Annotated in this window: 45 protein-coding genes and 1 pseudogene (1 of these 46 running past the window's edge); 26 read left to right on the forward strand and 20 right to left on the reverse strand. The window is 59.7% G+C overall.

Annotated features, from left to right (window positions below):
* Nucleotides 1-22 precede the first annotated feature (22 nt).
* On the forward strand, nt 23-1,252 hold the full coding sequence (locus ACWR1S_RS10020) for an acyl-CoA dehydrogenase (protein ID WP_454563371.1): 1,230 nt from the start codon (nt 23-25) through the stop codon (nt 1,250-1,252).
* A 120-nt stretch (nt 1,253-1,372) separates the two neighbouring features.
* Here ACWR1S_RS10020 and ACWR1S_RS10025 read toward each other — a convergent pair whose 3' ends face one another.
* On the reverse strand, nt 1,373-2,707 hold the full coding sequence (locus tag ACWR1S_RS10025; RefSeq protein ID WP_454563372.1) for a substrate-binding domain-containing protein: 1,335 nt from the start codon (nt 2,705-2,707) through the stop codon (nt 1,373-1,375).
* A gap of 187 nt (nt 2,708-2,894) precedes the next feature.
* Entirely contained in the window at nt 2,895-3,707 is an 813-nt protein-coding gene (gene xthA / locus ACWR1S_RS10030) for an exodeoxyribonuclease III (protein WP_141129140.1), read from the reverse strand.
* A gap of 296 nt (nt 3,708-4,003) precedes the next feature.
* Here xthA and ACWR1S_RS10035 point away from each other — a divergent pair, with 296 nt between their 5' ends.
* The 8 genes from ACWR1S_RS10035 (at nt 4,004) to ACWR1S_RS10070 (ending at nt 16,642) form a co-directional block, all read left to right on the forward strand.
* Entirely contained in the window at nt 4,004-4,654 is a 651-nt protein-coding gene (locus ACWR1S_RS10035) for a GNAT family N-acetyltransferase (RefSeq protein ID WP_454563373.1), read from the forward strand.
* 66 nt (nt 4,655-4,720) lie between these two features.
* A complete protein-coding gene (locus ACWR1S_RS10040) occupies nt 4,721-6,448 on the forward strand; it encodes an autotransporter assembly complex protein TamA (RefSeq protein ID WP_454563374.1) in 1,728 nt (575 codons plus the stop codon).
* Nucleotides 6,445-10,119: a translocation/assembly module TamB domain-containing protein gene (locus tag ACWR1S_RS10045; protein WP_454563375.1), complete on the forward strand. Its 3,675-nt coding sequence runs from the start codon at nt 6,445-6,447 to the stop codon at nt 10,117-10,119. The genes ACWR1S_RS10040 and ACWR1S_RS10045 overlap by 4 nt, the downstream gene beginning before the upstream one ends.
* A 118-nt stretch (nt 10,120-10,237) precedes the next feature.
* Nucleotides 10,238-11,557, forward strand: a complete 1,320-nt coding sequence (locus tag ACWR1S_RS10050; protein WP_454563376.1) for a hypothetical protein — start codon at nt 10,238-10,240, stop codon at nt 11,555-11,557.
* Between the two features lie 229 nt (nt 11,558-11,786).
* The gene (locus ACWR1S_RS10055; RefSeq protein ID WP_034154732.1) at nt 11,787-12,269 is read left to right on the forward strand and encodes a MarR family winged helix-turn-helix transcriptional regulator; all 483 of its coding nucleotides are present in this window, start codon (nt 11,787-11,789) and stop codon (nt 12,267-12,269) included.
* Nucleotides 12,259-13,728 carry an efflux transporter outer membrane subunit gene (locus ACWR1S_RS10060; protein ID WP_454563377.1) on the forward strand — a complete coding sequence of 490 codons (1,470 nt, stop codon included), beginning with the start codon at nt 12,259-12,261 and terminating at the stop codon, nt 13,726-13,728. Before ACWR1S_RS10055 ends, ACWR1S_RS10060 begins: the two co-directional genes overlap by 11 nt.
* A 15-nt stretch (nt 13,729-13,743) precedes the next feature.
* Nucleotides 13,744-14,946, forward strand: a complete 1,203-nt coding sequence (locus ACWR1S_RS10065; RefSeq protein ID WP_008082123.1) for an HlyD family secretion protein — start codon at nt 13,744-13,746, stop codon at nt 14,944-14,946.
* A 166-nt stretch (nt 14,947-15,112) separates the two neighbouring features.
* Nucleotides 15,113-16,642, forward strand: a complete 1,530-nt coding sequence (locus ACWR1S_RS10070) for a DHA2 family efflux MFS transporter permease subunit (protein WP_016986555.1) — start codon at nt 15,113-15,115, stop codon at nt 16,640-16,642.
* Between the two features lie 117 nt (nt 16,643-16,759).
* Here the strand turns inward: ACWR1S_RS10070 and lpxH are convergent, their stop codons facing one another.
* Together lpxH and ACWR1S_RS10080 are read right to left on the reverse strand one after the other, a co-directional pair.
* On the reverse strand, nt 16,760-17,512 hold the full coding sequence (gene lpxH / locus ACWR1S_RS10075) for a UDP-2,3-diacylglucosamine diphosphatase (RefSeq protein WP_454563378.1): 753 nt from the start codon (nt 17,510-17,512) through the stop codon (nt 16,760-16,762).
* Nucleotides 17,509-18,015: a peptidylprolyl isomerase gene (locus ACWR1S_RS10080; RefSeq protein WP_242207611.1), complete on the reverse strand. Its 507-nt coding sequence runs from the start codon at nt 18,013-18,015 to the stop codon at nt 17,509-17,511. The genes lpxH and ACWR1S_RS10080 overlap by 4 nt, the downstream gene beginning before the upstream one ends.
* A gap of 251 nt (nt 18,016-18,266) precedes the next feature.
* Between ACWR1S_RS10080 and ACWR1S_RS10085 the strand changes: the two genes are divergently transcribed.
* The 3 genes from ACWR1S_RS10085 to ACWR1S_RS10095 all read left to right on the forward strand — a co-directional run bounded on the left by ACWR1S_RS10085 (nt 18,267) and on the right by ACWR1S_RS10095 (nt 22,965).
* Nucleotides 18,267-19,964, forward strand: coding sequence for a glutamine--tRNA ligase/YqeY domain fusion protein (locus tag ACWR1S_RS10085; RefSeq protein WP_077573640.1), 1,698 nt, complete (start codon nt 18,267-18,269; stop codon nt 19,962-19,964).
* 22 nt (nt 19,965-19,986) lie between these two features.
* Nucleotides 19,987-21,369, forward strand: coding sequence for a cysteine--tRNA ligase (cysS, locus tag ACWR1S_RS10090; protein WP_016986558.1), 1,383 nt, complete (start codon nt 19,987-19,989; stop codon nt 21,367-21,369).
* A gap of 378 nt (nt 21,370-21,747) precedes the next feature.
* Nucleotides 21,748-22,965 (forward strand): MFS transporter, encoded by a 1,218-nt coding sequence (locus ACWR1S_RS10095; protein WP_454563379.1) that lies wholly within the window; start codon nt 21,748-21,750, stop codon nt 22,963-22,965.
* 190 nt (nt 22,966-23,155) lie between these two features.
* Here ACWR1S_RS10095 and ACWR1S_RS10100 read toward each other — a convergent pair whose 3' ends face one another.
* Nucleotides 23,156-24,994 carry a sigma-54-dependent Fis family transcriptional regulator gene (locus tag ACWR1S_RS10100; protein ID WP_454563380.1) on the reverse strand — a complete coding sequence of 613 codons (1,839 nt, stop codon included), beginning with the start codon at nt 24,992-24,994 and terminating at the stop codon, nt 23,156-23,158.
* Nucleotides 24,995-25,366: 372 nt separating this feature from the next.
* Between ACWR1S_RS10100 and ACWR1S_RS10105 the strand changes: the two genes are divergently transcribed.
* The 6 genes from ACWR1S_RS10105 to ACWR1S_RS10130 are packed head-to-tail and all read left to right on the forward strand — an operon-like array spanning nt 25,367 to nt 31,331.
* Nucleotides 25,367-26,461, forward strand: coding sequence for an ABC transporter ATP-binding protein (locus ACWR1S_RS10105; RefSeq protein WP_007912480.1), 1,095 nt, complete (start codon nt 25,367-25,369; stop codon nt 26,459-26,461).
* On the forward strand, nt 26,461-27,570 hold the full coding sequence (locus ACWR1S_RS10110; RefSeq protein WP_064389296.1) for an ABC transporter ATP-binding protein: 1,110 nt from the start codon (nt 26,461-26,463) through the stop codon (nt 27,568-27,570). The genes ACWR1S_RS10105 and ACWR1S_RS10110 overlap by 1 nt, the downstream gene beginning before the upstream one ends.
* Nucleotides 27,567-28,433: a carbohydrate ABC transporter permease gene (locus ACWR1S_RS10115; protein WP_007961995.1), complete on the forward strand. Its 867-nt coding sequence runs from the start codon at nt 27,567-27,569 to the stop codon at nt 28,431-28,433. The genes ACWR1S_RS10110 and ACWR1S_RS10115 overlap by 4 nt, the downstream gene beginning before the upstream one ends.
* Before the next feature lie 30 nt (nt 28,434-28,463).
* Complete coding sequence (locus ACWR1S_RS10120; protein WP_454563381.1) at nt 28,464-29,258, forward strand: carbohydrate ABC transporter permease; 795 nt, start codon at nt 28,464-28,466, stop codon at nt 29,256-29,258.
* 10 nt (nt 29,259-29,268) lie between these two features.
* On the forward strand, nt 29,269-29,541 hold the full coding sequence (locus ACWR1S_RS10125; protein WP_007912485.1) for a DUF2160 domain-containing protein: 273 nt from the start codon (nt 29,269-29,271) through the stop codon (nt 29,539-29,541).
* A gap of 47 nt (nt 29,542-29,588) precedes the next feature.
* Nucleotides 29,589-31,331 (forward strand): ABC transporter substrate-binding protein, encoded by a 1,743-nt coding sequence (locus tag ACWR1S_RS10130; protein WP_454563382.1) that lies wholly within the window; start codon nt 29,589-29,591, stop codon nt 31,329-31,331.
* Nucleotides 31,332-31,725: 394 nt separating this feature from the next.
* Here the strand turns inward: ACWR1S_RS10130 and ACWR1S_RS10135 are convergent, their stop codons facing one another.
* The gene (locus tag ACWR1S_RS10135; protein WP_454563383.1) at nt 31,726-33,159 is read right to left on the reverse strand and encodes a heavy metal sensor histidine kinase; all 1,434 of its coding nucleotides are present in this window, start codon (nt 33,157-33,159) and stop codon (nt 31,726-31,728) included.
* Nucleotides 33,156-33,830, reverse strand: coding sequence for a heavy metal response regulator transcription factor (locus ACWR1S_RS10140; protein WP_007920164.1), 675 nt, complete (start codon nt 33,828-33,830; stop codon nt 33,156-33,158). Before ACWR1S_RS10140 ends, ACWR1S_RS10135 begins: the two co-directional genes overlap by 4 nt.
* Nucleotides 33,831-34,424: 594 nt before the next feature.
* Here ACWR1S_RS10140 and ACWR1S_RS10145 point away from each other — a divergent pair.
* The 8 genes from ACWR1S_RS10145 to ACWR1S_RS10180 all read left to right on the forward strand — a co-directional run bounded on the left by ACWR1S_RS10145 (nt 34,425) and on the right by ACWR1S_RS10180 (nt 42,832).
* A complete protein-coding gene (locus ACWR1S_RS10145) occupies nt 34,425-35,672 on the forward strand; it encodes a TolC family protein (protein WP_454563384.1) in 1,248 nt (415 codons plus the stop codon).
* Nucleotides 35,673-35,721: 49 nt separating this feature from the next.
* On the forward strand, nt 35,722-36,909 hold the full coding sequence (locus ACWR1S_RS10150; RefSeq protein WP_454563385.1) for an efflux RND transporter periplasmic adaptor subunit: 1,188 nt from the start codon (nt 35,722-35,724) through the stop codon (nt 36,907-36,909).
* 15 nt (nt 36,910-36,924) lie between these two features.
* Nucleotides 36,925-40,077, forward strand: a complete 3,153-nt coding sequence (locus ACWR1S_RS10155) for a CusA/CzcA family heavy metal efflux RND transporter (protein ID WP_454563386.1) — start codon at nt 36,925-36,927, stop codon at nt 40,075-40,077.
* Between the two features lie 223 nt (nt 40,078-40,300).
* On the forward strand, nt 40,301-40,504 hold the full coding sequence (locus ACWR1S_RS10160; protein ID WP_454563387.1) for a co-regulatory protein PtrA N-terminal domain-containing protein: 204 nt from the start codon (nt 40,301-40,303) through the stop codon (nt 40,502-40,504).
* An 80-nt stretch (nt 40,505-40,584) separates the two neighbouring features.
* Complete coding sequence (locus ACWR1S_RS10165; protein WP_454563388.1) at nt 40,585-40,917, forward strand: DUF2790 domain-containing protein; 333 nt, start codon at nt 40,585-40,587, stop codon at nt 40,915-40,917.
* Between the two features lie 475 nt (nt 40,918-41,392).
* Nucleotides 41,393-41,773 carry a DUF6124 family protein gene (locus ACWR1S_RS10170; protein WP_454563389.1) on the forward strand — a complete coding sequence of 127 codons (381 nt, stop codon included), beginning with the start codon at nt 41,393-41,395 and terminating at the stop codon, nt 41,771-41,773.
* A 289-nt stretch (nt 41,774-42,062) separates the two neighbouring features.
* Complete coding sequence (locus ACWR1S_RS10175; protein ID WP_041073246.1) at nt 42,063-42,353, forward strand: type II toxin-antitoxin system TacA family antitoxin; 291 nt, start codon at nt 42,063-42,065, stop codon at nt 42,351-42,353.
* Nucleotides 42,311-42,832 (forward strand): hypothetical protein, encoded by a 522-nt coding sequence (locus ACWR1S_RS10180; RefSeq protein WP_160058629.1) that lies wholly within the window; start codon nt 42,311-42,313, stop codon nt 42,830-42,832. The genes ACWR1S_RS10175 and ACWR1S_RS10180 overlap by 43 nt, the downstream gene beginning before the upstream one ends.
* 155 nt (nt 42,833-42,987) lie before the next feature.
* Here ACWR1S_RS10180 and ACWR1S_RS10185 read toward each other — a convergent pair whose 3' ends face one another.
* The 13 genes and pseudogenes from ACWR1S_RS10185 to nuoC all read right to left on the reverse strand — a co-directional run.
* The gene (locus ACWR1S_RS10185) at nt 42,988-44,313 is read right to left on the reverse strand and encodes an OprD family porin (protein ID WP_454563390.1); all 1,326 of its coding nucleotides are present in this window, start codon (nt 44,311-44,313) and stop codon (nt 42,988-42,990) included.
* Nucleotides 44,314-44,890: 577 nt separating this feature from the next.
* Nucleotides 44,891-44,983: pseudogene (locus ACWR1S_RS10190) on the reverse strand (transcriptional regulator); the annotation flags it as partial.
* A gap of 620 nt (nt 44,984-45,603) precedes the next feature.
* Entirely contained in the window at nt 45,604-47,067 is a 1,464-nt protein-coding gene (gene nuoN, locus ACWR1S_RS10195; RefSeq protein WP_007920173.1) for an NADH-quinone oxidoreductase subunit NuoN, read from the reverse strand.
* Nucleotides 47,068-47,074: 7 nt separating this feature from the next.
* Nucleotides 47,075-48,607 (reverse strand): NADH-quinone oxidoreductase subunit M, encoded by a 1,533-nt coding sequence (gene nuoM / locus ACWR1S_RS10200; RefSeq protein WP_186622542.1) that lies wholly within the window; start codon nt 48,605-48,607, stop codon nt 47,075-47,077.
* A 39-nt stretch (nt 48,608-48,646) separates the two neighbouring features.
* Nucleotides 48,647-50,500 carry an NADH-quinone oxidoreductase subunit L gene (nuoL, locus tag ACWR1S_RS10205; RefSeq protein WP_034155128.1) on the reverse strand — a complete coding sequence of 618 codons (1,854 nt, stop codon included), beginning with the start codon at nt 50,498-50,500 and terminating at the stop codon, nt 48,647-48,649.
* The gene (gene nuoK, locus ACWR1S_RS10210; RefSeq protein WP_003223790.1) at nt 50,497-50,805 is read right to left on the reverse strand and encodes an NADH-quinone oxidoreductase subunit NuoK; all 309 of its coding nucleotides are present in this window, start codon (nt 50,803-50,805) and stop codon (nt 50,497-50,499) included. Before nuoK ends, nuoL begins: the two co-directional genes overlap by 4 nt.
* A 3-nt stretch (nt 50,806-50,808) precedes the next feature.
* On the reverse strand, nt 50,809-51,309 hold the full coding sequence (gene nuoJ, locus ACWR1S_RS10215; protein WP_007920176.1) for an NADH-quinone oxidoreductase subunit J: 501 nt from the start codon (nt 51,307-51,309) through the stop codon (nt 50,809-50,811).
* A gap of 9 nt (nt 51,310-51,318) precedes the next feature.
* Nucleotides 51,319-51,867: an NADH-quinone oxidoreductase subunit NuoI gene (nuoI, locus tag ACWR1S_RS10220; RefSeq protein ID WP_007920177.1), complete on the reverse strand. Its 549-nt coding sequence runs from the start codon at nt 51,865-51,867 to the stop codon at nt 51,319-51,321.
* A gap of 11 nt (nt 51,868-51,878) precedes the next feature.
* Nucleotides 51,879-52,886 (reverse strand): NADH-quinone oxidoreductase subunit NuoH, encoded by a 1,008-nt coding sequence (nuoH, locus tag ACWR1S_RS10225; RefSeq protein WP_007920179.1) that lies wholly within the window; start codon nt 52,884-52,886, stop codon nt 51,879-51,881.
* Nucleotides 52,883-55,597 carry an NADH-quinone oxidoreductase subunit NuoG gene (gene nuoG / locus ACWR1S_RS10230; RefSeq protein WP_273915780.1) on the reverse strand — a complete coding sequence of 905 codons (2,715 nt, stop codon included), beginning with the start codon at nt 55,595-55,597 and terminating at the stop codon, nt 52,883-52,885. Before nuoG ends, nuoH begins: the two co-directional genes overlap by 4 nt.
* 133 nt (nt 55,598-55,730) lie before the next feature.
* Entirely contained in the window at nt 55,731-57,086 is a 1,356-nt protein-coding gene (gene nuoF, locus ACWR1S_RS10235) for an NADH-quinone oxidoreductase subunit NuoF (protein WP_007920184.1), read from the reverse strand.
* Nucleotides 57,083-57,580, reverse strand: coding sequence for an NADH-quinone oxidoreductase subunit NuoE (nuoE, locus tag ACWR1S_RS10240; RefSeq protein WP_007920186.1), 498 nt, complete (start codon nt 57,578-57,580; stop codon nt 57,083-57,085). The genes nuoF and nuoE overlap by 4 nt, the downstream gene beginning before the upstream one ends.
* A gap of 2 nt (nt 57,581-57,582) precedes the next feature.
* A protein-coding gene (nuoC, locus tag ACWR1S_RS10245) for an NADH-quinone oxidoreductase subunit C/D (protein WP_093434270.1) crosses the window boundary here: on the reverse strand, nt 57,583-57,671 show its 3' end. 1,696 nt of this gene lie beyond the right edge of the window; the window shows 89 of its 1,785 coding nt (coding positions 1,697-1,785); its start codon lies off the right edge, out of view — the gene reads right to left on this strand; the stop codon is at nt 57,583-57,585.

A 57,671-nucleotide genomic window follows, 5' to 3' on the forward strand; every position in this document is an offset into this window, starting at 1 on the left:
CCTTAACCATCGGGAGCTGCTCATGGATTTCGCTTATTCGCCCAAGGTGCAAGAACTGCGTGAGCGCGTGACCGCGTTCATGGACGCTTACGTTTACCCGGCCGAAGCCGTGTTCGAACGCCAGGTCGCCGAAGGTGATCGCTGGCAGCCGACGGCGATCATGGAGGAGCTCAAAGCCCGTGCCAAAGCTGAAGGCTTGTGGAATCTGTTCTTGCCTGAATCGGAACTCGGCGCCGGCCTGAGCAACCTCGAATACGCGCCATTGGCGGAAATCATGGGTCGCTCGCTGCTCGGCCCCGAGCCGTTCAACTGCTCGGCGCCGGACACCGGCAACATGGAAGTGCTGGTGCGCTACGCCAACGAAGAACAGAAACAGCGCTGGCTCGAACCACTGCTGCGCGGCGAGATCCGCTCGGCGTTCGCCATGACCGAACCGGACGTAGCCTCGTCCGACGCCACCAACATGGCCGCCCGTGCCGTGCGTGATGGCGATGAATGGGTGATCAACGGTAAAAAATGGTGGACGTCCGGCGCCTGTGATCCGCGCTGCAAAATCCTTATTTTCATGGGCCTGAGCAACCCCGATGCGCCGCGCCACGCCCAGCACTCGATGATCCTTGTGCCGGTCGACACCCCCGGGGTGAAAATCGTTCGTCCGCTGCCGGTGTTCGGCTACGACGACGCGCCACACGGCCACGCCGAAGTGCTGTTCGACAACGTGCGCGTGCCGTACGAAAACGTCCTGTTGGGTGAAGGACGCGGCTTTGAAATTGCCCAGGGCCGTCTTGGCCCAGGCCGGATTCACCACTGCATGCGCTCGATAGGTATGGCTGAGCGTGCATTGGAATTGATGTGCAAGCGCGCGGTAAGTCGCACCGCGTTCGGTAAACCGCTGGCGCGTCTGGGCGGTAACGTCGACAAGATCGCCGACTCGCGGATGGAAATCGACATGGCACGCCTGTTGACGCTGAAAGCGGCGTACATGATGGACACCGTCGGTAACAAAGTGGCGAAGAGCGAGATCGCGCAAATCAAAGTCGTCGCGCCGAACGTCGCACTGCGGGTGATCGACCGGGCGATCCAGATGCATGGCGGGGCAGGGGTGTCGAACGATTTCCCGCTGGCCTACATGTACGCCATGCAACGCACCCTGCGCCTGGCCGACGGCCCGGACGAAGTGCACCGCGCGGCGATCGGCAAGTTCGAGATCGGCAAGTATGTGCCGAAGGAAATGTTGCGCAGCGAGCGCTGATCCACCTGATCGTTCCCACGCTCTGCGTGGGAATGCATCCCGTGACGCTCCGCGTCACAGTGGACGCAGAGCGTCCATGGCGGCGTTACCACGCGGAGCGTGGGAACGATCTGGCGGATATCAGTAAACCCAAACCTCAACACGCCGATTCTTGATCCGCCCCTCATCGACATTGTTCGCCGCCACCGGCATCAACGCGCCAAACCCGCGCACCTCGCGCAGCACCACGCCGTTCTTCACCAGTTCCCGGCGCACCGCCATCGCCCGCAGCTTCGACAGCAGGTCCGCACGTGCCGGGTCATCCTTGGCATCCCCAAACCCGACCAATGTCACTGCGCGCTCGGTCTTGTCGTGGCGCTTTATATAGTCGAACACCCGCGCCAGATCCTGACGCGCCTTGTTATCGAGATTCGCGCTGCCTTCCTCGAAACGGAAGTTCACCGTCAGACGCTGGGCGTGACGGCTGAGGGATTGATAACCCTCGGGCATCAGCGCGTTCGGCGCGACGCTCATGGCGTGCACGGTCTGGCTGATAAAACCGTTGGCTGCCACAATCGCCTGGCCTTGACGACTTTGCGCAAACGTCACCAAGGCTTTTGCCCACGGATTGTTGCTGTCGGGTGGCAGATAGAAGAACAAGCGCCGCGACAGTGGATAGTCTTCGGTGGCGATCAAGCTATTCAGCGGCAACATCGATTGCGACGCACCATCGGCTATCGCCACGGCTTTGGCCTGGCGCACGTAGGGCAAACCGATGAAGCCGATGCCCTGCGGATCCGCGCTGACGGCGTCGGACAATTGCTCGCTGGATTCAAACCTTTTCGCCGCGTTGCTCAGACTTTTCCCACGACGACTGAGGACCAACTCCTTAAACGTGTCATAGGTGCCGGACTGATCATCGCGCGCATATAAATGAATCGCACCGCCACGCCCGCCCAGGTCTTCCCAGCTTTTTACCTCACCACTGAAGATCCGTGCCAATTGCTCGATGTCCAGTTGCTGCAGCGGATTGTCAGGATGAAGGATGATCGCCAGACCATCGATGGCAATGACCTGCTCGGCGGCGGGGCTTTTCAGATCGCCCAGTGATTGCAGGGCCTGCAATTCGCCGTCCTTGATCTCGCGGGAGGACGCGGCCAGGTCGGCGCTGGCGCTTTTCAACGCGGTGAAACCGGTGCTGGAACCGTGGGCCGCGACTTCGACGACCACGCGTTTGCCTTCTTGGGTCTGGCCGACAATGCGCAGTTCGTTGGCGGTGTCCGGGGTTTCGCGATGGATTTTCTGCAGGCCCTGTTCTTGCAACAGGCCTTCGACCAGTGCCGGGCCGAGTTCGGCGCCGATGGTGTTGGAGCCTTGAATGCGCAGCACGGGGCCGTTTTCAGGAAGGGGCAGGGCGGCGGCAGAGACCGTCAGCCAAGCACTCAAGAGAAACACGCACAGAACACGCAGGGTCATGCCGGCACCGAATCAGGCCAAGGGGATTGCCGGGGAGATTAAGTCAGGCGCATGACCAAAAGATGACAACTAACCAATGTAGGAGTGAGCCTGCTCGCGATAGCAGTGTACCGGTCAAATTTACGTTGACTGATTCACCGCTATCGCGAGCAGGCTCACTCCTACAGGTATTGCGTAAGACTGGGGATCAGCTTAGTTCAAGCCAGATAGGCGCGTGATCGGACGGTTTTTCCATCCCGCGCAATTCATAGTCGACACCCGCTGCCTTCACCCGCGGCAACAAACCATGCGAGGCCAGAATCACATCGATGCGCAGCCCGCGCTTCGGTTCATCCTCGAAACCACGGCTGCGGTAATCGAACCAGCTGAACATGTCCGTCACGTCCGGGTTCAAGTGACGATAGCTGTCGGTCAAACCCCAGTTCTTCAGACGTGCCATCCACTCGCGCTCTTCCGGCAGGAAGCTGCATTTACCGGTTTTCAGCCAGCGCTTCATGTTGTCCGGGCCGATGCCGATGTCGCAGTCTTCCGGGGAAATGTTCACGTCGCCCATCACTACCACGGGCTGTTCGTTGTGGAACTGGCTTTCCAGCAGTGCTTGCAGATCGCTGTAGAAACGCTGCTTGGCGGGGAATTTGGTCGGATGGTCGCGGCTTTCGCCCTGTGGGAAATAGCCGTTCATGATCGTCACCGGCACGCCATTGGCGTCGGCGAAGGTGCCCCAGATAAAGCGGCGCTGAGCGTCTTCTTCGTCAGTGGCGAAACCTTTGTGGATCGCAATCGGTTCCTGACGCGAGAGCATCGCCACGCCGTAATGGCCTTTCTGGCCGTGGAAATACACGTGGTAGCCGAGGGCGCGGACTTCTTCCAGCGGGAACTGGTCGTCGTGGACTTTGGTTTCCTGCAGGCCGATGACGTCCGGCTGGTGTTTTTCGATCAGCGCTGCCAGCTGATGCGGACGGGCGCGCAGTCCGTTGATGTTGAAGGAAACGATCTTCATGGTCGGCAGTCCTGGCAAAAGGGCGATGCTAGCTGACATGGGGGAGATGGGCCAGTGTGGGAGAAATCATTTTGGTCTGTGGGATTTGTGTTGCGGGTAAGTGCCTCTTCGCGAGCAAGCTCGCTCCCACAGGGGAACGCGATCGAAATGTGGGAGCGAGCTTGCTCGCGAAGAGGCCAGCAAAATCGATGAAGATCCCGAGTTGGGCTATACCTGTGGGGAACCACGCCACCCGCAAAAGGTTCGTACCAACAAGAGCGTCGCCATTTGCACGCGCCCCGGGGAGAATCACCGTCATGCCTGAAACCCAGACCGCCATCGCCGACATTCATATGCTCGACCGCGGTTATTCCCGCGAAGCCCGATCGCTGCTCTATCAGGCCTATCGCCACGAGCCGACCTTCGGCTACCTGTTTGAAGCCGAGCGCCCCGGCTACGAGCAACGGGTACGGGCGACGGTGCGGGAGCTGGTCAAACAACACTTTCTGCAGGAACTGCCGGCCATCGGCCTGCTGGTCAACGACCGTCTGATCGGCATCGCCCTGATCGCGCCGCCACAACGCCGTCTGGGTATCACCGAAAGCTGGGCGTGGCGCCTGCGCATGGTGCTCAGCACCGGCTTCCGCTGCACACGCCGTTATCTGGAATACCACGATGCCGTTGCTGCCTGCGTACCCAGCGATTCGGTGCACATGCTGCCGCTGCTGGGCATTCACCCACAATTTCAGGGCAAGCACTTTGGCGAGCAACTGCTGACCGCCGTGCACAACTGGTGCGCGGTGGATGAAACCTCGCAGGGCGTGGTGCTCGACACCGGCAACCCGCGTTACCTGGAATTCTATAAAAGACAGGGTTACGAGGAGATCGGCGAGGTTGCCGTCGGGCCGGTGCGCGAACACGTATTTTTCCACGCCAATCCGCAGGTGTTACAAACTGCAACAGCATGACAATCGAACTTCTTGGGAAATTTCCTGTTCTATCACGCTCCCAAGCCCGTGATAGCATCCGCGCCTATGAAGTTTCCAGGAAGATTTACCAGTGGCGTGCTCGTGCTGTTAACCAGCTGCGCGGCGCTGGCGCAAAGTGAATTGGATGTGCGGATCAAACCGTCCAACGATGAACTCAAGGCCAATATAGAAGGCTATATCGGCAGCCTCGGCGATCGTGACGAAGAAGCCCTGCAGCGCTTCAGTCGCGGTGCCGAAGAGCAGGCGCGCAAAGCGGCCCAGGCGTTGGGCTACTACCAGCCGCAGATTGAAAGTGACGTCAAGGGCGGCGACAAACCGCGCCTGGTGCTGAACATCGATCCCGGCGAGCCGATTCGCCTGCGCAACGTCACCATTCGTGTCGACGGCCCGGCGGCCTCCCTCAAATCCTTTCGTGTACCGAAAAGCGACGTGCTCAAGTCCGGCGCGGTGCTCAACCATGGGCGTTACGAAGACGCCAAAAGACTTATTCAGAATCAGGCCTCGCGCTTCGGTTTCTTCAGTGGCCATTTCACCAGCCAGAAACTTCTGGTCGACCCGCGCGCCGGTGTCGCCGATGTCGAACTGATCTACGAAAGCGGCCCGCGTTATGCGCTGGGCAAAGTCAAATTTGAAGGCGACACGCCGTTCGACGAAGACCTGCTGCAACGCATGGTGCCGTTCAAAGAGGGCGAGCCGTACGACTCCGAGCTGATCGCCGAACTCAATCGCGACCTGCAATCGAGCGGCTATTTTGAAGGCATACGCGTCGATGCCGCACCAACCGCAGCGAAGAACGACGTGATCCCGGTCGACGTCAAACTCGACACGCGCAAGCCACGCACCATGGGTCTGGGCCTCGGTTATTCGACTGACGTCGGCCCGCGCATCAAAGCCAACTGGACACGCCACTGGGTCAACCCGCAGGGCGACAGCTATGGCTGGGAAGCCGAACTCTCGGCGCCGCGGCAAAACGTCGGGCTGTTCTACGATATTCCGCTCGACCCGCCACTGACCGACAAACTGCGTTGGGCCGGCGGCTATCAATTCGAAGACATCGACGGCTCCGACACCTTGAGCAAACTGCTGACCTTCGGCCCGGAATGGCACAGCAAATTGCCGAGCGGCTGGCAGCGGGTGATCTCGCTGAAATGGCAGCGCGAAGAATATGAACTCGGCGATGACTCCGGCCTGAGTACCTTGCTGATGCCCGGCATCAGTTACTCGTACCTGAAAAGCGACAACCGCATCGACCCGCACAACGGCTATCGCCTGAGTTTTGAAAGCAAAGTGGCCAAGGAAGGACTGGGTTCCGACAACAACCTTTTATATGGCACCGCACTGGTCAAAGGCCTGACCACCGTGTTCGACAAACACCGCTTCCTCGGTCGCGTACAGGTCGGCGGCAGCGCCACCAACGGCTACAACTCGGTGCCGCCGTCGCTGCGCTTCTTTGCCGGTGGCGATCAGAGCGTGCGCGGTTACGATTACCAGAGCCTGTCGCCGGAAAACTCCAAGGGTGATCGCATCGGTGGCCGCTACATGGTCGCCGGCAGCGTCGAGTATCAATACTCAATCGCCGAAAAATGGCGCGTCGCGACCTTCGTCGACCAAGGCAACTCCTTCAATAAACTCGAACTGCCGAACCTCAAGACCGGGGTCGGTATTGGTGTGCGCTGGGTCTCTCCGGTCGGGCCGATCCGCCTCGACCTGGCCCACGCACTCGACGACGACGGCGGCATCCGGCTGCACTTTTCCATGGGGCCTGAGCTGTGAAGCGTGGTTTGAAAATGACGGCGCTGGCGGTGTTGGCGCTGCTGTTGTTGATGGTATTGAGTGTCACCGCGGTACTCGGCACGGCGGCCGGCAGCCGCTGGGTGCTGGGCCTCGTACCGGGCTTGAGCGTGGAAAATTTCCAGGGCCGCCTCGGCGGGCAGTGGAGCGCCGATCATCTGCTGTGGCAGCAGGACAGCAGCCGCGTCGAGCTGAACCAGGCGATCTTCGCCTGGTCGCCGCTGTGCCTGACGCGCATGACCCTGTGCATCGAACAGCTCAAGGCTGATCAGGTCATCCTGCAATTCCCTCCGAGCGAAGAAACCACCGAGAGCGGCCCGATCAAACTGCCGGATCTGCAATTGCCGGTGGCCATCGAACTGGGCGACGTACAGGTCGGCAGCCTGTTGTTCAACGGCAGCGAACAGCTCAAGGGCTTGCAACTGGCGGCGCACTGGACCGCTCAGGGCATGCAGATCGACAGCGTGAAATTGCAGCGCGACGACCTCAGCCTGAACCTGTCCGGCACACTCGCGCCGACCGGCAACTGGCCGCTGAACATCGCCGGTGACCTCACGTTGCCGTCACCGGGCACGGGGCCGTGGACACTGGCGTTGAAGATTGATGGCGACCTGTTGAAAACCCTCAACCTGCACGCGGACAGCCGTGGTTACCTCGACGGCCAGTTGAGTGGTGAATTGCAACCGCTGGCGGAAAACCTCCCGGCCAAGGTGCGCATCACTAGCGACGCGTTCAAGCCAAGCGCCGATCTGCCGGACACCCTGCAACTCAATCAACTGATGTTGACCGGCGAAGGCGACCTGAAAAACGGTTACCAGCTCAATGGCAACGCGACGCTGCCCGCCGACAAAGGCCCGGTGGCGCTGCTGCTCAAAGGCAGAGTCGACGCCAGCGGCGCGCAAATTGCCGGTCTCGACCTGACGGCCAACGATAAACAAAGCCTCAAACTCACCGGCAGTGTTGACTGGAGCAAAGGCCTCAGCGCACAAGCCAATATCAACTGGCAGGATTTCCCGTGGCATCGGCTCTATAACGAAATCGACGAGCCCCAAGTCGCCTTGCGTACCTTCACTGGCGAAGTCTCCTACACCGATGGGCAATACCTCGGTAACTTCGACGCCGCACTGGATGGCCCGGCGGGTGCGTTTACCCTGAGCAGTCCGTTCAGCGGCAGCCTGAAACAGATCGCTTTGCCGCAACTGAAAATGCAAGCCGGGCAGGGCAAGGCTGAAGGGCACGTCAATGTACAGTTTGCTGACGGCATCGCTTGGGACACGGCATTGGATCTGTCGGCGCTCAACCCGGCGTACTGGGTTGCTGAATTGCCGGGCACTTTGGCCGGGCCGCTGAAAAGCACGGGCGAAATGAAAAACGAGCGCCTGAGTCTCACTGCCGACCTCGACTTGAAAGGCAAACTGCGCGGTCAGCCGGCAATCTTCCAGGCCAAGGCCGACGGCGCTGGCGAGCAGTGGAACCTCAACGCCCTGCAAATCCGCCTCGGCGACAACAGCATCAACGGCAAGGGCAGCCTGCAACAGAAACTCACCGGGCAGGTCGATATCAAGCTGTCGCGTCTGGCTCAGCTCTGGCCGCAACTGCGCGGGCAGGTCACTGGCCAGGTCAACGTCGCCGGTACGCTGAAGGCGCCGCAGGGCAAACTCGACCTGCAAGGTTCGCAACTGGCCTTCCAGGACAATCGCCTGCAAAGCCTCAACCTCGACGCCACCCTCGACAGCGCGCAACGGGCGAAAATCGATCTGAAAGGCAGCGGCATTCAGGCCGGCGACACCAACCTCGGGGTGTTGACCGCGAGTGCTCAGGGCGACATCAAGAACCAGAAACTCAACCTCGACCTGATCGGGCCGAAGTTGAAACTGGCCCTCGGTCTGGATGGCAATCTGGACAAGGGCAACTGGCGCGGTCGCCTGGCCAACGGCGATATTCAGGCCGGTGGCCAGGACTGGAAACTGCAAAGCCCGGCCAAGCTCGAACGTCTGGCTGACGGCAAAATCAACTTTGGCGCGCATTGCTGGATGTCCGGCGACGCCAGCCTGTGCGGTGAAGATCAGCGGCTGATGCCGGAGCCGAAACTGCGCTACCACCTCAAGCAGTTCCCGATCGAAAGTCTGGCGCAATGGCTGCCCAAAGATTTTGCCTGGAAGGGCAAGCTCAACGCCGATCTGCAACTGGATCTGCCGGCCAGCGGCCCCAACGGTGTGGTCAGCATTGACGCCAGCGGCGGAACTTTGCGCATGAAGGAAAAGGATCAGTGGCTGGACTTCCCGTACCAGACGCTGAAACTCACCAGCAAACTCACGCCGAAGCGCGTCGACACCGAACTGAATTTCGTCGGCGGCAAACTCGGTGAACTGATGGTGCAGGCGCAGCTCAACCCGTTGCCGAAAAACAAACCGTTGAGCGGCTCGTTCCGCCTCTCCGGTCTGGACCTGTCGGTGGCGCGGCCGTTTGTGCCAATGGTCGAAAAACTCACCGGGCGCCTCAATGGTAGCGGCACGATTTCCGGCGGATTGCTCGCGCCGCTGGTCAACGGCACCGTACAACTGAGCGATGGTGAAGTGTCCGGCGCCGAGTTGCCGATGGAGCTGCAGAACCTGCAACTCACCGCCCTGATTGCTGGCGAATCGGTACGTCTCGACGGCGGCTGGAAAAGTGGCAAGAGCGGGCAGGGCAGCTTGACGGGGAACGTCGCCTGGGGCCAGGCACTGATGGTCGATCTGGCGTTGAAAGGCACGCAATTGCCGGTCACCGTCGAGCCGTACGCGAAACTTGAAGTGGCGCCGGACCTGAAGATTTCCATGGCCGGCGACGAGCTGAAAATCGCCGGCAAAGTGCAGGTGCCCAAAGGCGAAATTACCGTGCGTGAATTGCCGCCATCAACGGTAAAAGTCTCCGATGACACGATCATCGTCGGTGCGCAGACCGAAGAGGGTAAACCGCCGATGGCCATGAAGATGGACATCGACGTGGTGGTTGGCGAAGACAAACTGGCCTTCGCCGGTTTTGGTCTGACCGCCAACGTGCAAGGTCATGTGCACATCGGCGACAACATGGATACTCGCGGTGAGCTGTGGCTCAACGACGGCCGCTACAGCGCTTACGGCCAGCGTCTGCAAGTGCGGCGTGCGCGGCTGTTGTTCGCCGGCCCCCTCGATCAGCCGTATCTGGACATCGAAGCGATCCGCCAGACCGACGACGTGATCGCCGGTATTCGCCTGAGCGGCAGCGCTGAGCAGCCGACCACGCAGATCTTCTCGGAACCGGCGATGAGTCAAGAGCAGGCATTGTCGTATCTGGTACTCGGTCGTCCGCTGAGCACCAACGGCGAAGACAACAACATGCTCGCGCAAGCAGCGTTGGGTCTGGGCTTGATGGGTAGCTCCGGAGTTACCAGCAGCCTGGCCAAGGATCTGGGAATTCAGGATTTCCAGCTCGACACGGCGGGCAGCGGCAACACCACCAGTGTGGTGGCCAGCGGCAATATCTCCGAGAAGCTCAGTTTGCGTTATGGCGTGGGCGTGTTTGAACCGGCCAACACCATCGCGCTGCGCTACAAGCTGAGCAAGAAGGTTTACGTCGAAGCGGCCAGTGGCGTGGCGAGTTCGCTGGATATTTTCTACAAGCGCGATTTCTAATGCGCGTTCCCCATAGCCGGGTCGCGTCGCTGCGATCCGGCTTTTGCAGAATGGATTAGACTCACCGCAACTTGAAAGCAGCGCGGTTGGCGGCTGCCCGAGGATAACGGGGGCGCAAATGGTCCGCTTGAGTATGGTCTTGCTCGGTCACGACTTTGTCCGCAAGCGTTGGTCCGCGCTGGCGTTGACGGGCATTGTCTGGGGCGCGGCCGGTGTGGGCATCTTCATTGATGCGCTGGACGGCGTGTTGTATTTCCCGCTGCATCTTTTCGGTTATCTGTTGTTGCTCGAAGCGCTGATCCTGCTGCTGGTGCCGGCACCACAAGCCGGGACCGCTGCGACCCTGCGCAGAGCGCGCGGACTGGCTTTTCTCTTGCTGGGGCTGCTGATCGTCGACCGGCAACACGCCGCCGGGCTGATTCTGGCGGTGCTGTTTGGCGGGGCTTTCATCATTGATGGGGTCTTCAGGCTGGCGGCTGCGGTGGTGGTGCGCTTTGTCGGTTGGCAAGTGTCGCTGCTGGCGGGGTTGTTCGAAATCGGCTTTGGCGTGTTTATCCTTGAGCCGTATCCGACGCTGTATAAGGGCACGGTGCCGTTTTGCATTGGCATGAGCCTCTTTCTCACCGGTTGCGCCTTGTTGCGGCAAGCCGTGCGCTTCAAAAACCAGCCGCCGCTGACAAGCCCTTTGTCAGTCAATGCGCCGGCCAGCAGCGACGCGTTGGTCATTCATGTCTGGACCCCCAGCGGCACCGTCGATGACACCTTGGTGCGCAATCGCCTGCTCAATCGCTACATCGCGGCGGTCGATATCAACGGCGTGATCTCCGCCGGCCATGCGGCACTAGAATGTGGCCCGGACATTTACATCAGCCATTACCCGTTGGACGACATCGATCGTTCGGCAGGGGATTTTGTGCGCTTGCTGCGGGCGACGCCGAACAACGATGTTGCCGGCAGGTTTCTGCCCGACTATGCAGGCGAGGTGGCCGACTGGTGTCCGTCTTCGGTGCAGGTCAGTTTTGCCCATTACGACGCCCGGCGCCTGCATGCGTTCTGGACGGAGTATCGGCAGAACAGCACTTACAACCTCACCAGCCGCAACTGTTCCAGCGCCGTCGCCCATAGTCTCGAAGCGGCCTTGGAAGGGGCGATGAACCGGGGGCATTCGAGCATGCTGGATTTCGCCCGGGTCATTTTCAGCCCCGAGTTCTGGGTTGCCGCGCAAGTGCGCAAACGGGCAGAGGCGATGGCCTGGACGCCCGGACTGGTGCTCGACTATGCGCGAGCGTTGCATGCCGCCATCGAGCCGGCACCGCCGGGCTGGCACAGCATTTATGCGGTGAGCAAGCGGGCCTTTGGGTATGTGGCCACTGCGTTGCGGGGGCGTGAGGTGCATCCGGTGCAGCCGCCGTCTGTGCATCCTTCCGACGAATCCTGACCGACTTCACACCGAGTCGCTCCAATCGCGAGCAGGCGAAGGCCTACATTTGAAATGCGTTCCCTTGTAGGAGTGAGCCTGCTCGCGATGGCGTCCGCCTGAGCGCCGCAAAAACCAACTCCACTGGTCAACTAATTGCAAAGCAACCTAACTATTGCGTTGACATTCGCTGCCTAGGCAGTAACATCTCGACATACATTCACTGCCTAGGCAGTTATTAGGTGAGCAAATGAAGCATTTCACCCCGGACGAATTCAAACACTGCCATCTCGGCCTGTTGCTTGGCCGTGCCGCGCTGCTCAAGGACCGGATCATCGACACCCACATGGAACCCCACGGCATCACCGCCGCGCAGTTCAAGGTGTTGATCATCATGGCCCAGTTCGGCGTCGATACCCCGGCCGAGCTGTGCCGGCATCTGTCGCTCGACAGCGGTTCGATGACGCGCATGCTCGATCGTCTGGAGCAGAAAGACTTCCTTGCTCGCCAGCGCAGCGAAGGCGATCGCCGTCAGGTGCAACTGAAACTGACCGAGCAAGGCCAGCAACTGGCCGATCGCCTGCCGCACATCGGCGCCGATGCGATGAATGAACTGGCCGGCGCCGTCACTCCGGACGAGTTGAAGACCCTGGAATACATCCTCAAGAAAATCCTGCTGGCAGCCGGTGACCCGATCACTATCCAGCGGTTAGGTGAACACAATGAGCGGTAAAACCTTGCGCAGCAGCCTGACGCTGGTGCTGTCGGCGATGATCCTCGCCGGTTGCGCCAACTACAGCGGCCTCGACACTTCAGGCGCGAGCCTTGATGCGAAAAACCTGAAAGTCGGCCAATCCCTCACCGGCGTGACCCTGTCGCCGGCCGCGTGGCCGAAAAGCGACTGGTGGACCAGCCTCGGCGATCCGCAACTCGACGGTCTGATCCGCGAAGCGCTGCACGACAGCCCGGACATGCAGATCGCCGAAGCTCGCGCGCATCAGGCCAGCGCCGCTGCGTACGCCGCCGATGCCGAACGTTATCCGACCCTAGACGCCAGCGCCGGCATCAGCCGTTCGCGCCTGGCCAAGGATCAAGACCCGCGAGGGCAGGGCGATGCCTACGCCACCGTGCGCAATGTCAGCGCCGGTTTCAATTACAACTTCGACCTCTGGGGCGGCCAGCGTGATGCCTGGGAAGCCGCACTCGGTCAGGCCCGCGCCGCCGAAGTCGATCGACAGGCTGCACAATTGACGCTTGCTGCCGATGTCGCTCGTGCCTACAGCGATCTCGGTCAGGCGCACATCGTTTATGACCTGGCGAACGAAGACCTCAAGCGCACTAAACAAATGCTCGACCTGAGCCAGCGTCGCCTGAGCTCCGGCATCGACAGCCAGTACCAGTTCCAGCAAACCCAGAGTCTGGAAGCCAGTTCCGAAGCCAGCCTGATCGACGCAGAAAAACGCCTGAACAGCGCAAAAATTGCGTTGGCCGTGCTGCTCGGCAAAGGCCCGGATCGCGGCAACGAAATTGCCCGACCAAAAGTGCTGCAAGCCAGCGCCGTCGCGGTGCCGTCGGTATTGCCGGCGGAACTGCTCGGTCGTCGCCCGGATCTGGTCGCCGCGCGCTGGCGCGTCGAAGCGTCGAGCAAAGACATCGACTCGGCGAAAACCCGCTTCTATCCCAACTTGAACCTGTCGGCCTCGGCCGGTGCCGAGTCTTTGTTGGGTGATGCGATGTTCGGTTCGGCCAGTCGCTTCTTCAACATTGCCCCGACCATCTCGGTGCCGATCTTCGACGGCGGACGCCTGCGCGCCAACCTCGATGCGCGCGACGCCGATTACGATCTGGCGGTGGCGCAGTACAACAAAAGTCTGGTGAAGGCACTGGGCGATGTCAGCGACACGATCAACCAGTTGCGTGACATCGGCCGGCAGATCGGTGCGCAGCAACACGCCACCGAGATTGCTCAGGATTCTTACAACACCGTCGTCCAGCGTTACGGTTCCGGCATCGGCAACTACCTGGACGTGCTCAGCATCGAGCAGCAATTGCTCCAGGCCCAGCGTCAACTGGCCAACCTCAATGCCGAGCAGATCGATCTGTCGATTCAACTGATGCAAGCGCTGGGCGGCGGCTTCCAGGGTGAAACCCTGACCGCAGCCAACGCCACCCCAGCCACGCCGCACAACTAATTCAAGGTAATTGTCATGGCCACTGCCGAAAACACCCAAGCTCAAGGCAACACCCCGGACACCGGCAACCCGCGCAAACGCAAAGTCATGCTGTTGGTGCTCGCCGTTGTCGTCGCGCTCGCCTGCGCCGGCGTCTGGGCGTATCACGAATTCATCGGTCGCTTTAACGAAAGCACCGACGACGCCTACGTCAACGGCAACGTCGTCGAAATTACGCCGCTGGTGACCGGCACGGTGGTCAGCATCGGTGCTGACGATGGCGATCTGGTCCACGAAGGTCAGGTGCTGATCAACTTCGACCCGAACGATGCCGAAGTCGGCCTGCAAAGTGCCCAGGCGAAACTGGCGCGCACCGTGCGTCAGGTACGCGGTTTGTACAGCAACGTTGATGGCATGAAAGCCCAGGTCAACGCGCAACAGGCCGAAGTGCAGAAAGCCCAGGACAACTACAACCGCCGGAAAAACCTGGCGCAGGGCGGGGCGATTTCCCAGGAAGAACTGTCCCACGCTCGCGACGACCTGACCTCGGCGCAAAACGCCCTGGCCAACGCCAAACAACAACTGAAAACCACCAGCGCGCTGGTCGATGACACCGTGGTGTCGTCGCACCCGGACGTGATGTCGGCGGCTGCCGATCTGCGTCAGGCCTACCTGACCAATGCCCGCAGCACGTTGATCGCGCCGGTCACCGGTTACGTCGCCAAACGCACCGTGCAACTCGGTCAGCGTGTGCAGCCGGGCACGGCGTTGATGGCGGTGATTCCGCTGGATCAACTGTGGATCGACGCCAACTTCAAGGAAACCCAATTGCGTGACATGCGCATCGGTCAGCCGGTCGATATCGAATCCGACATCTACGGCAGCGACGTGAAATACAGCGGCACCGTCGACAGCCTCGGCGCCGGCACCGGTAGCGCGTTTGCTCTGCTGCCGGCGCAGAACGCTACCGGTAACTGGATCAAGATCGTTCAGCGTGTGCCGGTGCGCATTCACATCAACGCCGAAGAACTGGCCAAGCATCCGCTGCGTGTTGGTCTGTCGACCAACGTTGAAGTGAACCTGCACGACCAGAGCGGCCCGGTGCTGGCGCAGCAGCCGCCGCAGAAGGCCTCGTTCAGCACCAACGTCTACGACCGCCAATTGGCCGAAGCCGACGCGATGATTGCGCAGCTGATCCACGACAACAGCGCCGCGGTGAGCAAAACCGCGCAACGCTGAATCGAGACTTTGGCACTGCCCCTTGTGGGAGCGAGCTTGCTCGCGAAAGCGGAGTGTCATTCGCCGTTGATTTGTCTGGTACACCGCCTTCGCGAGCAAGCTCGCTCCCACAGGGGGGGCGGTGTTCATCAGCACGCGGCGTCAACCTGGTTTCATAGGATTCACAATGAGCAATAACGCCTCTTTCACGCCGCCCAGCCTGTTGCTCAGCACCATCGGCCTGTCGCTGGCGACGTTCATGCAAGTGCTCGACACCACCATCGCCAACGTAGCGCTGCCGACCATTTCCGGCAACCTCGGGGTGAGTTCGGAGCAGGGCACCTGGGTGATCACCTCGTTCGCCGTGAGTAACGCGATTGCGCTGCCGCTGACCGGTTGGCTCAGCCGCCGTTTCGGCGAGGTGAAGCTGTTTTTGTGGGCCACCATTCTGTTCGTGCTGGCCTCGTTTCTCTGTGGTATCTCCACGTCGATGCCGGAACTGATCGGCTTCCGCGTCTTGCAAGGCCTGGTCGCCGGGCCGCTGTATCCGATGACGCAAACCCTGTTGATCGCGGTTTATCCGCCCGCCAGGCGCGGCATGGCCCTGGCGTTACTGGCGATGGTCACGGTGGTCGCGCCAATTGCCGGGCCGATTCTCGGTGGCTGGATTACTGACAGCTACAGTTGGCCGTGGATCTTCTTCATCAACGTACCGATCGGCATCTTTGCGGTGATGGTGGTGCGTTCGCAACTGGCCAAACGCCCGGTGGAAACCAGCCGTCAGCCGATGGATTACGTCGGTCTGATCACGCTGATCATCGGCGTCGGGGCGTTGCAGGTGATCCTCGACAAGGGCAATGACCTGGATTGGTTCGAGTCGAACTTCATCATCATCGGCGCGGCGATTTCGGTGATCGCGCTGGCGGTGTTCGTTATCTGGGAAATGACCGACCAGCATCCGGTGGTCAACCTGCGGCTATTCGCCTACCGCAACTTCCGCATTGGCACGCTGGTGTTGGTACTGGGTTACGCCGGGTTCTTCGGTATCAACCTGATCTTGCCGCAATGGTTGCAGACGCAGATGGGCTACACCGCCACCTGGGCCGGTCTGGCCGTGGCGCCGATCGGCATTCTGCCGGTGCTGCTATCGCCGTTTGTCGGCAAGTACGCGAACAAGTTCGACCTGCGGTTACTGGCCGGGCTGGCGTTTCTGGCGATCGGTTTGAGTTGCTTCATGCGCGCGGGTTTCACCAATGAGGTGGACTTCCAGCACATTGCTTTGGTGCAGTTGTTCATGGGTATTGGTGTGGCGCTGTTCTTTATGCCGACCTTGAGCATCCTCATGTCGGACCTGCCGCCGAGTCAGATTGCCGATGGTGCTGGCCTTGCGACGTTCCTGCGCACGTTGGGCGGTAGCTTTGCGGCGTCGCTGACTACCTGGATCTGGATTCGCCGAGCGGATCAGCATCATGCGTATATGAGTGAAAGCATCAGCACCTTTGAGCCGGCAACTCGCGAGACCTTGAATCATTTGGGCGGGGCGAGCCAATCGGCTTATGCGCAGATGGATCAGATCCTCACCAGTCAGGCGTACATGCTCTCCACCGTGGATTACTTCACGCTGCTGGGCTGGGGGTTTATGGGGTTGATTCTGATTGTGTGGCTGGCGAAACCGCCGTTTGCTGCCAAGGCAGGGCCAGCGGCTTCAGGGCACTGATCCCGCAAGATCGTTCCCACGCTCTGCGTGGGAATGCCTCAACGGACGCTCTGCGTTCGGCTCTGGATGGGACGCGGAGCGTCCCGGGCTGCATTCCCACGCGGAGCGTGGGAACGATCATGCGCTCGGGGCGGGCAGGGCTGGCGGCGGGGCGAAGTCGAACGGCGCCAACGCGTAGCCGCTCTCATCCACCTGCAACGCCCACCCCTGACGATCCCAATCCCCGAGCACAATCCGCTTCGCCGCCTGCTCACCGAGTTGCAACTTGTGGATCGCCGGGCGGTGGGTATGTCCGTGAATCAGGGTTTTCACGCCATATTCCTGCATGATCCGCGGAATCTCTTCCGGCGTGACATCAACGATGTCATTGGCCTTCATCCGCGTCTGCGCCTTGCTCTCACTGCGCAGCTTGCGCGCCAGCTTATGACGACTGCTCAGCGGCAGGTTACGCAGGATAAACAGCGTGATCGGGTTACGCAGATAGCGCCGTAGCTTCATATAGCCGACGTCACGGGTGCAGAGGCTGTCGCCGTGCATCAACAGCACCGGCTCGCCGTAAAACTGCACGACACTCGGGTCCTTCAACAACGTACAGCCGGCCTGCTTGCAGAAGGCCTTGCCGAGCATGAAGTCGCGATTGCCGTGCATCAGAAAAATCGCCGTGCCGCTGTCGCTCAATTGGCGCAGGGCCTGGCAGATGGAACGCTGGAAGGGCGTCATGGCGTCGTCGCCAATCCACGCTTCGAAGAAGTCGCCGAGAATGTACAACGCACTCGCCGAGCGGGCGCGTCCGGCGAGCAAATCCAGAAACGCCCGGGTGATGTCCGGGCGCTCCTCTTCCAGATGCAAGTCTGAAATCAGCAATATCACGCTTCGATGATCTCGGCTTTCTCGATGATCACGTCGTCTGCTGGTACGTCCTGGTGGCCGGACTTGGAAGTGGTCGACACACCTTTGATCTTGTCGACAACGTCGGTACCGGCGGTCACTTTACCGAATACTGCGTAGCCCCAGCCTTGCACGTTCTTGCCGCTGTGGTTGAGGAAAGTGTTGTCAGCAACGTTGATGAAGAACTGCGCGGACGCCGAATGCGGCTCCATGGTGCGGGCCATGGCAACGGTGTATTTCTCGTTGGAAAGACCGTTGTCAGCTTCGTTCTGGATGCTTGGACGCTTGTCTTTCTTTTCCTTCATGCCTGGCTCGAAACCACCGCCCTGGATCATGAAGTTGCCGATGACGCGGTGGAAAACGGTGTTTTCGTAGTGACCGGCCTTAACGTATTCGATGAAGTTGGCGACGGTGATCGGCGCCTTTTCAGCGTTCAGTTCGATGACGATGTCGCCATGATTGGTGGTCAATTTAACTTGAGTCATGATCGCTACTCTTTATAAGGAATTCGTGGTTTTCGGACACTGAGTCCCGAAACCGGTTCAGCCTGCTTCGGCCAAGGTGCGCAGTTTAGCGTGACAGGCGCGAATTTCGAGGCTGTTTTTCCAAATCCCTGCGATTAAATGCGCTCCTTTATAGGCCGTGCTCTGTCAGCCCCTTGACAGCATCGGCTATGATAGCGGCTTTGTTTTGTCTGGCCCCCTCTGCGGCCGCGCACATGTAAGTCAAGGATCCTATGAGCAAGCCCACTGTCGACCCTACCTCGAATGCCAAGTCCGGCCCTGCCGTGCCGGTCAATTTCCTGCGGCCGATCATCCAGGCAGACCTGGACTCGGGCAAGCACACCCAGATCGTCACCCGTTTCCCGCCTGAGCCCAACGGCTACCTGCACATCGGCCACGCCAAGTCGATCTGCGTGAACTTCGGCCTGGCCCAGGAGTTCGGCGGCGTTACGCACTTGCGTTTCGACGACACCAACCCGGCCAAGGAAGACCAGGAATACATCGACGCGATCGAAAGCGACGTCAAATGGCTAGGCTTCGAGTGGTCCGGCGAAGTGCGCTACGCCTCGCAGTATTTCGACCAGTTGCACGACTGGGCCGTTGAGCTGATCAAGGCCGGCAAAGCCTACGTCGACGACCTGACCCCAGAGCAAGCCAAGGAATACCGTGGCAGCCTGACCGAGCCGGGCAAGAACAGCCCGTTCCGCGACCGTTCGGTTGAAGAGAACCTCGACTGGTTTGCGCGCATGCGCGCCGGTGAATTCGCCGATGGCGCCCGCGTGCTGCGTGCCAAAATCGACATGGCCTCGCCGAACATGAACCTGCGCGACCCGATCATGTACCGCATCCGTCACGCGCATCACCACCAGACCGGCGACAAGTGGTGCATCTACCCGAACTACGACTTCACCCACGGTCAGTCGGACGCCATCGAAGGCATCACCCACTCGATCTGCACCCTCGAGTTCGAAAGCCATCGCCCGCTGTACGAGTGGTTCCTCGACGCGTTGCCAGTGCCGGCGCACCCGCGTCAGTACGAGTTCAGCCGTCTGAACCTCAACTACACCATCACCAGCAAGCGCAAGCTCAAGCAACTGGTCGATGAAAAGCACGTCAACGGTTGGGACGACCCGCGCATGTCCACGCTGTCGGGCTTCCGCCGCCGTGGCTATACGCCGAAATCGATCCGCAACTTCTGCGAAATGATCGGCACCAACCGTTCCGACGGCGTAGTTGACTTCGGCATGCTCGAATTCAGCATCCGTGACGACCTCGATCACACCGCACCGCGTGCCATGTGTGTACTGCGTCCGCTGAAAGTGGTCATCACCAACTACCCGGAAGGCCAGGTCGAGAACCTCGAACTGCCGCGCCACCCGAAAGAAGACATGGGCGTGCGCGCGCTGCCATTCGCCCGGGAAATCTACATCGACCGTGACGACTTCATGGAAGAGCCGCCGAAGGGCTACAAGCGCCTGGAACCGGCCGGTGAAGTGCGTCTGCGCGGCAGCTACGTGATCCGTGCCGACGAAGCGATCAAGGACGCCGACGGCAACATCGTCGAACTGCGTTGCTCGTACGACCCGGAAACTCTGGGTAAAAACCCTGAAGGCCGCAAGGTCAAAGGCGTGATCCACTGGGTGCCGGCCGCCGCCAGCGTCGAGTGCGAAGTGCGTCTGTACGATCGTCTGTTCCGTTCGGCCAACCCAGAGAAGGCTGAAGACAGCGCGAGTTTCCTCGACAACATCAACCCTGATTCGCTGCAGGTACTCACCGGTTGTCGCGCGGAGCCATCGCTTGGCAATGCACAGCCGGAAGACCGTTTCCAGTTCGAGCGCGAAGGCTACTTCGTTGCCGATTTGAAGGACTCGAAACCAGGTCAGCCGGTATTCAACCGTACCGTGACCCTGCGTGATTCGTGGGGCCAGTGATTCAGCGTCAAGGAAATATAAAGTGCTGACGATCTACAACACGCTCACCAAGAGCAAAGAAGTCTTCAAGCCGCTCGATGGCAACAAGGTGCGCATGTACGTCTGCGGGATGACCGTGTACGACTACTGCCACCTTGGCCACGGCCGCAGCATGGTTGCGTTCGACCTGGTGACCCGCTGGTTGCGGTTCAGCGGTTACGACCTGACCTACGTGCGCAACATCACCGACATCGACGACAAGATCATCAACCGCGCCAACGAGAACGGTGAATCGTTCGAAGCGTTGACCGAGCGCATGATCGCCGCGATGCACGAAGACGAAGCGCGCCTGAACATCAAGAAGCCGGACATGGAACCGCGCGCCACGGATCACATTCCGGGCATGCACGCGATGATCCAGACCTTGATCGACAAGGGTTACGCCTACGCCCCGGGCAACGGTGACGTGTACTACCGCGTCGCCAAGTTCATGGGCTACGGCAAACTGTCGCGCAAGAAGATCGAAGACCTGCGCATCGGCGCGCGGATCGAAGTCGACGAGTCGAAACAGGATCCGCTCGACTTCGTTCTGTGGAAAGCCGCCAAACCGGGCGAGCCGAGTTGGGAATCGCCATGGGGCGCCGGGCGTCCGGGTTGGCACATCGAGTGCTCGGTGATGTCCACCTGCTGCCTGGGCGAGACTTTCGACATTCATGGCGGCGGCAGCGACCTCGAGTTCCCGCACCACGAAAACGAAATCGCCCAGAGCGAAGCGGCCACCGGCAAGACCTACGCCAACGCGTGGATGCATTGCGGCATGATTCGCATCAATGGCGAGAAGATGTCCAAGTCCTTGAACAACTTCTTCACCATTCGCGACGTGCTGGAAAAGTACCACCCGGAAGTCGTGCGTTACCTGCTGGTGTCGAGCCACTACCGCAGCGCGATCAACTACTCGGAAGACAACCTCAAGGACGCCAAAGGCGCACTCGAGCGTTTCTACCACGCGTTGAAAGGCCTGCCGACTGTAGCGCCGGCTGGCGGCGAAGCCTTCGTCGAGCGTTTCACCACGGTGATGAACGACGACTTCGGCACGCCGGAAGCCTGCGCGGTGCTGTTCGAGATGGTGCGTGAGATCAACCGTCTGCGTGAGAGCGATCTCGATGCGGCGGCGGGTCTGGCGGCGCGTCTGAAAGAGCTGGCGAGTGTGTTGGGTGTTTTGCAGCTCGAAGCCGATGACTTTTTGCAGGCGGGCGCTGAAGGGCGTGTCGATGCGGCTGAAGTGGATGCACTGATTGCGGCGCGTCTGGCGGCGCGTGCGGGTAAGGATTGGGCTGAGTCCGATCGGATTCGTGATCAGCTGACGGCGATGGGTGTTGTGCTGGAAGACGGCAAGGGTGGGACTACCTGGCGTCTGGCTGACTGAGATCAGGGACGCGGAGCGTCCCGGGCTGCATTCCCACGCGGAGCGTGGGAACGATCAACAAAACCCGCCTTGTGCGGGTTTTTGTTTGGCCGCGAGAAAAGCCCCTCACCCTAACCCTCCCGAAACGTCGGACCGCCCGGAGGGAGAGGGGACCGAATGGGGGATGCTCAAGAGATACGCCGACTTGAAAGTTTTTCTCCGAATCCATAATCGACACAGTCTTTCAGGTCGATGCACAACGCCAGACACCTCGGTCAGCTCCCTCTCCCTCCGGGAGAGGGCTGGGGTGAGGGTTGCTTTTGACGTTCGCGTAGGTCTTGATGTCGGCAACGCGTTCAGCCGGATGCTGAGCGGCGATGATCATGTAAGGGAAACATCATGGCAAATCACTACCGCGAGCTGCTGACAACCCCAGGTGCCACCGGGTTAGTGCTCGCGAGTTCTATCGCCCGATTGCCTCAGGCAATGATCGGCATCGGCATCATCACCATGCTGGTGCAGCAAACCGGGGTTTACTGGCTGGCCGGCACCGTCGCCGGGACGTTCACCCTGGCCAATGCACTGCTCGGCCCGTACATCTCGAGACTGGTCGATCAACATGGCCAGAGCCGCGTGCTACCCGTCGTCACGGCGTTCAGCATTGCCATGTTGCTGGCCCTGATCCTTGCGGTTTACATGCGGGCACCGGCCGCACTGCTGTTTGTGCTGGCCGCACTGGCGGGGACGATGCCGAGCATGCCGTCGATGATCCGCGCGCGATGGTCGCAATTGTTCCGGGGCAAGCCGCAGCTGCACACGGCGTTTTCGCTGGACACGGTCCTCACCGAAATGGCCTACATCGTTGGCCCGCCACTGGCGATCGGTTTGAGCGTGAGCTTTTTCGCTGAAGCCGGGCCCCTTGTTGCGGTCGGGCTGTTGGCTGTCGGGGTCACGGCATTTCTCCTGCAGCGCCAGACTGAACCCAAGGTTGTCGTCGGCCACGCCAGCCACAGTGGCTCGACCTTGCTGATTCCCGGCGTTCGCACCATTGTCCTCGCGTTGTTGGCGATGGGTGTCATTGGCGGAGCAATCGATGTCGCCGTCGTGGCGTTCGCCAATGCGCAAGGCTGGCCAGCCTCCGCAACCTTCATCCTCGCCGCCTATGCGTTTGGCTCACTGGTCGCGGGACTGACATCCGGTGCGATGAGGGTTTCGCTGGCGATCGAAAAACAGTTCCTGATCGGGATATTGGTCACGGCGTTCACCGGCGTGTTGCCGATTTTTGCAGCGGACGTTTACGTCCTGTCAGCGACGCTGTTTATCGCCGGCATCTCGTTTGCGCCAACGATGGTCGTGGTGATGAAGCTGGGGACGATCATCATCCCGCCATCGCGGATCACCGAAGGGCTGACGTGGATGACCACGGGTATCAGCATTGGCGTTGCGCTGGGCGGCATGCTGGCGGGGCTGGTGATTGATGCCTGGGGCGCGCGGGCGGGGTTTGGTGTGGCGATTGGCGCGGGGATCATGATGGTGGTGGTTGTGTTGGTCGGGTTGCGTACATTGGGGGCGGCTTCGGCTGTGCAGGTTGAGCCGGAATTTTCGCCCTCACCCTAGCCCTCTCCCGCAGGAGAGGGGACTGATTAGGGGATGCTCACGAGATACGCCGACCTGAACGTGATGCTTTGAATCCATAATCGACTGGTTTTTTCAGGTCGATGTACCCCGCCAGACACCTCGGTCGGCTCCCTCTCCCTCCGGGAGAGGGATGGGCGGGCGGCGTTCCGATGAGGGGAACGGGATTCACTCAACCTTCAATCTGCCGCAACCGCTTATAAAGCGTATTCCGACTCACCCCCAACCGCCGCGCCAAATGGGAAATATTACCCCCGGAAGCCTTCAACTCCCGGTTCAACGCTTCAACATCATTCAGATCCAGCCCCAACGGCGCCGCGCTCCCCACCGGCTCCATCTCCAGATCCACAAAAAAATCATCCGGCAAATGCTCCGGCCTCACCGGTTGCTCCTCGGCCATGGCCAGCGCCACCTGCATCACGCTGCTGACCTGACGCAAATTCCCCGGCCACGGATGCCTTTCAAACAACGCCAACACTTCCTGACTCAGCCCGGCCCATTGCGTCGGCTCACGATGCTGTTCCCACAGCCGTTTAAACAACGCCTCCTTATCACTGCGCTCTCGCAGCGGCGGCAACTCCAACGTCAGCCCACCAATGCGGTAGTACAAATCCTCACGGAAACGCCCCAACTGCACTTGTTCGCGCAAAGAACGGTTAGTCGCCGAAATGATCCGCAAATCCACTGGGAATAACTCGCTACTGCCCACCGGTTGCACGCAACGCTCCTGCAATACCCTCAGTAATCGCGCCTGAGTCGGCAATGGCATGTCGCCGATTTCATCGAGGAACAACGTGCCTTTGTCAGCTTTGCGAATCAGGCCGATGCTGCCTTTCTGGTTGGCGCCGGTGAATGCGCCTTTCTCGTAGCCGAATAACTCGGACTCGACCAGTTCGGCGGGGATCGCCGCGCAGTTGACGGCAATGAACGCCTGTTTGCTGCGAGAGCTGGCCTGGTGCAGTGCTTTGACGAAGACCTCTTTGCCGACCCCGGTTTCGCCATGGATCAGCAATGGAATGTCTTTTTCCAGCAAACGCTCAGCCTGACGCACGGCTTTTTCCACGCGGCTGTCGCCGAAGTGCAGGGTGTTGAGGCTGATGGCGGTAGGCGCGGCGGTTTGGGGTTCAGCAGCAAAAACGCGCGGCTGAATCGACGCCTGCATCGGCCGCTTCAACAAACACTGAAAGCGGTTTCGCCCGGACGTCTGCAAGGCAAACGGCAAGCCATCCGGCTGGTTGATCAACTCCAGCAGCGACACCTTGAACAGACTTTCAACACTCCCCCGCGACAAGCGCACACCGAGCAAATTGTCCGCACGGCGATTGGCCGACAACACCTGACCACTCTCATCAAAAATCAACAATCCGGCCCACTGACTGTCGAGGTTGTTCAATCCGGTGTTGAAAGTCAGTTGAAAATGCTGGCCATGGAACAGGTTGAGAATCAGCCGGTTCTCCACGGTCTGGCTCATCATCTTGACCATGCCTAGCGTGTGCGAGGGCGGCAGATAGCTGTCGCTGGACACATCCAGCACCGCGATCACCTTGCGCTCAGCGTCGAAAATCGGCGCGGCAGAACCGGTCATGAAGCGGTTGGCCTTGAGAAAGTGTTCATCGTGTTCGATATGCACCGCTTGTTCACACGCCAGCGCCGTGCCGATCGCATTGGTGCCGCTGGTGCGTTCCACCCAACTCGCGCCGGCCTGAAAGCCCCGGGCCAGATTCGGCTCGATAAAGCGCTGCGTGCCCCACGAGGTCAGCACCTGGCCCTGATTGTCGGCGAGCATGATCAGGCAGTTGGAATTGCTCAGGATGTTTTCGTAATAGGGCAGGACTTCCTGATGCGTGGTCTGCACCAGTGAATGATGGCTGTCGAGCAGATGGGCGATGCCGGCGGCAGGCAACTGATCGAAGGCGGGCGTGCTTTGGTGGTCGAGACCGAACGCGCGGCAACGTTGCCAGGACGTCTGGACGATCGCGTCGTGGGACAGCGGCGGGGCAGGTGCGGCCATGGCAGTGGGCCTCTGATGCAGCGATTTTTATTGTTGTTATGAACCCCAATCCTGAGCAAAACACAGATCAACTGTGGGAGCGAGCTCGCTCGCGAAAGCGTCGTATCAGTCACCGAATCGGTTGAATGACACACTGCATTCGCGAGCAAGCTCGCTCCCACAGGATCTCCGGTGTTCACCGAAATGGGTTCATAGAGTGTTGTTCACTATTGTTCATTGTCAATCGCCCATCTGTTCAAATGTGTTCAGCAATGAACGCTCAATCCCCACGCTTTCAACGATTTTCACGACAAATCAAGCACTTGCCATTTCTGGCACGAAACTCGCTCCCGTGCACAGGTCGCTTGACTCCAATAATAAAAAGGCCGAGCCATGTCACTCACCCTGGAGCACGTCAGCCGTACCGTCGAGGGCCAGACCTGGATCGACGATGCGTGCCTGAAATTCGAACCCGGTTCGTTCAACGTTTTGCTCGGCCGTACGCTGTCCGGCAAAACCAGCCTCATGCGTTTAATGGCCGGGCTCGATAAGCCCGACAGCGGTCGCATCCTGATGAACGGCGTCGACGTCACCCAACGCCCGGTGCGTCTGCGCAACGTGTCGATGGTCTATCAGCAGTTCATCAACTACCCGACCATGACCGTGTTCGAGAACATCGCCTCGCCACTGCGTCAGGCCGGTGTGTCGAAAGAGATCATCCACAGCAAAGTGCAGGAAACCGCGAAGATGCTGCGCATCGAGAAGTTTCTGCAGCGCTATCCGCTGGAACTCTCCGGCGGCCAACAGCAGCGCACCGCCATGGCCCGCGCATTGGTCAAGGATGCCGAGCTGATTCTGTTCGATGAGCCGCTGGTCAACCTCGACTACAAACTGCGCGAAGAACTGCGTCAGGAAATGCGCGAGCTGTTCAAGGCGCGGCACACCATTGCCATTTACGCCACCACCGAACCCAACGAAGCGCTGGCACTCGGCGGTACCACGACCATTCTTCACGAAGGCCGGGTGATTCAGAGCGGCCCGTCGACCTCGGTGTATCACCAGCCGCAAACCGTGCTCGCCGCTGAATTGTTTTCCGAGCCACCGATCAACCTGATGCCCGGGCGCATCGCCGGCAACGAAGTCAGTTTCGCCAATTTTGTCCACTTCCCGTTGAACGTCGATCTGCGTCCGGTAGGCGAGGGCGAGTTCCGTTTTGGCGTGCGCCCCAGCCACATCTCGCTGGTGCCGAGCAACGATGACGACCTCGAACTGGCGGTCACTGTCGAAGTCGCCGAGATCAGTGGTTCGGAAACCTTCCTGCACGTGCGCAACGAGCATTTTCTGCTGGTGCTGCACCTGCCCGGCGTTCACGAATACGACGTCGATGCGCCGATCCGCATTTACATCCCGACCCATAAACTGTTCGTTTTCGATGCGCAGGGCCGTCTGGTGCAAGCACCGGGCCGGCGTGTCGCGAGGGTTGCCTGATGGCCGAAATCCGTTTGCAGCACCTCGCCCACAGCTACAGCAAAACCCCGAGCGGCGCGGAGGATTACGCGATCCGCGAGATGGATCACGTCTGGGAGCAGGGCGGTGCTTACGCCTTGCTCGGGCCGTCGGGTTGCGGCAAGTCAACGTTGCTCAACATCATTTCCGGCCTGCTCAGCCCTTCGCAGGGCCATGTGTTGTTCGACGGCAAAGCGGTCAACGACCTGACGCCGGAAAAGCGCAACATCGCTCAGGTTTTCCAGTTTCCGGTGGTCTACGACACCATGACCGTGTTCGATAACCTCGCCTTTCCGTTGCGCAATCAGGGCATGGCCGAGGCGAAAGTGCACAGCAAAGTGCAGGAAATTGCCGAAGTCCTCGACCTGCAAAACCTGCTGAGCAAAAAGGCGCGCAACCTCACCGCCGACGAAAAACAGAAAGTTTCGATGGGCCGTGGTCTGGTCCGTGACGACGTTTCGGCGATTCTTTTCGATGAACCGCTGACGGTGATCGACCCGCACCTGAAGTGGAAACTGCGGCGCAAGCTCAAGCAGATCCACGAGCAGTTCAACATCACCATGGTCTACGTCACCCACGATCAACTGGAGGCTTCGACTTTCGCCGACAAGATCGCGGTGATGTACGGCGGTCAGATTGTCCAGTTCGGCACGCCACGGGAATTGTTCGAGCGGCCGAGCCACACCTTTGTCGGCTACTTCATCGGCAGCCCGGGGATGAACCTGATCGAGGTGCAGCCGCAGCCCGGTGGCGTCGGTTTCGCTTCGACGCATCTGCCGCTGTCTGACGCCATGCAACGGCATATCGAACACGGTCAGTGGAAAAATCTGAAGGTCGGCATCCGTCCCGAGTTCATTCACGTGTGGGACGAGCCGTTTGATGACGCGATGCAGGCCCGGGTCGTACACGTCGAAGACCTCGGCACCTACAAGATCATGACCCTCGACCTCGACGGCGCCCCGTTGAAAGTACGTCTGGCCGAGGACAAACCGGTGCCGCAGGGCACGGCGTACATCAGTTTTCCGGCGCAGTGGCTGATGGTTTATGCCGATGAGTTTCTGCTTGAAGCCGACGAAGAGGTGCAGCCATGAACAAGGTGCAGAACAACAAGGCCTGGTGGCTGGTGTTGCCGGTGTTTCTGCTGGTGGCGTTCAGTGCGGTGATCCCGATGATGACCGTGGTCAACTATTCGGTGCAGGACATTTTCGACCAGTCCAGCCGCTATTTCGTCGGCGCCGACTGGTACAAGCAAGTGCTGCTCGATCCACGTCTGCACGACTCATTGCTGCGCCAGTTCATCTATTCAGCTTGTGTGTTGTTGATTGAAATTCCGCTGGGTATTGCCGTCGCGCTGACCATGCCGACCAAGGGCCGCTGGTCGTCGGTGGTGCTGATCATTCTGGCGATTCCGTTGCTGATCCCGTGGAACGTGGTCGGCACCATCTGGCAGATTTTCGGCCGTGCCGACATCGGTCTGCTCGGTTCCAGCCTCAATGCGCTGGGCATCAGCTACAACTACGCGGCCAACACCATGGACGCCTGGGTGACGGTGCTGGTGATGGACGTCTGGCACTGGACTTCACTGGTAGCGCTGCTGTGCTTCTCCGGTTTGCGCGCGATTCCCGATGTGTATTACCAGGCCGCGCGCATTGATCGGGCCTCGGCGTGGGCGGTGTTCAGGCATATTCAATTGCCCAAGCTGAAGAGCGTGCTGCTGATCGCGGTGATGCTGCGCTTCATGGACAGTTTCATGATCTACACCGAGCCGTTCGTGCTCACCGGCGGCGGGCCGGGTAATGCCACGACCTTCTTGAGTCAGACGTTGACCCAGATGGCCGTAGGACAATTCGACCTCGGTCCGGCAGCGGCGTTTTCGCTGGTGTACTTCCTGATCATCCTGTTGGTGTCCTGGCTGTTCTACACCGCCATGACGCACTCCGACGCCAACCGCTGAGGCCCGGCCATGAGCAAACGGCTTACCCCTATGAAAAAAGTTATTCCACTGCTGGTGTACATCCTGTTTCTGCTGGTGCCGATCTACTGGCTGCTGAACATGTCGTTCAAGAGCAACACCGAAATCCTCGGTGGCCTGACGCTATTTCCGCAGGATTTCACCTGGCACAACTACAAGGTGATCTTCACTGATCCGAGTTGGTACAACGGTTATCTCAACTCGCTGTATTACGTGAGTTTGAACACGGTGATCTCGCTGAGCGTGGCGTTGCCGGCGGCGTATGCGTTTTCGCGCTACCGTTTTCTCGGCGACAAGCACCTGTTCTTCTGGCTGCTGACCAACCGTATGGCGCCGCCAGCGGTATTTTTGCTGCCGTTCTTCCAGTTGTATTCGTCGATTGGCCTGTTCGATACGCACATCGCCGTGGCCTTGGCGCATTGCCTGTTTAACGTGCCATTGGCGGTGTGGATTCTCGAAGGTTTCATGTCTGGGGTTCCGAAGGAAATTGACGAAACCGCCTACATCGACGGCTACAGTTTCCCCAAGTTCTTCGTGAAGATTTTCATCCCGCTGATCGGTTCCGGGATCGGTGTCACGGCGTTTTTCTGCTTTATGTTTTCCTGGGTCGAACTGCTCCTCGCGCGCACGTTGACCTCGGTAAACGCCAAGCCAATTGCGGCGGTGATGACGCGCACGGTTTCTGCATCGGGTATCGATTGGGGCGTGCTGGCAGCGGCGGGGGTGCTGACCATTCTGCCGGGCATGCTGGTGATCTGGTTTGTTCGCAACCACGTGGCCAAGGGCTTTGCCCTCGGTCGGGTCTGAGGAGCTGATGATGGAATGGATGAGTTGGACCACCCCGACAGCCGCGTTCTTCATCGTCATCGGCCTGATTCTGGTCGGCATGACCACCTGGGAATTGCGTTCGCCGAGCATCCTGCGGCGAGGTTTTCTACCGATTGCCACCACCCGTGGCGATCGCTTGTTTATCGGTCTTCTCGGCAGCGCCTACCTGCATTTGCTGGTGATCGGCGCCACCGACTGGAGCATCTGGGTGGCGTCCGCGTTGTCCCTGGTGTGGCTGTTGGCTGTGATGCGTTGGGGCTAGTCGAGTCGTTCGGCAACGCGGCTCCACAACTTAAACAGGAGGTCTCTATGTTCGACAAAAACAATAAGCTGCGACATAGCATTTCATTGGCAGCCATGCTGGCACTCAGCGGTTTGAGCGCCGCCGCGTGGGCCGATGCCTACGAAGACGCGGCGAAAAAATGGATCGGCAGTGAATTCAAACCGTCGACCCTGACGGCCGAGCAGCAACTCGAAGAGTTGAAGTGGTTCATCAAGGCCGCCGAGCCGTTTCGCGGCATGGAGATCAAGGTCGTTTCCGAGACCCTGACCACCCACGAATACGAGTCGAAAGTGCTGGCCAAGGCCTTCAGCGAAATCACCGGGATCAAGCTCACCCACGACCTGCTGCAAGAAGGCGACGTGGTCGAGAAAATGCAGACGGTGATGCAGTCCGACAAGAATATTTATGACGGCTGGGTCAATGACTCGGACCTGATCGGTACGCACTTTCGCTACGGAAAAACCGAATCGATCACCGACCTGATGGCCAACGAAGGCAAGAACTTCACTTCGCCGACCCTCGACATCAAGGACTTCATCGGCATCTCGTTCACCACCGCGCCGGACGGCAAGATCTATCAACTGCCCGACCAGCAATTCGCCAACCTCTACTGGTTCCGCGCCGACTGGTTTGAACGCGCCGATCTGAAAGCCAAGTTCAAGGAAAAGTACGGCTACGAATTGGGCGTGCCGGTGAACTGGTCGGCCTATGAAGACATCGCCAAATTCTTCAGCGAAGACGTCAAGGAAATCGACGGCAAACGCGTTTACGGACACATGGACTACGGCAAGAAAGACCCGTCGCTGGGCTGGCGCTTCACCGATGCCTGGTTCTCCATGGCCGGTGGCGGCGACAAGGGTTTGCCCAACGGTTTGCCGGTGGACGAGTGGGGGATTCGTGTCGAGGACTGCCACCCGGTGGGTTCCAGCGTGACTCGCGGCGGCGATACCAACGGCCCGGCGGCGGTGTTCGCCACGCAGAAATACGTCGACTGGCTCAAGGCTTATGCACCACCGGAAGCGGCGGGCATGACCTTCTCCGAGTCGGGCCCGGTGCCGTCGCAGGGCAACATCGCGCAGCAGATCTTCTGGTACACCGCGTTCACCGCTGACATGACCAAACCGGGCCTGCCGGTGGTCAACGCCGACGGCACGCCGAAATGGCGCATGGCGCCATCGCCGCGCGGGCCGTATTGGGAAGAGGGCATGAAGCTCGGTTATCAGGACGTGGGTTCGTGGACGTTCATGAAATCCACGCCTGAGAAGCAGAAGCTGGCGGCGTGGCTGTACGCGCAGTTCGTCACCTCGAAAACTGTCTCGTTGAAGAAAACCATCGTCGGCCTGACGCCGATTCGCGAGTCGGACATCAATTCGCAAGCGATGACCGATCTGGCGCCGAAACTCGGTGGCCTGGTCGAGTTCTACCGCAGCCCGGCCCGCGTGCAATGGACCCCGACCGGGACCAACGTGCCGGACTACCCGCGTCTGGCGCAACTGTGGTGGAGCCACATCGCCGAAGCGGCCAGCGGCGAGAAGACCCCGCAACAGGCGCTGGATGGCTTGGCCAAGGATCAGGACGCGATCATGACGCGCCTCGAACGCTCCAAGGCCCAAGCAGTGTGTGCACCGAAGATGAACCCGGAACGCGATGCGCAATACTGGTTTGATCAGCCGGGCGCACCGAAACCGAAACTGGCCAACGAGAAGCCGAAGGGCGAGACCGTGAGCTACAACGAACTGCTGAAATCGTGGGCGGATGCGCGCAAGTGATAGGGGAAGTGTGAAAGGCGAACGGCACCGGAAGGTGCCGTTTTCTTTACTGCCTGTGCCATTGCTATCGCGAGCAGGCTCACTCCTACAGAGGTTTGCGGCGTACACCGCATCTGTGAACGACACAAAAACCTGTAGGCCTTCGCCTGCTCGCGATAGCGGTGTGTCAGTCGAAAAAGATATCGACTGACCCGCCGCCATCGCTTGCAGGCAAGCTCCCACAGGTTTTGGCGGTGTCCACACATTTTGTGGATGACTATTGTCCCTGTGGGAGTGAGCTTGCTCGCGAAGGCTGAGTATCAGGCAGTGCAGATATTGAAGGACCTACCGCCATCGCGAGCAGGCGAAGGCCTACAGGTTTCAGTGGTGTCCACAATCCTGAGTACCCCGCAAATCACTGTGGGAGCTTGCCTGCAAGCGAAGGGGTCATTGGCGTCACCGCAGGAAACCCAAGACGAAACACGGTCATCGCCCCCGGCAAGCTCTTAACCTCCGCCACACCCTGATGCAGGCTCATGATCGAGCGCACGATCGCCAGCCCCAACCCCGTGCTGCCCTGCGAGCGTGAGCGGCTGCTGTCGACGCGGTAGAAGCGGTCGAACAGATGTGGCAGGGGTTGCGCCCCAATCCCGGCGCCGGGGTTGCTGACCAGCAGGGAGGCCTGCGTCGCACTCTGTTCAATCAGCAGCGTCACGGTTTTCCCAGCAGGGCAGTGGCGCAGCGCATTCGACAGCAAATTCGAAATAGCCCGCTGAATCATCAGCCGATCGCCCATCACCTGTGCGCTGCCAATGACATTCAAATGGATCTGCTTATCCTGCGCCGACAACGAAAACATCTCGGCGACTTTCGCCACTTCAACCTGCAGCGCCACCGATTCAAACGGCGCCAGCGCCGACGGATGACTTACCTGCGCGAGAAACAACATGTCCGAGACAATCCGCGCCACACGCTCCAGTTCCTCGGTGCACGACACCAGCACGTCCTTGTATTCCTCGGTCGTGCGCTCGCGGGACAAGGTCACCTGCGCCTTGCCCATCAGGTTGTTGATCGGTGTGCGCAGCTCATGCGCCAGGTCATCTGAGAACTGCGACAACTGCTGCACCCCGGCGTCCAGCCGATGCAGCATGAAGTTGATGCCCTGCGCCAGTTCGCTCAATTCCTGCGGCATGTTGACCACGGACAATCGATGTTCCAGGTCCTGGGTCGAGACCATCGCCGCCACTTTGCGAAACTCGCGCAGCGGCGCCAACCCGCGTTGCACCGCGCCCCACGCGGTCAAGCCGATAAACACCAGCAACAACGGCAAGGCCATCAGCGTCGAGCGCAGATAGGCGCTGAGCAAGGCCTGATCGTGCGCGTTGTCCATCGACAGCAGCACCGGCACGCTGTTGCCGTCCTTGAGACGAATCAGCTTGGAAACCGTGAGGAATTTCGCCCCTTCAGCATCAATGCTGTCGGAGTAGGTCAATTGATCAGTGGTCGCCCGCACCGCTTTCAATTCAACCCGTGGATCGGTCAAACCGCTGCCGGATTTGAGCAGCGGCGCGCGCAGCTTCGAGCGGTCATAAATCGTCAGCGTCAGGTTGTCATGGCCCATGACCTGATCGAGCAGAATGTGCGGTTTGCCGGTGATTTCATTGGCATCGACGTACAACGACAGGCTGTGCTCGACCTGCGCCATCTTCTTTTCCAGACTGTCGCGCGATAGCGCGTTCAGCTCATGGGTCAGCGCGAAATAGGCGAGGATCGCCAAAAAAACCACCAGCAGCGCGCCGAGAATACTCACCGTCAAACCGAGGCGCATTGACAGGCTGGAAGGCTTCATTCCCGCGCCTCCAACACATAGCCGACACCGCGCAGGGTGTGTATGAGTTTGCTGTCGAACGGGTCGTCGATCTTCGCCCGCAAACGGCGGATCGACACCTCGACCACATTGGTGTCGCAGTCGAAATTCATGTCCCACACCAGCGAGATGATCTGCGTGCGGGTCAGCACTTCGCCGGACTGGCGCATCAGCAGGTGCAGCAGGGCGAACTCCTTGGTGGTCAGGTCGATACGCTGCGCACCACGAAACGCGCGATGGCGGCCCGGATCGAGTTCCAGATCGGCGACTTTCAACACCTGCGGCACCGGGATGTTTTCGCTACGACGCATCAAGGTGCGCACCCGCGCCAGCAGTTCGGGAAACTCGAATGGCTTGACCAGATAATCGTCGGCACCCAGATCGAGACCGCGAATCTTGTCTGCCAGACGCCCGCGCGCGGTGAGCATCATCACCCGCGTGGAGTGGGTGCGACGCAGTTGTTCCAGCACACCCCAGCCATCCAGTTCCGGCAGGTTCACGTCGAGAATAATCAGGTCATAGGCCTGCTGTTGCGCCAGGTGCAGGCCATCGGCACCGGTGGCGGCGTGGTCAACAACATAACCACTTTCGGTCAAACCCTGATGCAAGTATTCGGCAGCTTTAAGCTCGTCCTCGACGACAAGGATTCGCATGATCTTTCACCACTTATATTTAATGGGTATTTAATTTAGGTGACTGGGAAAGTTATTGTTTTTTTAAGGTCTTCCGGACGTTGTTCAATAACGATAAGAAGCCCCTCACCCTAACCCTCTCCCAGAGGGAGAGGGGACTAAACGTGGGATGCTTCAGAACTGCACCGACGTGGAACATCTTTACGGAATCCATAGTCGACTTGATTTAACAGGTCGGTGGAAAGTGTCATACACCTCGGTCAGCTCCCTCTCCCCCCGGGAGAGGGCTGGGGTGAGGGGAAGTGCGGACAATAAAGGTTGTAGCGGCTACAGGGTCAACCACCAAGCGCTTTAAAACGGTGCTCTGCGACAGCCGGTCGCAGCAAAAGCCACAAAATTCCCATGAGTTTGATTCCTGCAAGTGCAATTCAGCAGATAACTACCGTGTTTTTGTTTCGATGTATTTCGATAACGCCGATTGCACTTCGCATCCTAGAACAAAACAACTTCCGCAAACCGTGGATAACAGATTTGTAATGTTCCAGTCACCTTGTCGATAAGTTCAAAACCCTACCGTGGCGGCATCCGAGATACTTGAATAAAGGAAGTCTTCCATTGCCCGGTTTAATAGAACTGACGGCGCGATCACGCCTGAAAAAAACCGCCAGCGGCATCCTGTTGCTGGCCTGTACCAGCCTTGCAAACGCCGCGACCCTGACCCTGGATCAAGCCCTGCAAAGCGCTTTCGCCGGCAACCCGGATTTAGCCGCCGCGCAATGGGAAATCGGCATTGCCGAAGGTGACCGCCAACAGGCCGGTCTGATCCCCAATCCCGAAGTGTCGTGGGAGGCCGAGGACACTCGGCGCAATTCGCGCACCACCACGGTGATGCTCAGTCAGCCGATTGAGCTGGGCGGCAAACGCGGTGCACGCATCGATGTCGCCAGCCGTGCGCAAGACGCTGCCGGCATCGAGCTTGCGCGCAAGCGCAATGCCTTGCGTGCCGATGTGATTCAGGCGTTCAACAGCGCGCAAACCGCGCAGCAACGTTTGCAGCTGTCGCGCCAGTCGCTGCAACTGGCCGAGCACGGTTTACGCGTGGCGCAGGGGCGCATCGAGGCGGGTAAATCGTCGCCGGTTGAGGGCACGCGGGCGCAAGTGCAGCTCTCGGAAGTGCGCCTGGAGCTGAGCCGCGCCGAGCGCGATCAGGCCACCGCGTACCAACAATTGGCGCAAGTCATGGGCGCGCCGTTGCCGACCTCGACCAAGGTGCAGGCCCCCACGCAAAACATGCCGGCCGTACCACCACCGACACGATTGCTCGAGCGTCTGAACGAGACTGCCGAACTGCGTCTGGCCAAGTTGCAGATCGATCAGCGCGAAGCATCGTTGGGCCTGGAAAAGTCCCAGCGCATCCCCGATCTCACCGTGAGCATCGGCAGCCAATACAGCGAAACCGAGCGCGAGCGGGTCAACGTGGTCGGCCTGTCGATGCCGATTCCGCTGTTCAACCGCAATCAGGGCAACGTGCTCGCCGCAGCGCGCCGCACCGATCAGGCGCGGGATCTGCGCAACGCCACCGAGCTGCGCTTGCGCACGGAAATCCAGACCAGCCTCGAGCAATGGCAGACCGCCAACGGCGAAGTCACTGCGTTCAACCAGACCATCCTGCCCGCCGCGCAAAGTGCGGTCGACAGCGCCACGCGCGGTTTCGAAATGGGCAAGTTCGGCTTCCTCGATGTGCTCGATGCGCAACGCACATTGATCAGCGCTCGCAGCCAGTACATCCAGGCCGTCAGCGAGGCGACCGACGCCCGCGTACGCATCGAACGGATCTTCGGCGACCTCAACGTCAGCCGTTGAATTTCACCTTTCACATCACTGCGCGCAGCTACGGCGCAGAGGAGTTTCCATGGATAAAAAACTGATGGTGGTCGCGGTGGCGACATTGGCACTGGGCATTGGTATCGGCTCGCAGTGGTCAGGTAACGCAAGCATCGACGCGCATGCCGACGAGGCTTCCGAGCATGCCGATCACGCTGAAGAAGGTGCAGCGGCTGAACATGCCGAAGAAGGACACATTGAATTGAGCGCCGAACAGATCACCGCTGCCGGTATTCAACTCGCCGAAGCAAAGGCGCAGAACCTCAGCCTCGGCCTGCCGTTCCCCGGCGAAGTGCGCTTCGACGAAGACCGCACCGCCCACGTCGTGCCGCGCGTGCCGGGCGTGGTCGAGTCGGTGGCGGTCAACCTCGGGCAAACGGTGAAGAAGGGCCAGTTGCTGGCGGTGATCGCCAGTCAGCAGATCTCTGATCAACGCAGCGAACAAGCCGCCGCGCAACGTCGTTTGGCCTTGGCGCGCACCACCTATGAGCGCGAGAAAAAGCTCTGGCAGGACAAAATCTCGGCCGAGCAGGATTTCCTCCAGGCGCGCCAGGCACTGCAAGAGGCAGAAATTGCCGTAAGCAATGCCCGGCAAAAGATCAGCGTGCTCAGCGGCAGCGTGGTCGCCACCGGCGGCAATCGCTATGAACTGCGCGCGCCGTTCGATGGCGTGGTGGTGGAAAAACACCTGACGCCGGGCGAGGTGGTCGATGAAACCACGGCGGCGTTCACCCTCTCGGATTTGTCGCGAGTGTGGGTGACGTTCGGCGTTTCACCGAAGGATCTGAACAAGGTTCAAGTAGGCAAAGCGGTCACCGTCAGCGCCCCGGAACTCAACGCGGAAGTGGTTGGCAGCGTGGCTTACGTCGGCAGTCTGCTCGGCGAGCAAACCCGCACCGCGACCGTTCGCGTCACCCTGGAAAACCCGCAAGGCTCATGGCGCCCCGGTCTGTTCGTCACTGCGCTGGTCGCGACCGACAGCCGCGAAGCGAAAGTCGCCGTGCCGGAAACCGCGATCCAGACCGTAGAGGACAAACCCACGGTGTTCGTGCGTACCGACGACGGCTTCGAAGCGCGCGCGGTAGAGCTGGGCAGCCGCGCCGCCGGCCATGTGGAAATCACTCAAGGCCTGGAACCGGGCGTGCAAGTCGCCAGCGCCGGCAGCTTCGTCCTCAAATCGGAACTGGGCAAAGCCTCGGCCGAGCATTCCCACTGATCCCGGAAGGTCCTCATGTTCGAACGCCTGATCCAGTTTGCCATCGAGCAGCGCATCATCGTCCTGCTCGCCGTTCTGCTCATGGCCGGCCTCGGCATCGCCAGTTATCAAAAACTGCCGATCGACGCCGTGCCCGACATCACTAACGTCCAGGTGCAGATCAACACCGGCGCCGCCGGGTTCTCGCCGCTGGAAACCGAACAGCGCATCACCTTCCCGATTGAAACCGCGATGGCCGGTCTGCCGGCACTCGAACAGACCCGTTCGCTGTCGCGCTCGGGCCTCTCGCAAGTGACGGTGATCTTCAAGGACGGCACTGACCTGTTCTTCGCCCGCCAATTGGTCAACGAGCGCTTGCAGATCGCCAAGGAGCAATTGCCCGAAGGCGCGGAAGCGGTCATGGGGCCGATTTCCACCGGTCTCGGCGAGATCTTTTTGTGGACAGTCGAGGCGAAGGAGGGCGCGCTCAAGGACGACGGCACCGCGTACACGCCGACCGATCTGCGGGTGATTCAGGACTGGATCATCAAGCCGCAATTGCGCAACGTACCCGGTGTCGCCGAGATCAACACCATCGGTGGTTTCGCCAAGGAATATCAGATCGCGCCGGACCCGAAACGCCTGGCCGCGTACAAACTGACCCTCACCGATCTGGTCACCGCGCTGGAACGCAACAACGCCAACGTCGGCGCCGGTTACATCGAGCGCAGCGGCGAGCAATTGCTGATCCGCGCGCCGGGGCAAGTGGCGAGCACCGAGGACATCGCCAACATCGTCATGGCCAATGTCGACGGCACGCCGATCCGCGTGAAGAACGTCGCCAGCGTGGAAATCGGCCGCGAATTGCGCAGCGGTGCGGCCACGGAAAACGGTCGTGAAGTGGTGCTCGGCACGGTGTTCATGTTGATCGGCGAGAACAGCCGCACGGTCTCGCAAGCGGTCGCCAGCAAGCTCGAACAGATCAACAAATCTCTTCCGCAAGGCGTGATCGCCGTGCCGGTGTACGACCGCACGCACCTGGTCGACAAAGCCATCGCCACGGTGAAAAAGAACCTCATCGAAGGCGCGATTCTGGTGATCGCGATTCTGTTTCTGTTCCTCGGCAACATCCGCGCGGCGCTGATTACTGCGATGGTGATTCCGCTGTCGATGCTGTTCACCTTTACTGGCATGTTCAGCAACAAGGTCAGTGCCAACCTGATGAGCCTTGGTGCGCTGGACTTCGGGATTATTGTCGACGGCGCGGTGGTGATCGTTGAAAACACCCTGCGCCGCCTGGCCCATGCGCAGCAACACCACGGTCGTTTGCTGACCCGTGCCGAGCGTTTCAAGGAAGTCTTTGCAGCGGCAAAAGAGGCGCGACGACCGCTGATTTTCGGCCAGTTGATCATCATGGTCGTGTACCTGCCGATCTTCGCCCTGAGCGGCGTCGAAGGGAAAATGTTCCATCCGATGGCGTTCACTGTGGTCATCGCTTTGCTCGGTGCCATGCTGCTTTCCGTGACCTTTGTGCCGGCGGCGATTGCGCTGTTCGTGACTGGCAAGGTCAAGGAAGAAGAGGGCGCGGTGATGCGTGGCGCACGTCGTGTTTATGCGCCGGCGCTGGCTTGGGTCATGTCCCATCGCGCAATCGCAGTGGGCGCGGCGTTGGGCGTGATCGTGCTCAGCGGTGTGCTCACCAGCCGCATGGGCAGCGAGTTTGTGCCGAGCCTCAGTGAGGGCGATTTTGCCCTGCAAGCCTTGCGCGTGCCGGGCACCAGCCTGACGCAATCGGTGGACATGCAGCAGCGCCTGGAAACGCTGATTCTGGCGAAGGTGCCGGAAGTCGAACGCGTCTTTGCTCGCACCGGCACGGCGGAAATTGCTTCCGATCCGATGCCGCCGAACATCTCCGACAGCTATGTGATGCTCAAGCCGAAAGAGCAGTGGCCGGACCCGGGCAAGTCCCGTGAAACCTTGATGGCCGAACTGCAAGCCGCCGCCGCAACGCTGCCGGGCAGCAACTATGAACTGTCGCAGCCGATTCAACTGCGCTTCAACGAACTGATCTCCGGGGTGCGCAGTGACGTCGCGGTGAAGGTGTTCGGCGATGACATGGACGTGCTCAACGCCACCGCTGCGAAAATTGCCGCAGCAATGCAAAAGGTTAACGGCGCCTCTGAAGTCAAGGTCGAACAAACCACTGGCTTGCCGGTGCTGACCATCAATATCGATCGCGACAAGGCGGCGCGTTATGGGCTGAATGTGGGTGATGTGCAGGACACCATTGCCGTTGCGGTCGGTGGGCGTAAGGCCGGGACGTTGTATGAGGGTGATCGGCGTTTCGACATGGTCGTGCGCTTGTCCGATGCCATGCGCAAGGACATCGACGGCTTGTCGGCGTTGCTGATTCCGGTGCCGGCGCCTTTGAATGGCGCGGCGAATCAAATCGGCTTTATCGCGCTGCAAGACGTCGCCAGCCTCGACCTGGTGCTCGGGCCGAATCAGGTCAGCCGCGAGAACGGCAAGCGTCTGGTGATCGTCAGCGCCAACGTGCGCGGGCGTGATATCGGCTCGTTCGTCAGCGAGGCCGGCGAAGTGATCGAACGTGATGTGCAAGTGCCGGCCGGTTACTGGACCAGTTGGGGCGGACAGTTCGAGCAACTGCAATCGGCGGCCAAGCGTTTGCAGATTGTGGTGCCGGTGGCGTTGCTGTTGGTGTTCGGGTTGTTGTTCATGATGTTCAACAACCTGAAGGACGGCTTGCTGGTGTTTACCGGGATTCCGTTTGCGTTGACGGGTGGGGTCATGGCGCTGTGGTTGCGGGATATTCCGCTGTCGATTTCGGCGGGTGTCGGGTTTATTGCTTTGTCGGGTGTGGCAGTGTTGAACGGGTTGGTGATGATTGCGTTTATTCGTAATTTGCGTGAGGAGGGGCGCTCGCTTTCGGACGCGATTCATGAGGGGGCGCTGACGCGTTTGCGGCCGGTGTTGATGACCGCGCTGGTGGCGTCGCTGGGGTTTATTCCGATGGCGCTTGCGACCGGCACAGGCGCCGAAGTGCAGCGGCCGCTTGCCACCGTAGTGATCGGCGGAATCCTGTCCTCGACGATCCTCACGCTGCTGATCTTGCCGGCGCTCTATCAACTCGCCCATCGCCGGGATGAGGACGCCGTTCCAACTAAATAGGTAATCCCCCCTGTAGGCCTTCGCCTGCTCGCGATAGCGGTCTATCGGTCAGATCTAAATTGACTGACCCACCGCTATCGCGAGCAGGCGAAGGCCTACAGGTTTTGTGTTCGACTTCAGAAGTGCGCCCTGGAGATAACGGATATGTAATGTCCCCGCCACCGTCACGATAGGTTCGGATTGTTACCTTGATCCCGTCAGTTACTTAAACGAGGAATCAACGATGAAACTTGCCCAACTCACTGCCTTCGCCGCTGCTCTGGCGATCTCTTCTGTGGCCCTGGCCGAAGGCGGCGGCGACCGCACATTCGAGCGGATGATGAGCAGCAACGACCGCTCCATGGAACTCTTCGTCGCCAAGGAAAAAGCCGCCGGCAACCCGGTGGTCGTCACTGACAAGAAAGACGACAAAACCCGCGATCTGTAAGCCTGCTGCACCTGAACAAGCCCTTCATCGCGCATCGATGCCGGGCTTTTTTTTCAAGCCCGGACGGGAAGGAAATGGATATGAAAGTACTCAAGTTGATCGCATTCGCCGCTGTCATGGCGATGTCGGTGAATGTGCTGGCCGAAGGCGGTGGTGACCGCACCTTTGAACGCGCGCTCAGCGCCAACAGCAAAGCCATGGAACAGTACGCCGCCAACCAGGGCAAAGCGCCGCCGGCGGTGAAGGATTACGAATACGGCATGAAGCTGGACGTGGTCAAGGTGGTGAGCGTGGTGAAGCCACAGCCTGCGTGCAAAGTGGTGCCCACCGCGATGACCTACGAGGACTCCAAAGGCCAGCTCAACACCATCAAGTACAACGTGATGGGCGTATGTCGAAACGGCGGAAGCTGAATCCGCCACGCCAGAACGCGGCCCCGTGTAGGAGCTGCCGAAGGCTGCGATCTTTTGACTTTGATTCTAAAGATCAAGATCAAAAGATCGCAGCCTTCGGCAGCTCCTACAGGGGCCGAATTTCAATATCACGCTGCGTATTTCAATTCGTGATGTTTAAAGGTTGTGTGAGAAGTGCGGAAGCTTCCCACAATGTTTTCAGGTTGTCCGTCGGACGTCCGCTCTCTAGCCTGTGTGGGTCGCTGCCAATTCAGCGATCGGGATTGGAACCCCGCGGCTCAACTGAAGCAAAACGCACTGTTCATGACGTATGCTTGTGCACTTTCATGTGTGCACTCCGTTATGGCGGCTGTGCGCGGGAGACTTCGAGTCTGTCGGGTTTGCTCAGTTGCCCGGGTTCCAACCTGCGTACAGCTGCCACCCTTTCGCGTGGAACCGAAAGGGCCAGCTCCACCTTCAAGCTGAGTAAAACATTATGAAAAAGCCAACCCCGAATCCCCCCGAAACAGACGTCATCCCGGACGCCAACTCAACATCCCCCTACGCCTCCGTCGAAACTAAAAAACTTCACGAAGCCGCCGACCGCGCCCTCGATTTCTACCTCAAACCCTCAGTCGCCATCATGTCCGCACCGTACATCCCCAACCAGATGTTCCTGGTCAATCCCAAAGCCGACAACGAATCACTACTGGCCAACGCCAGCGAATCCCTGGCCTCGGCCACGGTGATGCTCGGCGACTTCGCCGCGCTATTAGGCGGCACCCATCGCAAGACCCTTCTCGGTATCGCGCAGGTGGTCATGCTCGGCGAACTGGCGGTGAACAAAGCGCTGGATAACGTGGAGGTCACGACGTAGGCAAAGGTCCTTTGGCGAGGATCTCTTTCTCGCCAGACTAAATAAAATGACCGTGTATCTTAAAGCTATACGCGTATATGCATTAGCTACACGGTCGGTATAGAATCGACTCCGAAGCTGCTCACATGGCTTCGCACCTCAAACGTTAGATCTCACGTTAAGAGCATGGCCTAAACCTCTCCGGGCCACTCAAGGAGTCAGAAAATGAAAAGTAAACAAAAGCTGATGTGCTAACGCCATAAGGAGGCTCCAGTTCCAACATCACCTACCCAGATGGGAAACAGAACAAATGTCCACAACTGAAAGCGTTGAAAAATCCAAACCCGTTCCAATCAACATGAGAGCGGACGAAAAGAAACGTAATCTGATCGATTTGGCAGCCGCCATGTCTGGTCGTGATCGCACAAGTTTTATCCTGGAAGCTGCCTGCCAAAAAGCTGAAGAGGTGATTCTGGATAAACGACTGTTCCTTCTCGACGACAGCGCATTTGACGCATTCGAACAGGCTATTGAAGCCAATCCGGCTCGAGGTAACGAATGCCTGCACCAACTGCTCGCACGTCCAAAACGTTGGAGTTGACCGCCCCCGAGAAGCTCAACGACCTACACGAGCTCAATGCTTTCGATTCTGGTGAGGTGACCATTGACCATTACCTGCAGAGGAAGGCGCGAAAAGCCCAATCCACCAAGCAGGCTGTTGTGTACGTCAGTTGCCTCAAAGGCACGTCGAATGTGATGGCCTATTACACGCTCTCCAGCGGATCAGTCGCCCGTGCCAGCGTCATGCCGAAAAGCAGTCAACGCAATTCGCCCAGTGTCCATCCGGTAACTCTATTGGGGCGTATGGGGGTAACGCGCGAAGCTCAGGGCCAAGGTTTCGCTGTCGATTTACTGCAAGATGCGATTGAAAGAGCCCTCAACGCGTCTCAGTCGATCGGATCCAGCGCAATAATTGTTCATCCCTTGAATGATCGGCTGTCGAGCTTTTATATCAAGTACGCGGGATTCATTCCGTGCCCCGACATTTCCCCTATAACCCTGATGCTGCCTTTACGCTAAAGCTTGGCTTTCAGCTACCCGCTAGGTTGTCTCGATAGCGGGTTGATTATGTCGCGACCGCAGCGCAAAAAAAGCGCCCCGAAGGACGCCAAAAGATTCACCTCTTACCAAAGGAGCAAGGAGCTTCTAAAGGTGAATTTGCATCAACCGCGCAATCAGAGAATCGCCAGCGGATACTCGACAATCACCCGCACTTCATCCAGATCCGACTCGAACGCCGTGGCGCGAGTTGTGGCCTGGCGCAAGCGCAGCGACAGGTCTTTCATCGAACCGCTTTGCACCACGTATTTGACTTCGATATCGCGCTCCCAACGTTTCTGATCGGTCAGCGGATTACCCTCGGCATCGCGGCGTATGTACACGGCGTTGGCGTTCGAATAATCGGCGTCGGTGCCGCGTGCGTAACGGGTCATGAATGACAGACCGGGCACGCCATAGGTCGTCATGTCGAGGTCATACCGCACCATCCACGAACGTTCTTTCGGCGAGTTGAAGTCGCTGTACTGGATCGAGTTGTCGAGGAATATCGAGTCGGACTGGCGCAGGTAATCGAAGTCGTCATTACCGTTGTTGCGCTGGCGGGAGAGGGCGACCGAGTGGGCGCCGAGTTTCACGCCGACGCGACCGCTCCAGATGTTGTTGTCGAATTCGCCTAGCAGTTGTTTGCCTTCATCGACGGCTTTGTAATAGTTCAGGCCACCGAACAGCGACAGATCATCGGACAGCGGATAGGTCCAGGCAGTACCGGCGTAATACTGATTCCACGCATCCTTGAGGCGGCTGGAATAGAGGCTGAAACTGAGGTTTTTGTTCAGCACGTAATCGCCGCCGCCATACGCGATCCACGGCGAATTGACTGGGCCTGCGTAGAAGGTCGCGAAGTTCTCGCGCATGTCGCTGGACACCGGTTGGCTCATCGCATGCAATCGACCGCCCTGCACCGACAGACCTTCAATGCTGGTGTTGCTCGCCGTCACCCCGCGGAAGCTTTCCGGCAGCAAGCGCGAGTCACCGGCCGCGACCATCGGGTTGGCCGGGAACACATCACCGACCCTGACCACCGTATCGAACGCCCGGATTTTCGCGGCGCCGCCGACCTTGGTGTATTCGTCCCGCGCTTCGCCGTCGCTGTTGACCGGCAACACATCAAACGAACTGCGCCCGCCATTACGGCCGTCACCGGTGTCGAGTTTCAGACCAATCATCGCAAACGCATCGACACCGACGCCGACGGTGCCTTGAGTGAAACCGGATTCGAATTTGCTGATCACGGCATGCGCCCAGGCTTCGGAATAACCGTTGCCGGTCGGGCTGGACTGGCCGTTGCGATGATCACGATTGAAGTAGAAGTTACGGTTGAGCACCGTCAGGCTGCTGCCTTCGACAAAGCCTTCAGGCTTGTCTTCTGCAAACACCATGGACGGCGCGGCGCCGACCACCACCGCTAAAGCGGCCATCGATATTTTTGTAGGGTTAACCATCAAACACTCCTTGGGTTCGGCAGAACGGGAACGTGCTTCGGCGTGGGTTTTATTGTTCGGCGGAGCAGGGCCCGCCGGCATGGTCGCCGGGTGACATCGTTGCAAGCTGCGGATAACGCCAAGGTGATGAGGGAATTACAATTTCGTCATGTGTCTGTACCGGGATTGTGTGAACGCCACGCAAACCTGTGAGAGCGAGCTTGCTCCGGGCGGCGTTCCGACGAAAGCGGAGTGTCAGCCAATCAAGATGTTGAAAGTGCCTACACCTTCGCGAGCAGGCTCGCTCCCACAAGTGGTCTGAGGTGTACCTGAGTGTTGGGATCGACACACAATCTGTAAGAGTGAGCCTGCTCGCGAAAGCGGAGTGCCAGGCTCTGAAGAGGGTTGATGTGCCGACGCCTTCGTCGGAACGCCGCCCGGAGCAGGCTCGCTCCCACAGTAATCCGGATGATTCTGATAGATCACATGTGAGCGGATGTGGCTTTTATCTTTCGAAGGTATCCAGCAAGCCATGTGATACAGATGCATCAATTTCGGCGGGAAGTATGAGTTTGCCTTTCATGGCGCCGATCCGTGTTACCCGGGTCTTCTTCAAGGTGATTTTGCCTTGGCGTTCTTCGGCTAACGCATCAAGGCCATTCATCAATTCTGAATAAATATCCCGCTTCATGGTTCGTGGATCTCCACTTGATATGTGATCCCCGAATTTAACGAAAAATGTCTTCTACGGAATGTCAGCCATTGCTCAGGGGTTTGCAGGCAAATTCCTAAAAAGGGGAGGGCGTTGAGATCAAAAGACCTCAGTCTTCGGCATCTCCTAAAGGCTGTGATCTTTTGACGGTAACTCTACAAAACGAAACTGGCACTCGAAGGTGCCGTTTTGCGTAGCTAGTAGACTTTTGTGCTTCTACGTTACTTGCGATCCAGCGCTATTTCTTTACGGTTAATGACTTTCTCGTTCACGACGCGACGTACAACCGGAACAGAAGGTTTATGGGGAGGTGTCGGTCTGGTCGCGTCCTCAGGTTTTGATTGGCCATTTGTGTTGTTCATTTCTGATTTCCGCTGGAGTTTTATTTTCTCGTTCCTGAAGACGGACTCGATTTGGATCGATGTCTTTTACGTCGAACAAGATAAGCAAAAAGCCAAATTCTGGCTGTAGGAGGAACCCAACAGTAGGGCGCGAGATTTCGGGGATTTCAGTAGGAAGGGCATAGCATTGGTAAAAAATCCCACAAAAACAAAAACGGCACCCGAAGGTGCCGTTTTCATTTCTAACCAGCCAAGCTATCAGCCCGCCAGACCCGCCTGCTGAACCAGAGTCAGCAATGGCTGCGGGTACACACCCAGGAAGAACGCGACCAGGGCGATGGCCAGCAGCATTACGCCGCCTGCCTTCTGTTCCCAGTGCAACTGGGCGTCGTGGCGACGCAGGTTTGGCTCGATCAGGTACAGGGTGACCATCACGCGCAGGTAGTAGAAGACGCCGATGGCGCTGCCCAGCACCAGCGAACCGACCAACCACCACTGATGCGATTCAACACCGGTAGCGATGATGTAGAACTTGCCGATGAAGCCAGCGGTCAGCGGGATACCGGCCAGGGACAGCATCATCACGGTCAGCACGGCGGTCAGGTACGGACGGCGCCAGAACAGGCCGCGGTATTCGTACAGGGCGTCCGCGTCACGGCCGTTGTACGGCGAGGACATCAGGGTGATTACGCCGAAGGCGCCGAGGCTGGTGATTACGTAGGTGACCAGGTACACGCCGATGGCTTCCACCGCCAGACCCTTGCTCGCCACCAGGGCGATCAGCAGGTAGCCGAAGTGCGCGATGGACGAGTAACCGAGCAGACGCTTGAGGTTGCTCTGGGTCAGGGCCAACAGGTTACCGAACAGGATCGAGGCGATGGCGATGACGGTCAGCACGTCGCTCAGGACGCCGCTGCTGGCAGCAGGGGAGATCTGGAACAGACGCACCATCACCGCAAACACCGCAACCTTCGAAGCAGTCGCGAGGAACGCGGCCACCGGTGCCGGGGCACCTTCGTAGACGTCCGGCGTCCACAGGTGGAACGGAACCAGCGACAGCTTGAACGCCAGACCGATCAGCATCATGCCCAGGCCCAGTTGCGCCAGCGAGCTAGGCAGGCCAGTCGCAGCCAAGGCCTGACCGATACCGACGAAGCTCAGCGAACCCGAATCGGCGTACAGCAGCGCCATACCGAACAACAGGAACGCGGAACCGGCGGCTGACAGCACCATGTATTTGATGCCGGCTTCCAGCGAACGCTTGTTGAAGAAGGCGTAAGCCACCAGACCGTAAACCGGCACCGAGAGCAGTTCCAGACCGATGAACAAACCGGCCAGGTGCTGCGCGCTGACCAGAACCAGACCACCAGCAGCGGCCATCAGGATCAGCAAGTACAGTTCTTCACGGTTGCCCGGGTAACCCGACCCGCCATCACCCAAATAGGCGTGGGCGAGGGTGACGCAGGCGAGGGTGGCGACCAGGATCAGCGCCATGTACAGGCAAGCGAAGGTGTCGATTTGCAGCAACGGGGTCACGGCCAGAGGCGCGACTTTCAGGGCTGGGAGGATCGACAGCAAGGCCAGGTTCAGACCGGCGACCGAGATCAGGAAGGTCTGCGAGTGGTTGCGGCGCCAGGCGATTGCCAGCATCACCACGATAATGGTGAGGCTGGTGATCAACAGTGGCGCAAGCGCAATAAAGTGTTGAATCGTGAATTCCATAGCGCTCTTACCGGGCCGAAGCGAGTTGAGTGAAGGCGGTGCCGAGCCACTGCTGCACGCCATGCATCGTGGCGGCAGACGTGTCGAGGAACGGTTGCGGGTAGACGCCGAGGTAAATCAGCAGCACCGCAAGGCCCAGCACCATGATCAGTTCGCGAGCGTCCATACCGTGCAGGATCGAATCCGATTTCGACGGACCGAAGTAGGCACGGTGGATCATGATCAGCGAGTAGACCGAACCGAACACCAGACCGGACGTGGCAATCGCGGTGATCCATGGAGCGCTGGCGAAAGTGCCGATCAGGATCAGGAATTCACCGACAAAGTTACCGGTACCCGGCAAGCCCAGGGACGCGGCTGCGAAGAACAGGCTGATCGCCGGCAGGTAAGCGATACGCGACCACAGACCGCCCATCTCACGCATGTCACGCGTGTGCAGACGCTCGTACAACTGACCGCTGAGGATAAACAGCGCGGCTGCCGAGACACCGTGCGCCAACATCTGGATCACTGCACCTTGCAGCGCCAGTTGGCTGCCGGAGTAGATGCCGATCAATACGAAACCCATGTGGGAAACGGACGAGAAGGCAATCAGACGCTTGATGTCGGTTTGTGCGAAAGCAAGGAACGCACCGTAGAAGATCCCGACCAGACCGAGGGTCATGGCGATCGGCGCAAACTCGGCCGAAGCATTCGGGAACAGCGGCAGGGCGAAACGCAGCAGACCGTAGGCAGCGGTTTTCAGCAAGATACCGGCGAGGTCGACGGAACCGGCAGTCGGCGCCTGGGCGTGGGCATCAGGCAACCACGAGTGGAACGGTACGACGGGCAGCTTGACCGCGAAGGCGATGAAGAAGCCGAGCATCAGGATGTACTCGGTGGTCATCGACATCTTGGTTTTCAACAGGTCGGCGTAGTTGAAAGTAATCACGCCAGTGTTGTTGAAGTTGACCAGCACCAGACCCAGGATCGCCACCAGCATGATCAGGCCGGACGCCTGAGTGAAGATGAAGAACTTGGTCGCTGCGTAGATTCGGGTTTTCTTGCCGTCCGAAGAACTGTGACCCCAGAGCGCGATGAGGAAGTACATCGGCACCAGCATCATTTCCCAGAAGAAGAAGAACATGAACAGGTCGAGGGCGAGGAACACGCCAACCACGCCGCCCAGGATCCACATCAGGTTCAGGTGGAAGAAGCCAACGTGACGTTGAATCTCTTTCCACGAGCAGAGTACCGAGAGGATACCCAGCAGACCGGTCAGCAGGATCATCAACAGCGACAGGCCGTCGAGGGCCAGGTGCACGTTGATGCCGAAACGCTGGATCCAGACATGCTTGAACTCAAGCGCCCAGGTCGGATCGGCGCCAGGCGCCGGCGCAAATGAATAGTCACCGTGGGCCCACAGCCAGAGGCCGAGGGCGAGTTCCAGGGTCATGGTCAACAGCGCAATCCAGCGCGGGAGGGTAGCGCCGAAGCGCTCACCCATCCAGCACAGCAGGCCGCCGATGAAGGGGATCAGGATTAGCCAAGGCAGAATCATGACGGGCTCGTTTCCTTTCGCAAATTCGCAAGGTTCATATCAGACCGCTACCAGCACGATGGCGCCAATCACCAGCACGGCACCAGCAGCCATCGAAGCAGCGTACCAACGCAGTTGACCGGTCTCGGTGCGGCTCAGGGCAGTGTGACCACCCTTGGCCATACGCGGGATCAGACCGATGGTCTGGTCGAGCGGGTCTTTGCGCAGTACATGGCTGATCGCCAGGTAAGGCTTGACGAACAGTTTGTCGTAGATCCAGTCGAAGCCCCAGGCGGCGAACCACCAGGCCGAAAGGAAACGGCCGATGCCGCTGTTGGCGACTGCCGTGACGAAGCGACGCTTGCCGAGGAACAGCAGCGCTGCCAGCAGGATACCGGCCAGGGCAATGGCGCCCGAAGCGATTTCCAGGCTGTGCTTGGCTTCGCCACCGGCATGGCCAACGCTTTCTGGCAGTACGCCGTGCAGCGGTGGCACGATCATCGCGCCGACGAAAGTCGACAGCACGATCAGCACCGACAGTGGCAGCCAGTGCGAGATGCCGTGACCGGCGTGGGCTTCGGTCTTGGCTTCACCGTGGAACGTGATGAAGATCAGGCGGAAGGTGTACAGCGACGTCATGAACGCGCCGACCAGACCTGCGTAAAGCAGACCGTGGTTGCCGCTGGCGAACGCTTCCCAAAGGATTTCGTCCTTGGAGTAGAAGCCTGCGGTGACCAGTGGCAAAGCAGCCAGTGCAGCGCCGCCGACGATGAAGCTGGCGTAGGCCAGTGGCAGTTTTTTCCACAGACCGCCCATCTTGAAGATGTTCTGCTCGTGGTGGCAGGCAACGATCACCGCACCGGAAGCAAGGAACAGCAGGGCCTTGAAGAAGGCGTGGGTCATCAGGTGGAAAATCGCGCCATCCCATGCACCAACGCCCAGCGCCAGGAACATGTAGCCGATCTGGCTCATGGTCGAGTAGGCGAGGATACGTTTGATGTCGGTTTGTACCAGCGCGGCGAAACCTGCCAGCACCAGCGTCACACCACCAACGATGCCGACCAGGTGCAGGATTTCCGGGGCCAGGGTGAACAGGCCGTGGGTACGGGCGATCAGGTAGACACCAGCAGTCACCATGGTTGCGGCGTGGATCAGTGCCGACACCGGAGTCGGGCCGGCCATCGCGTCCGCGAGCCAGGTTTGCAGCGGCAGTTGTGCCGATTTACCGACCGCGCCACCCAGCAACATCAGGGTTGCCAGGGTGATCCAGAAGTCGCCGACCTGGAATTTCTGCGGTGCCAGCACCAGCAGTTCCTGGATGTTCAGCGTGCCCACTTGCTGGAACAGGATGAACAGGCCGATGGCCATGAACACGTCGCCGATCCGGGTCACGATGAAGGCTTTGAGTGCGGCGTTACCGTTGTTGCGGTTGCTGTAATAGAAACCGATCAACAGGTACGAGCACAGGCCCACGCCTTCCCAGCCGAAGTACAGGAACAACAGGTTATCGCCGAGCACCAGGAACAGCATGCTGGCGATAAACAGGTTGGTGTACGAGAAGAAGCGCGAGTAGCCCGCTTCACCGCGCATGTACCAGGACGCGAACAGGTGGATCAGGAAACCGACGCCAACCACCACGCCGAGCATGGTGATCGACAGGCCGTCGACGTAGAGGGCGAAGTCAGGCTTGAAGCCTTCGACCGCCATCCACTTCCACAGCACCAGGGTGTAGTGACCGCCCTCGGGAGGTGCGACGTTGAATTGCCAGATGACGTAGGCGGCGACGATCGCCGACAAGCCAATGGAACCCACGCCGATCAGCGCCGAGAGGTTTTCCGACCAGCGTCCACGGGAGAACGACAGCAGCAGGAAACCGATCAGAGGGAATACGAAAGTCAGAAAGATCAGGTTCATCCGCGCATCTCACTGGCAGCGTCGATATCGAGCGTGTGGAAGCGGCGATACAGTTGCAGCAGGATCGCCAGACCAATACTGGCCTCGGCGGCTGCAAGGCTGATCACCAGGATGAACATGATCTGTCCATCCGGCTGGCCCCAACGGGCACCAGCAACAATGAACGCCAGTGCAGAGGCGTTCATCATCACTTCCAGACTCATCAACACGAACAAAATGTTGCGGCGGACCATCAGGCCGACCAGACCAAGGCAGAACAGGATGCCGGCAACGGCCAATCCATGCTCGAGAGGGATAGCAGGCATGTCTTACTCCTTCGCCTCGTTACGGCCCAAATGGAACGCCGTGACGGCTGCAGCGAGCAGCAGCATCGAGGCGAGTTCGACCACCAGCAGGTACGGACCGAACAGGCTGATGCCCACGGCTTTCGCGTCTACGGTGGTGTGGCCGATGGCCTGGCCGCTCTGATGAGCGAACAGCACATACAGCAGTTCGGCCAGCAGCAGCGCGGCGAGAATCACCGGACCGGCCCAGATGCCGGGCTTGAGCCAGACGCGTTCTTGCTGAACCGAGGCCGGGCCCAGGTTCAGCATCATCACCACGAACACGAACAGCACCATGATGGCGCCGGCGTAGGCGATCACTTCCAGCACGCCGGCGAACGGCGCGCCTAGTGCGAAGAAGGTCATGGCCACGGCGATCAACGAGATGATCAGGTAGAGCAGGGCGTGCACAGGGTTGGTGTTGGTGACTACGCGAAGCGTGGACACAACAGCGATACCCGATGCGAAATAGAAAGCGAATTCCATCGTTCTTCCTTAAGGCAGCAAGCTCTTCACGTTGATCGGTTCGGCTTCGTTCTGTGCGGAGCCTTTCGGCTTGCCAGCGATTGCCATACCTGCAACACGATAGAAGTTGTAATCAGGATTTTTGCCGGGGCCGGAGATCAACAGATCTTCTTTCTCGTACACCAGGTCCTGACGTTTGAACTCGGCCATCTCGAAATCCGGGGTCAGCTGGATTGCGGTGGTCGGACAGGCTTCCTCGCAGAGACCGCAGAAAATGCAGCGCGAGAAGTTGATACGGAAGAAGTCCGGGTACCAGCGACCGTCTTCGGTTTCAGCTTTCTGCAGCGAGATGCAACCCACCGGGCAAGCCACGGCGCACAGGTTGCAGGCTACGCAACGCTCTTCGCCATCGGGGTCGCGGGTCAGGACGATACGACCACGGTAGCGGGGTGGCAGGTAGACCGCTTCTTCCGGGTATTGCAGGGTGTCGCGCTTGCGAAAGCCATGGCCGAAGACCATGACCAGGCTGCGCAACTGGGTACCGGTACCCTTAACGATGTCGCCAATATATTTGAACATGGGTCAAATCCTCACTGAACCGCGACTGCAGGCGTGTTCCACAACACGACTGCAGCGGTCACCAGCAAATTGATCAGGGTCAGTGGCAGGCAGAATTTCCAGCTGAAATCCATCACCTGGTCATAACGCGGACGCGGAATGGAAGCGCGCAGCAGGATGAACAGCATGATGAAGAACGCGGTCTTCAGTGCGAACCAGACGAACGCCAGTTGCGGCAAGATGCCGAACGGACCGTGCCAGCCACCGAAGAACAGGGTGACCAACAGCGCCGAGATCAGGATGATGCCGATGTATTCACCGACGAAGAACATGCCCCATTTCATACCGGCGTATTCAATGTGGTAACCGTCGGCCAGTTCCTGTTCCGCTTCCGGCTGGTCGAACGGGTGACGGTGAGTCACGGCGACGCCAGCGATGAAGAAGGTACAGAAGCCGAAGAACTGCGGAATGATGAACCACAGGTTCTGCGCCTGGTACTCGACGATGTCGCGCATGTTGAACGAGCCGACCTGCACCACGATGCCCATCAGGGCCAGGCCCATGAACACTTCGTAGGACACGGTCTGCGCCGAGGCACGCAAGCTGCCGAGCAGGGCGAACTTGTTGTTACTCGACCAACCGGCGAACAGCACCGCGTAGACCGAAAGACCGGCCATGGCGAAGAAGAACAGCAGGCCGATGTTCAGATCCGCGACGCCCCAGGTCGGGGTGATCGGGATGATCGCGAAGGCGATCAGCAGGGCGGACATGGCCACCACCGGCGCCAAAGTGAAGATCACTTTGTCGGCAAACGGCGGAGTCCAGTCTTCCTTGAAGAACATCTTCAGCATGTCGGCGGCGATCTGGAACATACCAAACGGGCCAACGCGGTTCGGACCGTAACGGTCCTGCCACCAGCCCAACAGGCGACGTTCGACAAAGCTGAGCAGCGCGCCTGCGACCACCACGGCCAGCAGGATCACGATGGCTTTGACGACCGAGAGGATCACATCGATCACTTCAGGGGTGAACCAGGTCATTGCGCTGCCTCCTGCAGACCGTCGACGGATACGCCGGCGAATGCCGGTGGAATGCCGGCGATGCCCGCAGGCAATGCCACCAGACCGGCGCCCAGTTCTTCATTGATGCGCAGCGGCAGACGCAGGGTCTGACCGGCCACGTTCAGGCTCAGCAGAGCACCGTCGTTGACGCCCAGACGATCCGCTTCCGACTTGGCCAGAGCCACGTATGGAGCCGGAATGCGCTCTTGAACCGGTGCGGCTTTCGAAGAGTTCTCTTCGCTGCCGAACAGGTGGAAGAACGGCACGGCTTGCCAGGTGCCCGGCGCCGGGTTGAATGCGCGCGGTGCAGCAGCGAACCAGTTCAGCGAGTCGCCAGTGCTTTCGATCAGGCGGGTGCCCGGGTCGCCGGCACGGATGTGACCACCGACTTCGTCCTGGAACTTGTTCCACGCTTGTGGTGAGTTCCAGCCCGGCGACCATGCAAATGGCACCTGCTGACGCGGTTCGGCAGAGCCCGAGTAACCTTCCATGGAGAAGGCGAACGCGGTGTCTTTGTCTTGCGGGGTGCGTGGTTCGTGAACGCTGATGTCGGCGCGCATCGCGGTGCGACCGGAATAACGCAGCGGCTCACGCGCCAGTTTCAGACCCTTGATGCGGAACGCCGCCGACGGTGCAGCGTCGACGATACGCGCCAGTTGCTCGGTGCTCGAAGCAACGGCAGCGGTGACGTGGTCGAGTTGCGTCCAGTCGATCGGCTGGTTCAGCAGGGTGGCGCGCAGGGCGTGCAGCCAGCGCCAGCCTTCGTGAACCAGGATGCTCGCATCCATGTATTGCGGGTCGAAAACCTGGAAGAAGCGCTGGGCGCGGCCTTCCTGGCTGACCAGCGTACCGTCGCCTTCGGCGAAGCTTGCTGCTGGCAGCACCAGGTGCGCGCGGTCGCTGGTAGCCGTCTTCTGATGGTCAGCAACGATCACTACTTGCGCAGCGTTCAGTGCCGCATCGACTTTTTCTTTGGCGGTGCGGGTGTACAGATCGTTTTCCAGCACAACGATCGCGTCAGCCTTACCGTCGATGACGGCTTGCAGCGCCGCGTCGACCGATTCGCCACCGAGCATGGCCAGACCGAGGCTGTTGGCTTCCGGGACGATCAGGCTGATCGAACCGTTTTTCTCGCGCAGCTTCAGGGCCTTGGCGATGTTCGCGGCGGCTTCGATCAAGGCTTTGGAGCCCAGCGAAGTACCGGCGATGATCAGCGGACGTTTGGCCGCGAGCAGGGCATCAGCAATGCGCTTGGCCAGTTCCAGTGCTTCGGCGTCCAGACCTTCAACGGCCGGGGCGCTGGCATCCAGAGCGTGAGCAACGGCGAAACCGATGCGCGCCAGGTCATCGGGAGCGGCGTGTACGCATTCTTCAGCAATGTCGTCGAGCTTGGTTTCCGCCAGGCTGGCGATGAACAGCGGGTTCAGCGCGTGCTGACCGATGTTCTTCACCGCCGCGTCGAGCCAAGGCTGAACGCGCATGGCTTCGGCCATGTCTTCAGCTTTGCCTTTGACCGATTGACGCAGCGACAGCGCCACACGGGCGGCGGTCTGGGTCAGGTCTTCACCGAGGACGAAGATCGCATCGTGGTCTTCGATGTCGCGCATGTTCGGCACTGGCAGCGGGCTGTCTTTCAGCACTTGCAGGACCAGACGGATGCGCTCCAGTTCGGAGGCTTCGATACCCGAGTAGAAGTGCTCGGCGCCAACCAGTTCACGCAACGCGTAGTTGCTTTCGAGGCTGGCACGCGGCGAACCGATACCGACGATGTTGCGACCGCGCAGCAGGTCAGCGGCTTTATCCAGTGCAGCATCCAGACCGAGCTTGGTGCCGTCGGCCAGCAGTGGCTGACGTGGACGGTCGGTGCGGTTGACGTAGCCATAACCGAAACGGCCACGGTCGCACAGGAAGTACTGGTTTACCGAACCGTTGAAACGGTTTTCGATGCGACGCAGTTCGCCGTAACGCTCGCCCGGGGAAATGTTGCAACCGCTCGAGCAGCCGTGGCAGATGCTCGGCGCGAACTGCATGTCCCACTTACGGTTGTAGCGCTCTGAGTGCGTCTTGTCGGTGAACACACCGGTCGGGCAGACCTCGGTGAGGTTGCCGGAGAACTCGCTTTCGAGGGTGCCGTCTTCAACGCGACCGAAGTACACGTTGTCGTGGGCGCCGAACACACCGAGGTCGGTGCCGCCAGCGTAATCCTTATAGAAACGCACGCAGCGGTAGCAAGCGATGCAGCGGTTCATTTCGTGGGAAATGAACGGGCCCAGTTGCTGATTCTGGTGGGTGCGTTTGGTGAAGCGATAACGGCGCTCGTTGTGGCCGGTCATCACGGTCATGTCTTGCAGGTGGCAGTGACCGCCTTCTTCGCACACAGGGCAGTCGTGCGGGTGGTTGGTCATCAGCCATTCAACAACACTGGCGCGGAACGCCTTGGATTCTTCATCTTCGATGGAGATCCAGGTGTTGTCAGTGGCAGGGGTCATGCAGGACATGACGATGCGACCACGGGTGTCGTTCTCGTCGGTGTACTGCTTGACCGCGCACTGGCGGCAAGCCCCGACGCTACCAAGCGCGGGGTGCCAGCAGAAATATGGAATGTCGAGGCCCAGCGACAGACATGCCTGTAACAGGTTGTCTGCCCCGTCGACTTCGAGCGCTTTGCCGTCTACGTGGATAGTGGCCATGGTTCAAAGGTCTTCGTTGGCCCGGTGTCAGCGGGCGTGGCTAATGGAATCTTGTTATCCGTGCGAATCAAACCAGCCTCGAAAGGCGTCATCGCAGGAGGAGAAGGGCCCAGGCCCTTCACCTGTTAAGCGTTTACGCGCCGATTACGATCGGCCTTGCCAGAGGCGGGACGGCGGCGCTGACTGGCGCGATACCGGCTTCGAACTCTGGACGGAAGTATTTGATGGCACTGCCCAACGGTTCCACGGCACCCGGTGCGTGAGCACAGAAGGTCTTGCCCGGGCCGAGGAAGTTGACCAGACCCAGCAGGGTCTCGATGTCACCTGGCTGACCGCGGCCTTGTTCGATGGCCATCAGCAGCTTGACGCTCCATGGCAAACCATCGCGGCACGGGGTGCAGAAACCGCACGACTCGCGAGCGAAGAACTGCTCCATGTTGCGCAGCAAGGAGACCATGTTGACGCTGTCGTCCACCGCCATGGCCAGGCCGGTACCCATACGGGTGCCCACTTTGGCGATGCCGCCGGCGTACATTTGGGCGTCGAGGTGTTCAGGCAGGAGGAAGCCGGTACCGGCGCCACCTGGCTGCCAGGCCTTGAGTTTGAAACCGTCGCGCATGCCGCCGGCGTAGTCTTCGAACAACTCGCGACCGGTGACGCCGAATGGCAGTTCCCACAGGCCCGGGTTTTTGACTTTGCCGGAGAAGCCCATGAGCTTGGTGCCCATGTCTTCGCTGCCTTCACGCGCCAACGATTTGTACCAGTCAACGCCGTCGGCAATGATCGCCGGCACATTGCACAGGGTTTCCACGTTGTTCACGCAGGTCGGCTTGCCCCACACGCCGACGGCGGCAGGGAAGGGCGGCTTGGAGCGCGGGTTGGCGCGGCGGCCTTCGAGGGAGTTGATCAGTGCGGTTTCTTCACCGCAGATGTAACGCCCGGCGCCGGTGTGGACGAACAGCTCGAAATCGAAGCCGCTGCCCAGAATGTTCTTGCCCAGCAGGCCCGCAGCCTTGGCTTCTTCCACGGCACGGTTGAGGTGCTTGGCGGCGGTGGTGTATTCGCCACGCAGGAAGATGTAGCCACGGTAGGTTTTCAGTGCGCGGGCACTGATCAGCATGCCTTCGATCAGCAGATGGGGCAGTTGCTCCATCAGCATGCGGTCTTTCCAGGTGTTCGGCTCCATTTCATCCGCGTTGCACAGCAGGTAGCGGATGTTGATGGATTCGTCTTTGGGCATCAGGCCCCACTTCACGCCCGTGGGGAAACCTGCACCGCCGCGACCTTTGAGGCCGGCGTCTTTCACGGTCTGGACGATGGCGTCCTGATCCATGTCGGCGAAGGCTTTGCGCGCAGCAGCGTAACCGTTCTTGGCCTGGTACTCGTCGAGCCACACGGCTTCGCCGTCATCACGCAGACGCCAGGTCAGCGGGTGAGTCTCGGCCGAACGCTGAATGCGGTTGGCAGGACCGAAAGATGTCAGGGTCATACGTAGCCCTCGAGCAGTTTGGCGACGCCAGCAGGCTGCACATCACCAAAGGTGTCGTCGTCGATCATCAGCGCCGGTGCCTTGTCGCAGTTGCCGAGGCAGCAGACCGGCAGCAGGGTGAAACGACCGTCGGTGGTGGTCTGACCCAGGCCGATGCCCAGATTGTTCTGGATTTCGCTGACCACTGACTCGTGGCCGCCGATGTAGCAGACCATGCTGTCGCAGACGCGAATGATGTGACGGCCAACCGGCTGACGGAAAATCTGGCTATAGAACGTCGCCACACCTTCAACGTCGCTGGCCGGGATGCCGAGGATCTCGCCGATCGCGTACAGGGCGCCATCCGGCACCCAGCCGCGTTCTTTCTGAACGATCTTCAGGGCTTCGATCGACGCCGCGCGCGGGTCTTCGTAGTGATGCAGCTCGTGCTCGATGGCCGAGCGCTCGGTTTCACTGAGGGTGAAACGGTCTGTCTGGATAAGCGTGCTGTTCATGCTTAGCGGTCCACGTCGGCCATAACGAAATCGATACTACCCAGGTACGCAATCATGTCCGCGACCATGCTGCCTTTGATCACCGAAGGGA

Source organism: Pseudomonas sp. AIG (assembly GCF_977020205.1).

Coding starts and splice junctions, on each gene's coding strand:
- ACWR1S_RS10060 (WP_454563377.1), top strand. CDS start 12,259: ATGAGCGGTAAAACCTTGCGCAGCAGCCTGACGCTGGTGCTGTCGGCG.
- nuoH (WP_007920179.1), bottom strand. CDS start 52,886: ATGACCTGGTTCACCCCTGAAGTGATCGATGTGATCCTCTCGGTCGTC.
- xthA (WP_141129140.1), bottom strand. CDS start 3,707: ATGAAGATCGTTTCCTTCAACATCAACGGACTGCGCGCCCGTCCGCAT.
- ACWR1S_RS10160 (WP_454563387.1), top strand. CDS start 40,301: ATGAAACTTGCCCAACTCACTGCCTTCGCCGCTGCTCTGGCGATCTCT.
- ACWR1S_RS10080 (WP_242207611.1), bottom strand. CDS start 18,015: ATGACTCAAGTTAAATTGACCACCAATCATGGCGACATCGTCATCGAA.
- ACWR1S_RS10110 (WP_064389296.1), top strand. CDS start 26,461: ATGGCCGAAATCCGTTTGCAGCACCTCGCCCACAGCTACAGCAAAACC.
- ACWR1S_RS10175 (WP_041073246.1), top strand. CDS start 42,063: ATGTCCACAACTGAAAGCGTTGAAAAATCCAAACCCGTTCCAATCAAC.
- ACWR1S_RS10150 (WP_454563385.1), top strand. CDS start 35,722: ATGGATAAAAAACTGATGGTGGTCGCGGTGGCGACATTGGCACTGGGC.
- ACWR1S_RS10040 (WP_454563374.1), top strand. CDS start 4,721: ATGAAGTTTCCAGGAAGATTTACCAGTGGCGTGCTCGTGCTGTTAACC.
- ACWR1S_RS10135 (WP_454563383.1), bottom strand. CDS start 33,159: ATGAAGCCTTCCAGCCTGTCAATGCGCCTCGGTTTGACGGTGAGTATT.
- nuoK (WP_003223790.1), bottom strand. CDS start 50,805: ATGCCTGCTATCCCTCTCGAGCATGGATTGGCCGTTGCCGGCATCCTG.
- ACWR1S_RS10070 (WP_016986555.1), top strand. CDS start 15,113: ATGAGCAATAACGCCTCTTTCACGCCGCCCAGCCTGTTGCTCAGCACC.
- nuoI (WP_007920177.1), bottom strand. CDS start 51,867: ATGTTCAAATATATTGGCGACATCGTTAAGGGTACCGGTACCCAGTTG.
- nuoE (WP_007920186.1), bottom strand. CDS start 57,580: ATGAACAGCACGCTTATCCAGACAGACCGTTTCACCCTCAGTGAAACC.
- ACWR1S_RS10130 (WP_454563382.1), top strand. CDS start 29,589: ATGTTCGACAAAAACAATAAGCTGCGACATAGCATTTCATTGGCAGCC.
- ACWR1S_RS10120 (WP_454563381.1), top strand. CDS start 28,464: ATGAAAAAAGTTATTCCACTGCTGGTGTACATCCTGTTTCTGCTGGTG.
- ACWR1S_RS10050 (WP_454563376.1), top strand. CDS start 10,238: ATGGTCCGCTTGAGTATGGTCTTGCTCGGTCACGACTTTGTCCGCAAG.
- ACWR1S_RS10125 (WP_007912485.1), top strand. CDS start 29,269: ATGGAATGGATGAGTTGGACCACCCCGACAGCCGCGTTCTTCATCGTC.
- ACWR1S_RS10055 (WP_034154732.1), top strand. CDS start 11,787: ATGAAGCATTTCACCCCGGACGAATTCAAACACTGCCATCTCGGCCTG.
- ACWR1S_RS10180 (WP_160058629.1), top strand. CDS start 42,311: ATGCCTGCACCAACTGCTCGCACGTCCAAAACGTTGGAGTTGACCGCC.
- ACWR1S_RS10140 (WP_007920164.1), bottom strand. CDS start 33,830: ATGCGAATCCTTGTCGTCGAGGACGAGCTTAAAGCTGCCGAATACTTG.
- ACWR1S_RS10155 (WP_454563386.1), top strand. CDS start 36,925: ATGTTCGAACGCCTGATCCAGTTTGCCATCGAGCAGCGCATCATCGTC.
- ACWR1S_RS10105 (WP_007912480.1), top strand. CDS start 25,367: ATGTCACTCACCCTGGAGCACGTCAGCCGTACCGTCGAGGGCCAGACC.
- nuoL (WP_034155128.1), bottom strand. CDS start 50,500: ATGAACCTGATCTTTCTGACTTTCGTATTCCCTCTGATCGGTTTCCTG.
- ACWR1S_RS10085 (WP_077573640.1), top strand. CDS start 18,267: ATGAGCAAGCCCACTGTCGACCCTACCTCGAATGCCAAGTCCGGCCCT.
- nuoF (WP_007920184.1), bottom strand. CDS start 57,086: ATGACCCTGACATCTTTCGGTCCTGCCAACCGCATTCAGCGTTCGGCC.
- ACWR1S_RS10095 (WP_454563379.1), top strand. CDS start 21,748: ATGGCAAATCACTACCGCGAGCTGCTGACAACCCCAGGTGCCACCGGG.
- ACWR1S_RS10165 (WP_454563388.1), top strand. CDS start 40,585: ATGAAAGTACTCAAGTTGATCGCATTCGCCGCTGTCATGGCGATGTCG.
- ACWR1S_RS10020 (WP_454563371.1), top strand. CDS start 23: ATGGATTTCGCTTATTCGCCCAAGGTGCAAGAACTGCGTGAGCGCGTG.
- nuoM (WP_186622542.1), bottom strand. CDS start 48,607: ATGATTCTGCCTTGGCTAATCCTGATCCCCTTCATCGGCGGCCTGCTG.
- ACWR1S_RS10035 (WP_454563373.1), top strand. CDS start 4,004: ATGCCTGAAACCCAGACCGCCATCGCCGACATTCATATGCTCGACCGC.
- ACWR1S_RS10025 (WP_454563372.1), bottom strand. CDS start 2,707: ATGACCCTGCGTGTTCTGTGCGTGTTTCTCTTGAGTGCTTGGCTGACG.
- ACWR1S_RS10065 (WP_008082123.1), top strand. CDS start 13,744: ATGGCCACTGCCGAAAACACCCAAGCTCAAGGCAACACCCCGGACACC.
- ACWR1S_RS10100 (WP_454563380.1), bottom strand. CDS start 24,994: ATGGCCGCACCTGCCCCGCCGCTGTCCCACGACGCGATCGTCCAGACG.
- nuoJ (WP_007920176.1), bottom strand. CDS start 51,309: ATGGAATTCGCTTTCTATTTCGCATCGGGTATCGCTGTTGTGTCCACG.
- ACWR1S_RS10115 (WP_007961995.1), top strand. CDS start 27,567: ATGAACAAGGTGCAGAACAACAAGGCCTGGTGGCTGGTGTTGCCGGTG.
- ACWR1S_RS10170 (WP_454563389.1), top strand. CDS start 41,393: ATGAAAAAGCCAACCCCGAATCCCCCCGAAACAGACGTCATCCCGGAC.
- nuoG (WP_273915780.1), bottom strand. CDS start 55,597: ATGGCCACTATCCACGTAGACGGCAAAGCGCTCGAAGTCGACGGGGCA.
- ACWR1S_RS10185 (WP_454563390.1), bottom strand. CDS start 44,313: ATGGTTAACCCTACAAAAATATCGATGGCCGCTTTAGCGGTGGTGGTC.
- nuoN (WP_007920173.1), bottom strand. CDS start 47,067: ATGGAATTCACGATTCAACACTTTATTGCGCTTGCGCCACTGTTGATC.